Below are 57671 nucleotides of genomic sequence, written 5' to 3'. Positions count from 1 at the left end.
TGGCGTGAGCTATTCATTCCTGTTCATGGAAGCCAACGGCGATCAGTTGCGCGCACTCGGCCCGCTGATCGACGCCGGGGTTATCGCGCCCGTGATCGACCGGATATTTCCGTTCGCATCGACAAACGAGGCGATGGCCTACCTCGACAAGGGGCGCGCGAAGGGCAAGGTCGTTATCAAGATGGGATAGACAGGGCGCGCGGACAGGGGCTGTGTTTGCTTCGGTTCGGAAGCGGGCATGAGGCCGGTCGGACGGATCATCATCCGACGGCGCACGCTATCGACCCGGAGATGCTGGTGGCCGCAACAGCCGGGGTCCGCGTGCAGGACACCTCGCCGGGCATGGGCGCATCGAGCATCCGCATCCGCATCCGCATCCGCATCCAAGGGTCGCGCGGCCGCTATGCGCAGATGCTCGCCGACGGCCTGCCGCTGTATGGCGGCCAGTCCTCGTCATGCCTCTATCGCAAGCGAGCTTGGCCGGACCGGCCCGCGTATCGATTCAACTGCCCGGAATCGTCGCGGCAGCGAACGGCGCGAGCACCGTCCAGCCAAGATTGGCGTAAAGGCCGCGACCGTCTTCTGTCGCGACCAGAAGCTGCGTGCTCGCGAGAGATTTTCTCGCGGCCCCGAGAGCGACCATCACCGCGACACCCAATCCTTTCCGCCGGTGCTCCTGCGCGGTTTCGATTCGGTCGTAGATGAAGACATCCGCCGCTTCTGCCGCGGATCCGTTTGCGGCCACAACGCCATCCGGCGCGATGACGCAAGCCCGGGTGACGGGGCCGGTTCGATGGAGCTCCATCCTGTAGCCCTCGGGCAGCGGCCTGGCATCCAGCGTTGCCGCCGCCGTCGTCATGAAATAGTTCGCCGGCTGAACCTCCCACCGCGCCGGCAGTGCGCTTCGCAGTTCCTCATCGGAGCCGCACAGCTTCAGGTAATGCCGTGGCGCCGTAATCTCATGCGCGATTTCGCGCAATCCATCGCATGGCTGCGGGAATACCCAGCGCTTGGCTTCCTTTTCCGAATGGGTATCCACCCGGAAGCCGCCGCGATCGTGGACAGGGGGCGGGGAGCTGCGGGCGATGGAATGCGCGGCTTGCCAGGCGAAAACGAGTTCTGGATCGACGTAGGTCATGGCTGATCGTCTGTGGTGCTCAGATGGGGCGCATTCTCGGACGACTGCGCATGCCGCGCCAAGTTGATTCTTGGCCACAACCTCTGGGTGACTTCCAACTAAAGCATCGGCCTGTCTCAAGAGACAAGACGACGGGGATTTTTTGGCCGATGGACGATATCCCAATAGACAGCCCCATCGCCCCGGCCTTCGCCGGCCGGCATAATTCCGGCATCGGACGGCAATCGATTGCCAGGGGGCGGCGGATGATTCTTTGGGGCACCAGCAAACGGGTACTGGACTTCGACCTGTCGGAGCGCGAGTACTGCCAGCAATGCCGGCAGGACCAGGATTTCGGGCTTCGCCTCAAGTACGAGCACGGCCACTTCTATCATCTGTTCGGCTGGGTGATGTCGAAGCAGTATCAGCTGGTGTGCCCTGATTGCACGCACGGGTGGGTGGTCAATCCGCGCGCCGCCGAAGCGTTGATCGGCCGCAATCCGATACCGTTCTATCAACGCCACGGTTGGCTGGTTATGCTGGCTCTCGCCGCGATCATCGGCGTGGCGGTGCTCGCGCACCAACCCGCCGGCTGACGATTTCCACATCGCTCACGCGGCCGGATTCAGGCATCGGCTCCCTCGGTAACGACCATGACGCAACGACTCTTCGTTTACGGAACACTCGCCCCCGGCAAGCCCAACGCGCATGTGCTCGCGCAGGTGCCGGGCACTTGGACGCCCGCCTTCGTCCGCGGCACGCTGCATGAGGAAGGCTGGGGCGCGGCCGCCGGCTATCCGGGCATCGTCCTGGATACGCTCGGCGACGAAGTCCAAGGGCTGCTTTTCAGCTCGGACGCGCTGCCCGAGCATTGGCCGCGCCTGGATGAGTTCGAGGGCGAGGGCTACGAACGCGTACTCACCTCGGCCACGCTGCGCGACGGCGCGGTGGTGGAGGCTTACGTTTACCAACTGAGCGGCCGTTCGCGCGATGGCGGCTAGATGCCGACTCACTGATTCGATTCGAGCGACCGCAATTCAATGAAAACGCACGGACTGCTTCTACTGCTCCTGTTGGCCTTCCCTTACGGCCCGTTGATCGCGGCCGAGCCGGCTTCGCCCGGGGACTCGCCTCATGCGCAAGCCATCGGTTTAGTCATGCGCACTCGCGCCGATGAAATTCGCCGACTGGACAACGCGCAGCGCTGGTGGCACGACACGCAAGATCGCTCGTGGTCGGCCAAGCATCCTGTCGGCCCCGGCGTCGTCGATAGCACCCACTACTTCGAGGTCAACTACGCCATCGACGGAAAAATCGTAGGCAGTTGGTCGGTCAACACGCGTACGGAGCAAGTGGCCGCTCCGGGCGAGCCGTTCCGGATCGACTGACGGCCGCGATCACTCGCTATACCGCTGACGCGTCGCGATTCCTTCCGCCGTCAGCAGCGCGCGCATGCGCCGACCCAAGCAATGCCTCGATTCGCCGAGGACAGCTATAAACCCTTCGGCCCGACGGCGCATCCGATAGCCGTCCCGTGGAAGCGACATCGCGGGCGCAGCGGCCGTCATCCTTCGCATCTTCGGCGAGTCCACCTTGGGGAACCTCATGTTGTCCGCAAAGCACCATGTCACCACGATCATCGCCATCGCGCTGTTTTCGCTACCCCGCCTCGCTCTCGCCGCGAGCGGCCTGGACGAGGCGAACGAACAAGCCCGGCGATTGATCCAGCAAACGATGAAGGAGCTGCGCATACCCGGTCTGCAGATCGCCGTGATCAAGGACGATCGCGTGGTGCTGTCGCAAAGCTATGGCTTGGCCAACGTCGAAAATCGCAAGCCGGTCGCCCAAGCCACTTTGTTTCCCATCAATTCGGCGACCAAGTCGTTTACCGGCGTGGCCATGATGCAGTTGGTCGAAGCCGGACAGGTGGAGCTGGATGCGCCCATCTCCCGCTACCTGGACGACTTGCCGCAGGCCTGGACAGGCATCCGCGTGCGTCAGCTGCTGGCGCACACCTCGGGGCTGCCCGACATCGTCGATGAAAACGGACTGGTGGGCGGCGGCTCGGAAGCGCAGGCATGGAAAGCGGTGAAGCAGCGCCCGATGGAGGCGGCCATCGGCGAGCGGTTCGCCTATAACCAGGCCAACTACGCCTTGCTGGCGCAGATCATCGCCAAGCAAACGAAGATGCCGTACGAGCGCTTTCTCGCCCAGCGCCAGTTCGCCGTGGCGGGCATGCGTTCGTCCACCTTCGGCGACAGCTACGACCTCCTCGCCGATGCGGCCACGATGTACAGCTACTTCCCGCGGAAAACCGATGCGCAAGGCGGCGCCGAACGCTTGTCGCACTGGTTCTACGACATGCCTCGCGGGCTTTGGGCCGGCGGCGGCATCCAGACCACGGCCGATGAAGTGGCCGGTTGGCTGATCGCGCTGTCGAAGGGTCGGCTGATCGGCGCGGCCCATGTTCGCGGCATGTGGACGCCGGAAAAACTCAACAGCGGCGCCGACGGCAGCTGGGCCGCCGGATGGCCGGTGCTGCAAAGCTCGCCGCATCGGCAGGTGGCCGGTATCGGCGGCGCGCGCGCCGCGTTCGTGGTCTATCCCGACGATGGGCTGGCGATCGTCGTGTTGACCAATCTGGTCGGTGCGAATCCGGAGCGCTTCATTCCCAAGATCGCCGCGCTCTATCAGCCGCTGCAAGGCGAGCGCCCGCACTGAGCCCGGCTGCGACCGCGGATCCGGTCCGCAGGCGCGCACGGCTCCGGCGCCGAACTGCCGCCCTCTCAGGCACGGCGCCCTAACTCCCGCCTTCTTACACTGTCGGACCCTGTCCGCAGCCATGAGGCGACCCACACCATGTCCCCCACCATCGCCCAAGCCGCCTACATCGCCGCGAAACTGGGCGAAGCGCTGGCGATCCTTGTCGCGGCGTGGCTGCTGACCACCCTGCTCCGGCATCTGCTGCGCCGGCTGTGCACGCGCTACGAGCTGGCGCCGGCGTTCGCCATCGGCGTGCGCCGGGTGCTGAGCACGGTGATCTACATCAGCGCGCTGTTGCTGTTCCTCAATCGGATGGGGATCTCCGGTTCGGTGGTGTGGACGACCTTGACCGGGTTCGTCGCGGTGGGCGCGGTGGCGTTCTTCGCGGCGTGGAGCGTGTTGTCGAATATTTTCTGCGCGCTGTTGATTCTGACGACGCGGCCGTTCCGGCTGTACGACTACATCGAGGTGCTGGAAGGCGGCGACAAGCCGGGGCTGCGCGGGCGGGTGGTGGACATCAACTTCATCTTCACCACCTTGCAGGAGAGCCACGCCAACGGCGACGACACGGTGCTGCAGGTGCCCAACAGCCAGTTCTTCCAGCGCAGTACGCGGCGGTGGCGGCAGGAGCCGGAGTGGAGCCGGATCGCGCATGCCAAGGCGGCGGAGGGGGCGGATTGGCGGGATGCGGCGGCTCGGTGAGGGGGGAGCAAAGAGCGAATCCCCCCTCCCCCCTTTTTCAAAGGGGGGAACAGCAAAGGCAGGAACGTGGGGGGTGTGGACGGCGGCAGGCGGGTCTAGGCGCACGTAATGCCGAGGCTACTTTTGCGCTACCCGCCCGAAGCCGCTACACCCCGCCATTCCGGGTTTGCTAGGCTCCCCACGCGAATCCTTCGCGCGAGCCGCACATCGATGTGCGGACCAGATCCGACAAAGCAGGACGGCATGGCGCACAACCAGTTCGCGTTGCTCACCCAACGGCGGTTCCTGCCGTTCTTCCTGACCCAGGCCTTCGGCGCCTTCAACGACAACGTCTACCGGCAGGCCATCATCGGGCTGCTGTTCTACCTGGGCGTGGACGACGCGCAGCGCACGCTCTACACCAACCTCGCGCCGGCCTTGTTCATCCTGCCGTATTTCCTGTTCTCGGCCACCGCCGGGCAGATCGCGGAGAAGCTGGAAAAGCACAAGCTGATCCGGATCACGACCTCGATGGAAATCGCGATCATGAGCCTGGCCGCGGTCGGGTTCCTGACCCAGAGCATGACGATCCTGCTGATCGCGCTGTTCTGCACCGGCCTGCAATCGACCCTGTTCGGGCCGGTCAAGTATTCGATCCTGCCCTCGGTGCTCAAGCCGGAGGAGCTCACCGGCGGCAACGGCCTGGTCGAGATGGGCACTTCCATCGCGATCCTCACCGGCATGATCTTCGGCGGCCTGATCTTCACCCTCGCCGGCACGCACGGGCCGGTGGTCGCGGCCACCGCGATCATCGCGTTGGCGGTGACCGGCAACCTCGTCAGCCGCCTGATTCCGCGCGCCGACGCCGGCGAGCCGGACCTGAAGATTCAGTGGAACCCGATTCCCGAGTCGGTGAAGATCATGCGCATGACCCGTCGCCAGCCGGCGGTGCGCAACTCGGTGCTGGGCGTGTCGTGGTTCTGGTTCGTCGGCACGGTGCTGACTTCGCAGTTGCCGGGCTATGCGCTGACCAATCTCGGCGGCGACCCCACCTTGTACATCTTCGCGTTGGCGCTGTTCTCCATCGGCACCGGCGTGGGCTCGATGCTGTGCGAGCGGCTGTCGGCGCGCACGGTCGAAATCGGCCTGGTGCCGCTGGGCGCGTTCGGCATCAGCGCTTTCATGATCGACCTGTATTTCGCCCGCACCGGCGCTGCGACCGCGACCGGCCTGAACGTCTCCGCCTTCGTCCACAGCGCGGGCTCGTGGCGGATCATGATCGACCTGATCGGCATCGGCGTGTTCGCGGGTTTCTTCGTGGTGCCGCTGTTCGCGCTGATCCAGAACCGCTCGCCGAAGAACGAGCTGTCGCGCGTGATCGCCGGCATGAACATCCAGAACGCGGCCTTCATCGTGCTGGCGGCGGTGCTGGGCGTGGTCGTGCAGCGTTTCTTCCACTGGACCATTCCGCAGGTGTTCCTGGCGCTGGCGATCGCCAATGCGATCGTGGCGATCTACATCTTCACCCTCGTGCCCGAATTCCTGATGCGCTTCCTCAGCTGGGTGCTGGTGCGGGCCTTGTACCGGTTGCGCGTGTCGGGCACCGAGCGCATTCCCGACGAGGGCGCGGGGCTGATCGTTTGCAACCACGTCAGCTACATGGACGCGTTGATCCTCAGTGCGAGCATCCCGCGGCCGGTGCGCTTCGTGATGTATTACAAGATCTTCAACATCCCGGTGATGAGCTGGATCTTCCGCACCGCCAAGGCGATTCCGATCGCCGGGGCGAAGGAAGATCCCGAGGTGATGCGGCGCGCGTTCGAGGAAATCGAAGCCGCGCTCGCCGACGGCCAGCTGGTCGGTATCTTCCCCGAGGGCGCGCTGACCAAGAACGGCGAGATCGCGCCGTTCAAGTCGGGCGTGGAACGGGTGCTGGAGAAGAATCCGGTGCCGGTGATCCCGATGGCGCTGCGCGGCATGTGGTCCAGCATGTGGAGCAAGCGCGATTCGCGCATGGCGCGCATGCGCGTGCCGCGGCGGTTCCGCGCCCAGGTCGAGGTGATCGCGCAGGCGCCGTGCGACGGCGCCGAGGCCACCGCGCAGTCGCTGGAGGCGCAGGTGCGCGCGTTGCGCGGCGATCGGGCCTGATCGCTTCCACGCGCGGCGTGCCGCCGAGGCGGAGCGCTGCTAGGATGCCCGCGAGCGGACGCCGTCGGCGTCCGGCCATTGCCCTGGGAAGGACACCATGAATCAGCCCGTCGTCACTGCCGCCTCGCCGTATCCGAACTACCTGCCGTGGTCGATCACCCTGACCGTGCTGGGCGCGTGTTTCTGCTGCCTGATCGGCGCCGCGCCGGGCATCGTCGCGCTGGTGTTCGGCAATCAGGTCAACAGCAAGTACGCCGCCGGCGACGAAGACGGCGCCCGGCGCGCGTCGGAGACCGCGAAGATCTGGTGCTGGGTCGGCACCGGGCTGGTCGCGCTGGGCCTGATCTGGACGATCCTGTCGTTCTTCATCAACGGCATGTCGATGATGTCCGACGAGTTCCTGCAGGAACTGCAGAAGGCGCAGTCGCGCTGAGGCGCGCCGCCCGGCGAACAGATCGATATGGACCGCAGCGCCCGCCAGCGCCATCTCACCCTCGCTGTCGCCGCGACCGCGGCCACTGCGGCGGCCGCGGCCGGGGTGTGGGTGCTGCGGCATGTCGATCCCAACGCCGCCGGCAGCCCGCTGCCGGGCTGCATGTTCTATCACTTCACCGGCCTGTATTGCCCCGGTTGCGGCATGACCCGCGCGCTGCACGCGCTGGCGCACGGCGATCTGGCGCAGATGATGGCGATGAATCCGCTGCTGGGCCTGTTGATCCCGGCGCTGCCGCTGCTGGTGTTGCAGGGGCTGGGCTATCGCCTGCCGCTGCCGCGGCGTGCGCTGGCGATCCTGGGCAACGGCAAGGCCTGGCTGGGATTGCTGGCCGCGTTCTGGGTGCTGCGCAATCTGCCGTGGCCGCCGTTTTCGTGGCTCGCGCCGGGTTGACGGCGCGGCAAGTTCCGAGCCGCCGCTACGCGGCCCGACGATCTACCCGATGACTTAAAAGCGGTACGCCGCGCTGATCAGGTAATAGCGTCCGACCGGATCGTCATCGACGATGCTGTAGCCGCCGAGGTTGTAATCGTAGTTGACCGGCCGGAGATCGTTGAGGTTGCTGATGTTCAAACCGATCAGCCATTTGTCGAAGCCGCCGTAGGCCAGATCCAATCCGAGCAGGGTCGCGCTGGGTGTGCGGCAGCGCGCGGGGATGTCGTCGATGACGGGGCAGGCCACGCCCGGCCGCGTCACTATGACTTTGGCATGGCCCATGTAGCGCAGGTTGAGCGTGGCGATCCAGTCGCGATAGGTCCAGCGCACGCTGCCCAACACGGTGCGATTGGGCGTGCCGTAACCGGCGTAATCCAGTTCTTGTTCGGCCTGATGCGGACGGCGCAGCAGGCGATCCATGTAGTGGCCGTTGAGACGAAACGCAAAATTACCCCAGTCCTGGGTCTGGCGGCGGTATTCGGTATCGATTTCCCAACCGCGCACTTCGGTGCTGCCGATGTTGTCCAGATAGGTTTCGACGGTGGTCAGATTGCCTTCTTCGTCGCGCACCAAGGCCTCGGGAAACAGGTCCGGGCGGCCGGTGGCGTTGATCGCGAGAATTTCATTCCTGCGGCGGATGCGGTAACGGTTGAGCGTGGCGGTGAAGCTTTCGCTCGGCGTCCAGATCAAGCCCAGGCTGCGGCTGGTGGAGGTTTCCGGGCGCAGATCGGGATTGATGGTGGCGCGTTGTTCGACCACGCACGCGATCTCGTAGTCGTACAGGCATGGACGGGTGCTGGCGTCGGCCCTTACCGCGGCCAGCGTATCGACCAACAAGGGCCGACGCAGTTCGGCCAAGGTCGGCGCACGGTAGCCTTCGCCAAAGGAGCCGCGCAGGATCAGCGACTTCCACGGCTGCCAGCGCACACCGAACATCGGCGAGACCTGATTGCCGTAACCGCTGTTGCGATCGACGCGCCAGGCGACGTCGGCCCACAGCTTGTCGTGCAGCGGCACGTTGACCTCGGCATAAACCGCGGAGGTGTTGCGGCTGGCGTTGCGGTCGTCGAGTTGTTGCGCCAACGCGATGTCGCCCTGCTTGAACGAGTTATCGGGCCGGTTGCGCAGATGCTCGTGGCGCGCTTCGAAGCCGGCGGCGATCTGCACGTCGCCGGCCGGCAACGTGAACAACGGCCCCTCGATGCTGCCGGATAACGTATCGAGCACCACTTCGCCACCCAGCGTCGTCTGCGGCGACAGATCGGCGAGCACTTCCGGCGAGTTCTCGTCGGTTTTGTTGAAGTGATAGCTTTTGGTGGTGATCGCGGTTTCCGCCGCAGGCAGATTGATCAGTCCGTCGATGCGGTTGACTACTTTGTTGCTGCGCCGCGAGAAGCTCACGTCCCATTCCCACTTGCCGCGGTAGCCCTTGATGCCGGCGGTGTAGTCGCGCGTGCTGGTCACCGTGCGGTTGCGCACCGGACCGACATCGGAAAACCAATAGTTCAAATCCAGATTCGGATTGGGTTTATACGCATCTGGATGATCATCCGGCAGGTTCACCCCTGCGAAGAACGGGGCGTTCTGCATTTCCAGACCCACCCGGGTCGCGCGCACGTCGGCGTAGAACTCGGTGTCCTCGCCGATGGGCTGGCGCCAATACGCATACAGCGCATTGCTGGTGATGCCCGGTTGCAGGCTGACGTATTGCGGAACATCCAGACTGCAACGATCCTTGACCTGATCCCCCGGCGGGCCATCGAGCGAATCGCAGCCTTCGATGGGAGCCACTACTTCGTAGGGATCGCGATAACCGAAACCCGAGCGGAAGCGACGATCTGCCAGGCCATTCCTGCTCTGATCGAGCGTGCTCCACTTGCGTTGGCTGCCGATCAGCGGATTGCGGGTGAAGTGGTCGATGCTGACGAACACGCTGCCGCCGCCGGGCGTTTGCTCGCCGAAGCTGGCGTACTCGCGCTGCTGCTCGGCGTCGCCGCGCTGGGACACGCCGAAGCTGCCGCCGACTTCGGCGCCGCGGTAGTCCTTCTTGAGGATGATGTTGACCACGCCGGCCATCGCGTCGGCGCCGTAGATGGCCGAGGCGCCGCCATGCGCGATCTCGATGTGATCGACCATGCTCAGCGGAATGCCGTTGAGATCGGTCAGCGCGCCCATGTCGGTGGACACCAGGCCGTAGTTGGCCATGCGCCGGCCGTCGACCAGGAACAAGGTCGCGCGCGGCCCCAGCGAATACAGGCTGGCCGAGGCCGCCGCCGCCGACGGCACCTGGCTGGCGCCGCCTTCGGTGGCGACATTGCGCGGGTGGTGGCCGGTCATGCCCGGGGTCAGCCGCAGCAGGTCGAACAGGGTCTGGTGGCCGCTGGCGCGGATCTGTTCGTTGGTGATCAGGGTCAGCGGCAGCGAGCTTTCGAAAGCGGCACGCCCGATACGTGTTCCTGTCACATGGACTGTGTCTAATTCCGTCGTAGTCGGTGCCTTGGGCAATGCCTGGGGCTTCTGAACGAACGGCTGCGGCACCAGCTTGGGCCGCGGACGCGGCGCCGGCTGCAGCAAGTAGACATTGGCTTTTACGGCCACCGCGGTGAGGCCGGTGCCGTCCAGCAACTGGGCCAGGCCCTCGCGGATGCCGGGCCGGCCCTTCAGGCCCGCGCTGCGCCGCCGCGCCACCAGGGCCGGAGCGTAGATCAGCTGCAAACGGTTACGGGACGCGAATGCGTTCAGCGCGTCGTCCAACGCGCCGGGAGGGATGTTGTAGCCATCGGCTGGAATATCGCCTTGGGGGGCCTGCAAAGCCCCGGCAACAGGCGAGAACGTCAGCGCGACGGAAACGATGAACGCATACGCAATCTTGGCCATCCACCAACCGCATCGATCATGCTACAGCTGAACCGGTACGCCCCCTGTCTGTAGGCGCGGTTCAACCATAGCATCGCTACGGCGTACAGGGGACTCAACCGGACTTGCGATGCAATACGATTTCGTCGTCGGCGCGCTGTTCGGACTGCAATGACCAGCCCTGCTCCAGGGCCTCCAGCAACGCGGCCTGGTCGCCGATATGGAACACCCCGCTGACGGTGATCTTGCCCAGGGCCGGATCGGCCAGGCGCAGCTTGGTCGCCGAGTAGCGGTTCATCTCGATGAGCAACGCGTCCAGGCGCCGGTTCTTGAAGACCAGATCGCCGGTCGGCCAGGCCTGCGCGGCGTTGAGGTCCAGCGGTTCGGGCGGGCTCATGCGGCCGCTGTGGTCGTAGCTGAGCTGCTGACCGGGCTTGAGCGTGCTGTCGGCCTGGGCGACGCCGTTGGAGACGATCACCTCGCCCTCCAGCAAACCGACATTGACCGTGCTGTCGGTCTTGATGACCTGGAAGGTGGTGCCGATGTCGCGGATCAGGCCGTTGCCGGCCTTGACCGAGAACGGGCGCGCGGCGTCGGCGGCGACCTGGAACTGCACGCGGCCGCGATCGACCTCGACCTCGCGGCGCTCATCGCTGAAGCGCGCGACGATGACCGAGTCGGTGTCGAGCATCACCTGGGTGCCGTCGGCCAGACGCAGCGAACGCTGCTCGCCGACCGCGGTGAGGTAGCGATCGTCGCTTGCCGGCGCCGGCGTGCGCAGCCAGTTGACGCCTACCGCGGTCGCGACCAGCAGGGAAGCGGCCATCGCCGCCGGCATCCACCAGCGCGAGCGAGCGCTTTCGCGACCGGTCGCGCGCCAGGCGATGCGCGCGGCGGCCTGCAGCATTTCGTCGCTGGCCAGTTGCGCCGCGGCCTGATGCGCGCGCTCGGCGGCGACGTAGGCGGTAACGTGCTCGGGCGCGGCGTCGAGCCAGCGATCGAACTCGGCGCGATCTTGCGCGGTGCACTCGGGCGAATCCAGCCGCGCCACCCACGCTTCCGCGCGGCCGTCTGCGGGATCGGCTGTCGGGGTCGTCGTCGATGTGGGCAGTGTAGTAGTCATGGTTCTTGCAAGCTCTCGTAGCCGCTTTCCTTCATGCGCACGCGCAACAGCGCGAGCGCCCGGCCTATATTCTTCTCCACCGCCTTTACAGAAATACCGCAGTGTCGTGCGATCTGCGTGTAACTCATTCCGTTGATGCGGTTGAGCAGGTAAATCTGCCGGCTGCGCATCGGCAATTGCATGATCGCCGCGCGCACCAGCGCCAGTTCCTGCTCGGTCGCCACGCGCTGATCGTGGCTGGGCTCTTGCGACGGCAGCGCGTGGTAATCCTCATCCAGACTCACGTGCTCGGGCGCATGCCGGGTTTTCTGCCGCCGGCCGCGATCGTTGAGCGCGTTGATCGCGATGCGGTACATCAGGATCTTCAACGCGTCGGCCGGCTGGTCGCGATAACGCAGCATCCGCATCATCGTTTCCTGCGCGATGTCCTGCGCGTCCTCGTGCGAGGCGGCGGACTTGCGCAAGAACGCGATCAACGGCTCGCGGTGATCGCGCAGGAAGCCGACGAAGTGATCGTCTTCCTGCCGCGTCGTCGCGGGCTGATTCGCCGCCGATGAATCCTGGCCCACGTCCACCTTCATCCATGCCCTGGTTACCTGCTTCGATACTAGCCCAGCCGCAACGGGCGGGTGAACGAAGCTCAGGTCGCCTTGCGCAGCAGCGCCGGGCGCAAAACCCGTGGGGCCGGGATCGGCCTGACTCAGACCGACCAGAAGCTGGGACGTGAAGCGATTCACCAATCCGAATCCTCCGCTAGCGTGATGAAGCGCGCATCCGATGAGTGATGCTTACTCCGCACACGAGGCCCGGTCTTGATCGCCGGGCTCTCGTGCGCGGGTAAAGCGTCGCCTCATCGCCGTCGCGCCGTCTGGCTGCTGCCGCGATCGCGCTGACCAACGCGCGAATCAGGTTCCGTGAAAGCCGCTGCGCAAGAGTGTGTCCAGCCCCCTCGGCAGGACCGTCGTCCGCACCGGGGTGGCCGGCGGCGAACGACAATGCGGCACGCGGTTTACGCGAAACCTGTACGTCTAAACGCAGTCCAGACGAGCCCCCCCTACCCCGGCCGTGCGCTTGCGTTCGGTTTCCGCTCAGGCGGTCGCATTCCGGGGATGCGCGGTATCTCAGCGGCGCAGGGCCGCCGCGCGAGGGGTCAGGCGACGAAACCGGCGATCACGAACAAGGCCAGCACCGCCAGCCAGACCAGCAGGCTGCGCCAGACCAGGCTCATCGCGTCGCGCAGTTCGGGCACTTCGCCGGTGGTCATCAGCGCCACGGCCTGCGCAGGAGCGGCGACGCCGGATTCGTCCACGTAGTCGGCCGCTTCTTCGGCCAACTCGCATTTGACGCTGGCGCGGGCGACCGCGCCGAGGAAACGGTTGTCCAGGCTGAAACGCGCGCCGCCGGCTTCGCGCCAGGCGCCGAGCACGGTGTCGAAATTGCCGACCAGGGCCAGCGCCAGGGTCAGCAGCTGCGCCACCGGCCAGTCCAGCAGCGCCAGCAACGTGCGCGCGCCGCCCAGGGTGTCGCCGGACAATTGCTTGGACGCCTCGCCCTCGGCGGCCAGCGCGACCAGCCGATAGCCCAATGCGCCGACCGGGCCGAGCAGCAAAAACCAGAACAGCACGCCAAACCAGCGCCGCAGCGCGCTGCGGAACACCGCCTCGACCAGCGAGCCGCCGTCGAGCAAGGGCGTGGCGCCCTCCGGCCAGAGGCGGGCGGCGGCTTCGCGGCGCGAGACGCCGTCGCGCGCCGACGCCAGCGCTTCCACGTCCAGATCCAGATCGCGCGGGCCCCAGGCGTAGAACAGGATGAAGATGCCGAACACCAGGCCGCCGAGCCCGATCAGGGGTTCATCGAGCGCCAACTGGAACAGGCCCACCGCCAGCAGCGGCGGCAACAGCGCGATCACCAGGCCCCAGCGTCCGCGCCAGAAGCTGCCCTCGGGAAAGCGGCTGTCGATCCAGCGCAGCCAGTCGCCGTACCAGCCGTAATGACGCACCGACGCGGCCAGGGACTGCGCGAGATGGCCGAGCACGAGTGCGACGACGGCGGCGATCAGCGTGACGGACATCGGGGCGACGCTCCTGGCGAGGCGAAGAAAAACATGAACTGGCCGGATTCTAGCGCGACCGCGTGCAGGCGCGGTCGCGAGCCTTCGAGGTCTCTGCAGGAGAGGCTTGCGAGGGAGCGATTCGATACTCAGCAGAATGGAGCGCTCGCAACCGAAGCGACCGCGCACGCCCTTGCGTGGTTCAACGCCCCGCGCGCGCCTGCGCGGCCACGCGCCAGTGTTCGATCAGCCAGCGCGAGATGGAAATGCTCGGCGACAGCAGCGGGCCGTCGTCGTCGCCCGGCTCGCCCGTGGCGGCGCGTTCGCCGCGCGCGGAAGCGGCGTGGATTTCGTCCAGGGTGAACCAGCGCGCTTCTTCGAGCTCATCGCCGGTCTTGGGTTCGTCGGGCTCGGCTTCGGCGGCGAAGCCCAGCATCAACGCGCTCGGGAACGGCCACGGCTGCGAGCCCAGATAGCGGCAACTGCGCACGCGCACGCCGGTTTCCTCCAGCACTTCGCGCGCGACCGTCTGCTCCAGCGATTCGCCGGGTTCGACGAAACCGGCGATCACCGAATAACGCCGCGCCGGCCAGCCGGCCTGGCGGCCGAGCAGCAGGCGTTCGCCGTCGCTGACCGCGACGATCACCGCAGGATCGGTGCGCGGGTAATGTTCGGTGCCGCACTGCCCGCAACGCCCCTGCCAACCGGCGCGCGCGGAGGCGACTTCGCCGCCGCACACGCCGCAATGGCGATGGCGGCTGCGCCAATGCTGCAGCGCGCGCGCCTGGGCGAACACGCTGGCCTGCAGCAACGGCCAGTGCCCGGCCGCGCTGCGCAGATCGACCCGGCGCGGCGCGTCGAAGGCGACCAGCTCGGCGTCGATGGAGAACCAGGCCTGCCCGTCCGCGGCCAGGCCGAGAAACACCGCCGCGCCCACGCCGCCGGGACCGTCGCTGAGTTCGCGGCCGAGCGGCGCGCGCAGGCTGCCGTCGTCGTCGGCCAGCGCGTTGCCGGAGTTGTCGAGCACGATCACCCGCGCCCGCGGCCACAGTTCGGACAGAGCTTCAGGTTGATCGCGAAGATGATCGGCGCGATCCAGCGCCGCCTGCCATGCGGCATCGCCCTCGACGAAGGCGAACGGCCGGCCGGTCGCGGAAGCGGCTTGCGCGGTAGTCACACGCCGAACGAGGAGCCGCAGCCGCAGGTGGTTTTCGCGTTCGGATTGCGGATCACGAACTGCGAGCCGTGCAGGCTTTCGGTGTAGTCGACTTCCGAGCCCATCAGGTATTGCAGGCTCAGCGGATCGACCAGCAAGGTCACGCCGTCGGTCTGCACGGCCAGATCGTCCTCGCCCTGCTGCTCGTCGAATTCGAAGCCGTACTGGAAGCCCGAACAGCCGCCGCCCTGGATGTAGACGCGCAGCTTGAGCGCATCGTTGCCTTCCTCGGCGATCAGCTCGCGCACCTTGCTGGCGGCCGACGAGGTGAATTGCAACGGCCGATCCAGGGACTGGTAGCCCGGCGCGGCATTGAGCGTGGTGATTTCCATGTTGAAAGGATAAGGCCGCCGCGCCCGCATTCAAGCGCGCCAGGCGAACACTGCGATTGGCTGGTGCGGTCCGATGGCCTGTCTGGACGTCCGATCAGCGATATCGGCGGCCGCGGCGCCCGGAACGGGCCTGCCTGCGGCCTCAGCCGCCCGGATTGGCCGCCGCGGGCGTCGTGGCGAGGGTGTCGCGCGTCGCCTCCGCCCAGCTGAAGGATTGTTCGACCGCCGCGCCCGATTGCGGGGTCAGCCGCACCGTGACCCGGACCGGGGTCAGGCCGGCGGGGACGAATACGTCGCCCTCGACCTGTTCGAAGTACTTGAACGAATATCCCGCGCCCGGCGCGTCGGGCTGCTGGCGCAGGTCCGCCCAGGCGAGCTTTTCGAGCTTGCCGGCGCGGGTGCCTTCCAGCGCCAGGGTCAGACGGCCGGCGCTGACCGCGCCGCGGTTGAGGTTCTGGGTCAGGGTGGTGGTGAAGTGCCAGGCCGAGGGCGCGCCATCCTGCGGCTGCATCTTCAGGGAGTGCACGGTGAGGCCGCGGCGCTGGCCGGTGGCGCCGACCAGCCGCTCGTAGAAGGCGACGTCGGCGCGCAGGCCGGCGATTTCCTCATCGCGCTCGGCCAGGGCGCTTTGCAGATCGCGATTGGCCTGGCGGCTGATGGCGTCGGAACGGCCCAGGGTGGCCACGCGCTGCCGCAGTTGCTCCAGGTCGGCCTGCATCTGCCGCGGAGTCAAGCTGGACGCCTCCGGACCGGGCGGCGGCGGGGCGTCCTGGGTTTCGCTCAGCGATCGCCATAGCCCCCAGGCGCCGAAGCCCAGGGCGGCGGCCAGCAGCACGGCGGCGGGAATGCGCCAGCGATGGTGACCCGCATCGCCCGCGCCGGACGGCGGCGGGCCGGACGAGGGCGGAGCCGTCGCTCCGGCGGGAGCGTGGTCGTGGCCAGTGGCCGGATCGGGCGCGGCACTCGCCGGCCGCTGCGTCGCGGGACGGTCGGCCGGGGTTCCGGGAGACGGCGCGGACTGTGAGGTTTCGTCGCTCATCCGCACCGTCTGGGGGCTGGGGCGGCAGCCCTCAATCCATGCGGGCGTCCGCGGTAATCAGCGCTTCAGGCGCCGGCAGCGCGGCCGCCGGCGAATCGGCGTGGATCAGGCGTCCGGTGAGCATCGACCCGGCCGTCATCTCGACCACCTTGTAGTGCACATTACCTTGAACGCGCGCCTTGGCGGCGAGTTCGACCCGCTCGCTGGCATACACATCGCCGTCGAGCTGGCCGTTGATGATCACCACCGGGGCGCGCACCTCGCCCTCGATGACGCCGTTCTCGGCCAGGGTCAGGCTGGCGGGCTTCCCGTCCAGGGCCACCAGCTTGCCGATCACGCGGCCTTCGATATACAGCCCGCCGCTGAAATGCAGGTCGCCGCGGATCACCACCTGCGGGCCGATCATGGTGTCGACCTGGCCTTCGCGCAGTTGGGTCGGTTTACTGTTGGTCTTGAACATCGCTTAAGTTTCCCCGGTTACGGTGACGCCGCTCTTCCAGGCGAAATGCTGCTCGATCGCGGCGTTTTCCCCGTGCAGCGAGATGCGCACGCGTTGCGGGGTGAAGCCGGCCGGCAGCATCACGCTGCCGTCGAGTTGCTGGAAGTAGCGGAAGGAATAGTCCTGGGCGGGCGCCTTGGACTTCTGGTGCAGTTCGTCCCAGCCGATCGCGGCCAGCTTGCCGCCGCGAACCCCTTCGACCTGGAACTGCAGCCCCCCGCTGCTGACCGCTCCGCGGTTGAGATTCTGAGTCAGGACGATCTGGTAACGCCAGGTGCCGCCGGTCTCGGGCTTGAACTCCACCGAGTGCACGTTCAGGCCCTTGGCCGGCGCGGTCGCGCCGACCAGGCGTTCGTAGAAGGCCACGTCGGCGCGCAGATCGGAGATTTCCTCCTCGCGCTGGGCCAACGAGTTCTGCACCTGCTTGTTGGCCGCCCGGCTGATCTGGTCGGAGCGCTGCAGGTTGGCTTCGCGCTGTTCCAGTTGTTCCAGCGCCTTGGAGCGCAGCCGCAGCTCGCGCTTGGTCTGGTCGAGCTCGGCGCTGAGCTTGGGCAGCTTCGGCGCGGCCAGCGACTGCGACCACAGCCAAGCCACGACCAGCGACAGCGCCCACGCCACGCCGACGGCGGACCAGATATAAGGGCGCTTGTCCGGCTGCTGCTGGACGATGACGAAACGCGGCGGCGGGGTCTTGCTCATGCGGACGGGATCATGCGGACAACGACGGCTCACACCGCCGGCTTTACCTATACTCAACCCTAAATCTTAACGGGAACGCCACGATGTCCGATGCGCACCTGTTCGCAGTTGGCGTAGTTCTGGCCTGGCTGTCGGGGGTCCGGGTCTATCTGACCGTCTTCGGGGTCGGCATCGCCGGCGCCCTGGGCTGGCTGGAGTTGCCGCAGGCGCTGCAGGCGACCCAGTCGCCGTGGGTGCTGGGCGTGTGCGGCCTGCTGACCGTGGGCGAGTTCTTCGCCGACAAGATTCCCGGCGTGGACTCGGGCTGGGACTTGCTGCACACCCTGCTGCGGGTGCCGGTCGGCGCGTTTCTGGCGGCCGCGACCATGTCGCCCGATGGCCAACTGGGCGCCGGCGCCCTGGCCGCGGGCGCGGGCGTGGCGCTGACCAGCCACGTGCTGAAGTCCGGCACCCGCGCCCTGCTCAACACCTCGCCGGAACCGGTCAGCAACTGGACCGCGTCGGTGGCCGAGGACACCGCGGTGGTCGGCGGGCTGGCGCTGGTGTTCGCCTACCCCTGGATCACGCTGGGCATCGTGGTGCTGATCAGCGTGCTGGTCGCGACAGCGCTGTGGTGGATCTGGCGCAAGCTGTTCCGTCGCAAGCCCAAGGCCGGGGTCGCGGCATCGGGGTGAAGGCTTTTTTTGGCCTGCTGCGATCTGAGAGCATCGGGGCTGAAGCCCCTCCCCAAGAGCCAGCGCCGCGTCGAAAAAACAAAAAAAAACCGCCGGCTCAGCGCCGACGGCTTTTTGTTTGACGACAGCACGAAACTCGCGGTGACCCGAGTACGGCGTTGGCTTGCTGGCTTCGGTGTGAACGTCGCTGGCTGGCTGAACCGTGGAACCGCGAGGAAGCGGCGAACATCGCGCTCGCCGGCTTCTCAATGCTTCGAACTCATTCCTCGATCTTGGTCAGCAGATAGTTCTGCTCGCCCAGGCGCTCGATCAGCGCGAGCTGGGTTTCGATCCAGTCCACGTGCTCTTCTTCCGAATCCAGGATGTCCGCGAACAGCTTGCGGCTGACGTAGTCGCTGACGCTCTCGCAGTACTTGATCGCTTCGCGCAGCAGCGGAATCGCTTCGAGTTCCAGCGCCAGATCGCAGGCCAGCAGCTCGCGCGGATTTTCGCCGATGCGCAGCTTGCCCAGGGCCTGGAAGTTCGGCAGACCGTCGAGGAACAAGATGCGGTCCGACAACTTGTCGGCGTGCTTCATCTCGTCGATCGACTCGTGGTACTCGTGCTCGGCGAGTTCTTTCAGGCCCCAGTTCTTCAGCATCTTGGCGTGCAGGAAGTACTGGTTGATCGCGGTCAGCTCATTGAAGAGCGCCTTGTTGAGGAATTCGATGACCTTGGGGTCGCCTTTCATGGCCGGGCTCCGACGTTGCAATGGCCGGCACTGTAGTCCTTTCGAAAAAGCCATGACGAAACGCGAATCGTGCGCAAAGGGAGTCGAGAATCAGTGTCGTCGGCGCATGCCCGGGTTATGCGACGGCGGCCGGATTCGCAGGCGCGCATGCGAAAACCGCCCTGAAGCGGGCGGTCGGAAGGCACTGCTTAAGTTAGTGAAGCGGCCGGATGGGCCGCGGCCGCTCAGGCGGCTTGCTGCATGACCGCCAGGGGAAGTTCGCGCACGTTGCGCGCCTGCTCCAGCAACGAGCTGGCCAGCTCCAGGCAACTGCCGCAATTGGCGCCGGCGCCGGTACGCATGGTCAGCTCCGGCACGCTGCGGCAACCGGCCTCGGCGGCCTGGCGGATATCGCGGTCGGTGACTCCATTGCAGATGCACACGTACACGGGCGGGGTCTTCGGCATGCAGCCGGCTGGCTGCGCGACTATTCCGCCACGGATGCGAATGATTGTCAATTAACGCCGACCCAACCCGTGCCGGCGTTCAAGGGAACTCCGCCCGGCGGGCCGCTGGCCGGCCTCAGCCGCTGGATTCGGAGCCGCCGCCGCGCACCGGATTGCCCGGCCCGCAAGGCCGCGCGCGCGGCCGCTGATGGGCCCTGCCGGCGAACTGGCCGTCGCAGGCCCGCGCATTGGGATCGGGCGCCGGCACCGCCTGCGGGCCAGCGACATGGCGGGCGAACGGCGCCAGATGGCGCAGCGCGCTGGCGTACACGCCGCGCTTGAAGATGACTACGTGCTCGACCGGGTACCAGAAATCGACCCAGCGCCAGTTATCGAATTCAGGTTTGTCGGTCAGATCCAGGCACAGATCGGATTCCTGCCCGGTCAGCCGCAGCAGGAACCACACCTGTTTCTGGCCGATGCATACGAGGCGATCGTTGCGCCGCACCGCCCGGCGCGGCAGGCGGTAACGCAGCCAGCCGGGGGTCGCGCCCAGGACTTCGACATGCTGCGGCAGCAGGCCGGTTTCTTCGCGCAGCTCGCGATACATCGCCTCGAGCGGCGTCTCGTCGGTGTTCATCCCGCCTTGCGGGAACTGCCAGCCGTCGCGATGCACGCGGCGCGCCCAGAACAGGCGGCCGTCCGGGTGCATCAGCACGATGCCGACATTAGGCCTATAGCCGTCCGGATCGATCACGATGCGGACTCCAAATTCACTGTGTCCGACTCTGCCACGGGGTGAGGCAGACGACAAGTCGGGCAAAGCGCGCCGGAAGGATTGACAACCCGGCCCCGGACATGAAGAATTCGCGGTTCCCCGTGGCTATGTAGCTCAGCCGGTTAGAGCACAGCACTCATAATGCTGGGGTCGGTGGTTCGAGTCCACCCATAGCCACCACAAGACAAAGCGCCGCACCACCCGGGCCCGCCAGCGCAGCGGGCTTTTTCGTATGCGGCCCGCGGAGCACACTGGCGTGCAGCGAACGGCCGGAACGAATCCGGATTCGCGCGCGACATGCATCGCCCGATCACCCCACGCGCCGACCGCTCGCCGGCCAGCGCCCGCACCGCCCCACCGGTTGCCTCCATGACTGCCATCGACATCTTCAAGGTCTTCACTCTCGAAGCCGCCCATCGCCTGCCGAACGTGCCCGAGGGGCACAAGTGCGCGCGCCTGCACGGCCATTCGTTCCGGATCGAGGTGCACCTGCACGGCGAACTGGGCGAACACACCGGCTGGGTGATGGACTACGCCGACGTCAAAAAGGCCTTCCAGCCGATCTACGACCGGCTCGATCACCATTACTTGAACGACATCGAGGGTCTGGAGAATCCGACCAGCGAACGGCTCGCGGTGTGGGTGTGGGATCAGCTCAAGCCGGTCCTGCCGTTGCTGAGCGAAATCGTCGTGCACGAAACCTGCACCGCCGGCTGCCGTTACCGCGGCTGATCCGCATCGGCGCGCGGGGCTGAGCCCTCGCGTCCATGCCAATACGCTTTCCACACGCCGCGCCCTTGCGCGGCGTGCGTGTTTTCGGCGCGAGCGTTTCCGCGATCACGGGCCACCGCGCCCGGCTATGGGCCGCCGCCGTCGCAAGCCGCCATCGCGCCTGCCGCCGGGCCGTCGTCATCCGCCCGCCCCGCCCCTGACACACGCCGCGGCCAAGCTGCTCAGGCCGCCCGCGAGCGGCGAATTCGCGCGCACTCCGGCGCCCCGCGGGCGCTTTGCCGCAGCGGGCCGCTGAGCCGCAACTTGCTGAATAGGCAGGATTTCTGAACGGCTTACGACCGCTCGTCGGCTCCATGTTGCATCGCAACAAACCCGGGCATATGCTGCACCGCACAATCCAGTCGTACTTCGTCTGGACCTTCCCTCAGGAGCTCAGCCATGTACCAGCAATTCAACGAACAGTTCGCCGCCGCTACGCGCCAGTTCGCGGACACGGCCGCTCAGGTCAACCGCCTGGCCCTCGACAACGCCGAGGCCGTGTTCGGTCTGCAGATCGCCGCGATCGAAGAGCGCGTCAACGCGACCTTCGCTTTCTTCGGTGAAGCCGCCGAAGCGCGCGATGCCGAAGCCTTCAAGACCCTGTGGCCGAAAGGCGTGCAGATCGCTCGCGAAAACGTCGAGCGCGCTGTCAGCACCGGTCAGGAAGCTTTCGGCCGCACGCTGAAGGCCAACGAAGCCATCGCCGAACTCGCCAAGTCGCAGATCGAAACCACCGCCAAGGCCACCCAGGCCAATGTCGAGAAGGCCGCCAAGGCCGCGACCAAGGCGACCGCCGCTCCGGCGAAGTAATCGCAACGTATCTCTCTCCGGCGGGTAACGCGGATACACGAAACCCGGCAGCCTGCGCTGCCGGGTTTTTTGTTGTCCGCGCCGCGGCGGCGATGACGGTGAATTACACCTGCGGCCGCAGCGATGCCGCCAGCCGCGCCGGATCGGGACGCGGCGAATAAGGCACGCGGCCCCAGCACGGCACCGGCATTCGCCGGCACAGGATCTCGAAGTTCTCGTCCATGCGCGCCATCTGCGGATCGATGTCGTTGGCGATCCAGCCGATGAAACGCGCACCGTCGGCGGCGATCGCGCGCGCGCTCAGGCGGGCGTGGTTGATCGCGCCCAGGCGCAACCCGACCACCAGCACCACCGGCAGATCCAGCGCGCGCACCAGATCGATCTGGTCGAGCCGGGCGTCGATCGGCGCGGCCCAGCCGCCGACGCCTTCCACCACCATCACCTCGGCCTGCGCCCGCAGGCGCGCGTATGCGGCGAGGATCGGCTCCAGGCCGATCTCGATGCCGGCTTCGGCCGCGGCGATCTCCGGCGCCAGCGCTTGCGGCAGCGCGTACGGGTTGACGTCCTCGTAGCGCGGCGTCGGATCGCTGGCCGCCTGCAGCAGCAGCGCGTCTTCGTTGCGCCAGCCTTGCGCGCCCGGCTCGCAGCCGCTCGCCACCGGCTTCATGCCGATCGCGCGCGCGCCGAGTGCGCGGATCGCATGCAGCAGCGAGGCGCTGACGACGGACTTGCCCACGCCGGTGTCGGTGCCGGTGACGAACAGGCCGGGGAGATAAGCTCGCGGAGGCATCGGGATTCGGGTCCGAAAAGTCGCTGGAGGACGGCATGACGGCGGATTGCCGCGCGAAACAGTCTGGCGCTTGTGACTGACCTCGCGCTTTTCCGGCACTGCCGGCTGACCATGGTAGTCGTGGCGAACACCACTGCTACACTCCGAAGATGTATACAGCCTCAGCACTTTCGGGCGGAAAGCCCGAGCAGTACGCGCAATTGGTCGAGCAGGCGCGTGCGCTGCTCGACGGTGAGCGCGACCGCGTCGCCAACGCCGCCAACCTGTCGGCCCTGGTCAACCAGTCCCTGCCGCAGCTCAACTGGGTCGGTTTCTACTTCTACGACGGCCGCGAACTGGTGGTCGGCCCGTTCCAGGGCCTGCCGGCCTGCGTGCGCATCCCGCTCGACAAGGGCGTGTGCGGCGCGGCCGCTTCCAGCCGCCAGACCCAGCGCGTGGCCGACGTGCACGACTTCCCCGGCCACATCGCCTGCGACGCGGCTTCGCGTTCGGAAGTGGTGGTGCCGTTGCTGCGGGGCGAGGAGCTGATCGGCGTGTTCGATCTGGACAGTCCGGTGCCGGAGCGCTTCGACGCCGACGATCAGGCCGGTCTGGAAGCGCTGGCGCGGGTCTACCTGGAGTCGCTGGCATGACCGCCGCCCCCAAGATGCGCAACATCGGCCCCAAGAGCGCGGCCTGGCTGCGCCAGGTCGGTCTGCGCACGCACGAGGACATCGCCGCGATCGGCACCGTCGAAGCCTTCATGCGGGTCAAGCGCGCCGGCTTCAAACCGACCTTGAACCTGCTGTACGCGATCGAAGGCGCGCTGCTGGACTGCCACTGGCAGGAGATCAGCGAAGAACGCCGCCAGGAACTGATCCTGGCCGCTGAGGCGGCGACGGCGCTGCTGCCGGCGCCGCGCAACAAGCCGGCGGCCGCGCCGGTGCATACGACGATGCATGCGCAGGAAGAGCGGTTCGATGAGCCAACCGCGTTCGACGCTGGCCACGATCGCGACGACAACGACCGAGACGACGGCAGCGACCGCGACGGTCCGTCGGACGACGACGGGCACGGTTCGCACGACGCGGACGATCGCAACGACTGATCCAAGTCGGTCGCGGGTTCGCGGTGCGGCAGGTTGGGCCGCGCGCCCTCATCCGCCCCTTCGGGGCACCTTCTCCCGCAGGCGGGGTGAGCGGACGCCGCTTGCGAGCCATTGGCTCGCGCGTCCGCGAACGCCCGAACGCCATGCGTTCGGGCCGGGGCGGGGTTGGCCCAGGCGCCCCGCCCCCACATCGCGTACACTGCGCCCCGCTTCGAGGTGACCCCACGGCTACGCCGCCGGGGTTGAAACGGGAAGCCGGTGACGCGCTCAGGTCCGGTCGGACGATCCGACCCGCCCCGCCCATTCCGGCACTGCCCCCGCAACGGTAAGCAAGTCAGGTCGCGGCCACCGCCACTGTGCACAGGCATGGGAAGGCGCCGCGCCCGGGAGTCGATCGCATCGGCTGCGCTTGCGAGTCCGGAGACCGGCCTCGGTGCGCCACAGGTTGCGATGCGGAGGGCATTGCGGCGGCTGCAGCGCCTTTGCGCGCTCGTTTCGCTGCCCGCACGTCCTTTCCCCGCCGCCGCTCATCAGCCGTTGTCGCCACGCGCTGGATCGCGCGTGCGTTGGAGTCATACACATGCGTTGCCTGAATCTGTCCCTCGCCATTGCCTGCGCCCTGCCGGCCACCGCCCTCGCCGCGCCCGCCGGCGACGCCACCGATCTCGATCAGGTCGTGGTCACCGCCAACCGCACCGCGGTCAGCGTCAACGACCTGCTGACCCCGGTCGAGGTGCTGGACCGCGCCGACATCGAACGCAGCCAGGCGCGCGATCTCAACGATCTGCTGCGCGGCCGCGCCGGCATCACCATCGCCAACCAGGGCGGCGCCGGCAAGCTGACCACGCTGTTCCTGCGCGGCAGCGAATCCGACCACGTGCTGGTGCTGGTGGACGGCATCCGCATCGGCTCGCCGACCTCGGGCCTGGCCGCGCTGCAGGATCTGCCGCTGGAACTGATCGACCGCATCGAAATCGTGCGCGGCCCGCGTTCGAGCCTGTATGGCGCCGACGCCATCGGCGGTGTGATCCAGGTGTTCACCCGTCGCGAACAGCAGGGCTTCGCCCCGCGCGTGCACGTCGGCGGCGGCAGCGACGGCGCCATCGAATACGGCAGCGGCTTCGGCGGCCGTGGCGGTCACGGCTGGTTCGGCGCCGACTACAGCTTCCGCAAGACCCAGGGCATCAACGCCTGCCGCGGCGCCGGCTTCCCGGTGCTCGCCGGCTGCTTCACCGACGAGCCCGATCGCGACGGCTACGAGAGCCACGCACTGTCGCTGCGCGGCGGCGTCGAGATCAACGAGCAGTGGAGCATCGAAGGCCAGGCGCTGCGCGCGGAAGGCCGGAACGATTACGACGGCAGCTTCGTCAACTACTCCGAGACCGTGCAGCAGGTGATCGGCGGCAAGCTCAACTGGAAGCCGTCGGAAAAAGTGAAGGTGCAGTTGAGCGCGGGGCGCAATGTCGACAGCTCGGACAACTTCCTGAGCGCGCTGGCGATGGGGTTCTTCAAGACCGACCGCGATAGCGCGACGCTTCAAGCGGATTTCACCGTAGCCGAGGATCAACTTGTTACGGTTGGCTTCGATTGGCTGCGCGACCGCGTCGACAGCGATACCTCTTACGACGAGACCGATCGCGACAACAAGGCCGGCTTCGTCCAGTACCAGGGCCGTTTCGGCAACCAGTCGTTCGAAGCCAGCGTGCGCCGCGACGACAATGAACAGTTCGGCGGCCACACCACCGGCGGCGCCGCGTGGGGGCTGAACTTCGCCGAGAGCTGGCGCGTGACCGTGGGTTACGGCACCGCGTTCAAGGCGCCGACCTTCAACGAGCTGTACTACCCGTTCTTCGGCAACGCCCATCTGAAGCCGGAAGAGTCCAAGACCTGGGAAGTGGGCCTGGCCTACCGCGGCGACGGCTTCAACGCGCGCATCGACGGCTTCGACACCCGCGTCGATCAGCTGATCACCTTCGATTCGGCGATCAACCTGCCGAACAACATCGAACGCGCGCGCATGCGCGGCGCCGAAATCGGCATCGACACCACCTTCGCCGACTGGACCCTGGCGGCGAGCGCCAGCTATCTGGACACCGAAAACCGCGTCGGCTTCTTCCGCGGCAACGACCTGCCGCGCCGCGCCAAGCACAGCGCGCGCATCGACCTGGATCGCGCCTTCGGCAAGTTTCGCATCGGCGCGACCGCGGTGGGTTACGGCTCGCGTTACGACGACGTCGCCAACAGCGTGCGCGTCGGCGGCTACGGCACCATGGACCTGCGCGCCGAGTACGCGTTCAGCGATTCGTTGAGCCTGCAGGCGCGCGTGGCCAACGTGTTCGATCGCCAGTACGAGACCGTGTCGTACTACAACCAGCCCGGCCGCGAGTGGTTCCTGACTCTGCGTTACGCGCCCAAGCCCTGATAGTCGCCCGGCTCGCTGCGCGCGATGGTTCGAAACGAAGCCCGGCATCGCCGGGCTTCGTTCTTTGGCGCGGTCAATCGAACACGCTGCACATCAGCTCGGATTCGAAATCCCCGATCCAATGCGGCAACGGTTTGGGAATTCGCGCCTCGCCCATCTCGCGCGCCCAACCACGCAGGCGCGCGAGCTCCGGCGAACGCCACACCACGACGCCGTAGGGACTCGAACACACTCGATGCTCCGCACGCGTGCTGCGCAGTTCCGCGTTCGCACCCCAACCGGTCGCCGCGGCCGCGGCATGCAGTTCGTGCAAACCCCGCGCGCCGGATCGCGCCGCATGCTCCAGCGCCAACACCAGCTCGACCGGATCGGGATAGAACGGCGACAAACTGCTCGCGCGCAGTTCATCGTCGCCGGCCCAATGCAGGGCCGCGCCGAGCATCTGCGTGGCTTCGCGCACGCCGGGCAGATGCGACAGGCCGACCGCGGCCAGGAAGCCGAGAACGTTCGCGGTGGCGGTGCAATCGACCATGTCGAAGCTAACGCCCTCGCGGCACCAGGTCGCGAACGTGCCCACGCGCAGCCACGGCGGGCGCAGCGCGGGAAAGCGCGCGATACGCCGTCGCGCGATGGTCATGCAGGCGGTGCGGCGCGCATCGTCCAGGCCCATCCGCCCGGCATGCAGCAGTTCCAGCGCCATGATCGCGGTGTCGTCGACATCGTCGGGCAACACCGGCGCCCAGTCGGGTTGCGCGCCTTCGGGCCAGAAACGGAAGCCGCCGCGCGCGGATCGGCACGCCTGCAGGGTATCGAGCATCGCGCCCGGCACGGGCAAGCCGTGGCGACGCAACGCGCGCACGCCCAATGCGGTCACGAAACCGTTGCGGTCGCGGCGTTGTTGTCCGCCCTGGCTGACTTGGCTTTCGATCGGATAGGCGCTGCGCAGGCGATCGACTATGCCGGATCTGATCGCGATGTCCTCCTCGGACGCGGCAACGTCGAAGCGCGCGCTGCGCTCGCGACCGCACCCGCGACGCGGACCCTCATCACTGGCTTTGTTCACGCCGTGCATCGTGATCGCTCCATCGATCGAAGATTCCCGCATTGCGCATCCGCTCGCCCGCTTCACGTCGGCCGCAATCCGCATTGCACCCAGGTATTGCCGGCGATGTCCGCGCCGACGCCGATCATGCCGTGGCGCCAGCGGCCGTCCGCGGGACCGGCGGCCAGGGCCTCGTACACCCGCGCCGACAGCCCTTCGCCAAGCCCGCGCATGCACGCGGCCACTTGCGCGTCGTCGCGGAAAATCGCCTTGGCGAAGGTGAACCAGGTCAACGCGCGCACTTGGCCGTCGGCGGACAAGGCCAGGCTGATGCCCGAGGGCCGCGGCAGATCGTCCGCCGACACCACCTGCGCCACGCGCCGCATCATCGGTTCGGCATCGCCGACGGTGGCCTGCGCCAACATCCGCAGCGCGGCCAGATCGAGTTCGCTGGCGCGCGCATAGCATTCCACGCTGCCGTCGGGATTGACCCCGCACATACGCCAGAACATCAACGCCGAATCGAACAGCGCCTGGCGCTTGCGCCATGCCGGCGGCAGGCGCCCGTCGGGCAGATCGACGTAGAGCTTGGTCGCCAGGCCATCGCCATGACGCGCCGAAACCCAGGCGCCGAACTTCAACCGGTTGCCGCGCTGATGCTCGAACCACGACGCCAGATCGCCCTGCCAATCCAGCGCTTGCGCGGCGATCGCCAGCCGCTCGTTTTCATCGACTTCGGGCGCGGCGACTTCCGCGGTCCAGCGCACCGCGGCCTCGCGCGAGGTCCATGCGAATTCCACCGGCAGGCCGGTGTTGGTGAGGCGGCTGAAACTCCAGGCGACCTCGGGCCAGCACGAGTCCTGCAACGGCGCGAGCACGCCTGTGAGCATCGCCTGCGCCGCGTCGGCCTGCGCGGGCAGCACCGCGCGCAGGCGTTGCAAGGTGGCGGCGATGGGCGCGGCCAACAACGCCGTACCGCTCGCCGGCGATGGGCTCGCGCCCATCGCCGCATCCGCATCGTGGTTCATCGGCTGCCTCGCGTCGCGCCGTGGTTGGCCGCTGGTGGCGATCGTGGCGTTCATCGGCTTATTGCACCGCCACCAGTTCTTCCGTCTCGTCCACCCAGGCGCGCTGATCGAACTGGCCCTGCATGCCGACGAAGGTGAAGCGGCGGCGGTACTTGCGCTTGTCCGCGTTCTTCAGGGCGATGCGCAGTCTGAGCGGGTCGGTCTGGGTGCCGGCCATCTCGATGCGTTCGCTGCGCTTGTAGGCGCCGTCCTCGTACTTCACGTCGATGTAGACGCGCTTGACCATCGCCGGATCGAACACCGGGATGAACTCCAACTGCAGCGCGTCCTCGAAGCTGTCGTGGATCAACAGCTCGGGCACATCGATCTCGACTGGCGGCGTCGCCGGATCGGGATTGGCCGCGCCCTTGCGTCGCTGCACGATCTGATAGGTCACGCCGCGATTGGCCGGCGCCGGCTTGGCGCCGCGCAGACGCCAGGTCTTGGGCCCGGAGTTCGCGGTCAGGGTCAGCGTGGTCTTGGGCTCGGGCGTGGCGTAGCCGCGCGCCTGCAACTTGACGTCGATGGCTTCGACCACGTCCCAGTCGATATCGCCCGGAGTCGCGGTGAACTGGCGGAACTCCACATGCTCGTACGGATTGACGAACAAAGTGCGGTCTTCGGTCTTCGCCGCCGGGATCGTGTACGAGGTCTTGTCCGCGGCCCAGTCGGACTGCGGATCGAAGTGGTACTGGTAGGCGGCGTCGTAGGCGATGTCGCGGGTCTGGTTCATGAACACTTCGAAGCGCTTGACCCCGACTTCGCCCGGCGTGAACACGAAATCGGCGTGCTTGTGATCGCGCGGCTTGGTCTTGTCGCCGTAATCCAGCGCGACCTGCGCCGACTTGAGATCGATCGGCTCGAACGCGATCGGCATGCTCGCCTCGACCGCGAACTGGCGGAAGAACGGGTCGTCCAGATCGATTTCCTTGAAATACTTCGACTTGTCGCGCAGATCGCCCAGCATCAGGCCGAAGAAACCCTGCGGCGCGTAGGTGCGGCGCGTGGCTTCGGAACGGTTGTAGCGCAGGGTCAGTTTCTTGCGTTCTTCCTGGTGCACGAACTTGAGCTTGAGCGACAGGCTCATCGCCGTGGGCGGCGTGGGCAACGTCGGCGGCGTGACCGGCGGCGTCACCGGAGGCGTGACGGGCGGGGTCACCGGCGGCGTGACCGGCGGGACCACCGGCGGAATCACCGGCGGCGCCACCGAAGCCGGACGGCGCAGACGGCCGTGCCAGCGATTGGGCGTGGTGCCGGCGGCGCGGCCGGTCACGTGCACGACGCGGTTGTCCGGATCGCCGCCCATCGCCGAATGCGTGCCGGGACGGCTGCTGGCGGGAACATCGCCGTTGGCGGCCTGCGCCGCGATGGTGAACGTCGCGCCGGCGCGGCGCGCCACCGCGAGCGCGACATCCAGACGCCGCTGTGACAAGCGCCGGTTGTAGCGTTCGCGCTCGGTTTCGTTCGCGCCGCTGACGTGTTCGTGGCTGGCGTAGGCCTGGAAGTTGAGATTGCGCGGCGCCGGCAAGCCGCGGATCCACGCCATCAGACGATCGGCGCCGCGTTCGCTGCCGGTCCAGTTGCCGTCGCCTTCGATGCGCAAGGTGCCCGAGGCGTCGCGATAGCGCGGGTCGGTGGTGGTGTTGTCCACGTAGGCGCGGAACTGCGGCGAAGGCGTATTGGGATTCCAGCCGGCTTCGGCGGGTTTGTCGAAATCGAAGAACAGGCCGAAGGTCTGTTCCTGCGCGGTGGCCGGCCACTCGACATCGATGCGCTTGGAAGAATCGGGATTGACCGTGATGGACACGCGTCCCTGCGCGTCGGCGGCGACGACTTGATCGTCCACCTTCACCACCGCGCCGGCGCCGGTCACGGTGATGGTTTCGGCCAGGCCGCTCGCGGCCGGCGTGTGCGTCACCGACAAGCCGGCCGGCAACGGCGCCGGTTCGGTCGAATCGACGCTTAGCGCCGCCGGCTGAATCTGCGCCGCGGGAGGCGGCGTGGTGCCGCCGCCGGTGCCACTGGTGCCGCCGCCGGAACTCGCGCCGGTGCTGCCACCGCCGCTGCTGCCGCTGAAGCCGCCCGGTGCGGTGCCGCCTGTGCTGCCACCGGTTCCGCCTGTGCCGCCGCCCGTGCCACCTGTACCGCCGGTTCCACCGGTGCCGCCACCCGTGCCGCCCGTGCCACCGCCGGTTCCGCCGGTACCACCCGTACCGCCGCCAGTTCCGCCTGTGCCGCCGGTGCCGCCACCGGTTCCACCGGTACCGCCGCCCGTGCCGCCCGTGCCGCCCGTGCCGCCACCAGTTCCACCGGTACCGCCGCCAGTGCCGCCCGTGCCGCCACCGGTTCCACCGGTACCGCCGCCCGCGCCGCCCGTGCCGCCACCGGTTCCGCCGGTGCCGCCACCCGTTCCACCCGTGCCGCCGGTGTTACCGCCGCTCGAACCACCGCCGGCGTTGGCCGCATCGGTCGCGAGCTTGCCCGGCACCAGGGTCGGTTCGAACCACTTGCTCAGCAGATCTTCCTTGAAGAAATCCAGCGCCCACTTTTCCTGGTCGCGCTTGTCGTCTGCATCGGTGAAGGCCTCGACCTGGATGTCGATAACGCCGTTCTGCACCAACGATTCGAACGCCGCGTCCACGCCGGCCTTGAACCAGGCGTACTGGCCTTCCAGGCTGGCGCTGAAGTGGTTGTAGATGCGCTCGAAGTCGGCGGTGATGGTGACCTTCAAGGCCGGCCGCATGGCCAGATACTTGAAGTTGTAGATCACCCCGATCGGGGTCATGCCGTCGCTGAGCGCGGACTCCAGGATGGTCGCGCCTTCCGAGGACAGGCTCAGGCTGAAAGCGGCGCGATTGGCCGCGTCCATCGACGGCACCGACGCGCCAAGGATGTGCTCGACCGCGTTGAAGGTGCCCGGCTGCGCGGGCTGCGCCGAGGTTCCGCCGGCGCCCTGCACGTTCAACGCGACGCACTGCACCGAGCCTTCTTCGAAGGTCGCGCAGGTCAGCCGCACCGGCAATTTCACGTCCGGTTCGGCGTTGAGCCGGCCGATGATCCTGGACTCCATCGACGAAGGCAGTTGCAGCGTGGTCACGAACATCACGAAGCCGCCGCCCTTGTCGGCGGCCGTGGCGTCGGCGACGCGGTATTTGAGGAAGCTGAATTCCTTGCGCCCGTCGGGCTGGCGCGTGGCCAGCGCGACCGGTCCCGGCAGATACCAGAACTGGCTCTTGTCCGCGTGATCGCGGAAGACGGTGATGCCGTCGATAGTGATCGGCTTTTCGAGGCTGAGCATGACGAGCTCCAATAAATCGTGAGTTCCGCGCGCGCGGCGTGGCGCGCTGGGCAAACGTTTCCTTACGTTCCTGACGCGGCCGCCGCGAACCTGATCCCGTCATTCCCACGAACGCGGGAATGACGGGGCCGTCGCGAGAGCGCCGCGAAGTCGCTGGATTCCCGCGTTCGCGGGAAAGACGAGCAAAATCGCGACGCGGCGGCTGTCGGCGTCAGGGCATCTTCAACACCAGATCGGTGACTTCGCTCGGCGCCCAGTTGACGCTCTTGTTGGTGCCGTTTTCGAGCAGATAACTGGCCTTGTACTCGTAGCGCATGCGCGCCGCGTCGAGGTAGTCGTACTCGAATTCGCCCGAGGCCTGCGCGTCGGTGAATTCGAAATCCTCCGCGAACGACAGCCCGCCGGTGAAGTCTTCGAAGCGCAGCGAGACCTTGACCTTGCGCATCTTGCGCTTGGCGAAATCCAGGGGCGGCTTGACGGTGACGATGCGCCTTCCTTTCATGCCGGCCTTGAGCATTATTCGACTTGTGTTGGTCACCGACTCGGGGATCTCCTCGATGTCGCGGCCGTCCTTGTAGAGAATGCTGACGCTGTAGAACACGCCCTTGACCTCGGGATTGCGCAGGTCCACGGCGAAGGTCTGCGAGGCCGAACCTTCCTGGAACGACATCTGCATTTCTTCCTGCAGGTTGTTGGCCTTGTCCACGTAACGCAGATCGACGAACGCCTCCTGCACCTCGTTCCAGTTGAAGTTCGGGATCACCTGCACCACGCGCCGGGTCGGGAACGGATTGCGCACGCTGACCTGGGGCTCATCGAGCGAAGTCCAGTCGCGCACGGTGTCGCCGCCGCTGATGCCGTGGAAGACGGTGCGCACCTCATAGGCGGTCTTGCTCTGGTCGAGCATGAACATCTTCCAGCTGCCCGACTGCGAGTCCTTGGTCAGCCGCACCAGATCGTTCTGATTGATCTTGTTGGCCGGATCGCGATAGCGCAGGAACACGTCCACCGAGCTGTAGCGCTCCCAGGGGAAGTTTTCCGCGAACACCGGCACGGTGTTGATCGTGTACAGATCGCGCGGAATGATCTCGACGTTTTCCACATCGAACGTCTGCGGCTTTGACTTGAGCTTGGTCGGCCGCTCGGCCGCGTCCACGCCCTTGAAGCTGACCTCATACTCGACCTGCACGTCGCGCTTCATCACGCCCTTGTCGAGCTGGCTCAGCCATTCGAAACTGGCTTCGCCGGCGTTGGCGCCCAGCAGCGCGTTCTGCGCCTTGTCGCCGTAGCGCACGCGCACGTTGACGCTGCCGATGTCGTCCGCGGCCAGGTCGGCGCGCGAGATCACCTTGACCCGGCGCTTCTTGAAGAAGTCGTTGTCCAGGCTGATCTGCTTGACCAGCCGCTCGCGCGGCACGTTGCCTTCGCGGATGGTCTTGAACAGCGCCGCCAGGTGGCCCTGCGGATAGATCGAACGCTTGATCGCCACGCGCTCGGAGAAGTTCACGTTGAGCTTCTTCTTGTCGACGCGCTTGTAGTCCATGCGCTTGTAGCTGAAGCTCGGCAGCAGCGCGCCGATCGGCCCGCCGGCGGCCATCGCCGAGGAGCGCGAGGCGAACTTGCCGATCGCGTCCAGGCCGGCTTCGAAATCGGATTTCTTTTCCGGCGTCCACGGCGGCAGGCTGACCTGGAAGAACGCATCGGTGACCATGTTGCGCACCTGCGCCAGCGCGGCGTCGCGACGGTCGATGATTCCCTTGGTGTCCTCGCCTTCGGCGACGAAGGTGTCCGCCTCCAGCACGATCGCGCGGCTTTCCACCAGTTCGTCCACCGCCTTGCCGATCTCGGTGGAGAAGAAGATGTTGCCGCCGGAGAAACTCTCGTCCATGTGCTTCTGGACGCGGTCCCAGTCGATCTTCAGGCTGATGTTGTAGGCCGGGCGCAGGCCGAGGAAATCCAGCTGGTAGATCACCGCCACCGGCAGGATCTCGCCTTCCAGGCACTGCTCCATCACCGTGTAGCCGTCCTGGTCCAGGCGCACCGAGAACGAAGCCTGGTTGGCGCCGTACAAGGCCGGCTTGGCCGACTGGTCGATCTTCAGCACGAACTGCGGCCCCGCGCCCGGCGTCGGGCCGACGTCGCCGGTGGCCTTGCCGAGCATCATCAGCCGCACCGAACCGTCTTCCAAAGGCACCGGTGCGATGCGCGGCTTGTTGCGCAGGTTCTCGGCGTTGGCGATCTCGCGCGCCAGATCGTCGATCTGCTTCTGGCTGGCGCCCAGGTTGCAGTCGAAGTTGAGGAAGCCGCCGGTGCCCGCGTCGCCGCGGAAACCGATCAACAGAAATTGCGGAACGTCCACGCCAAGCGTGGTGTCGCGCACCGTGGTCAGGTGCGGGTTGAGCGGCATGTAATACCACTGCTCGGGATCGGCATGGTCGGGAAAGACCGAGATGCCGTTGATCTCGCGAGTGCGGCTGTCGAGGAGAAGCATGATCGGACTCCTTCCGAGTCAAGCGTGAGCGGTGGGCGGCGATGGATCCGCGCGATGCGTTCGCGCGGATCCGCCGCGTTGGTGCGAGGTTCGCGGCGAACCTCAGTCGGTCGGCAGTTCCAGGAAGATCGTCATGTCGTCCTTCGTCTGCGGCCCGACCACCTTGCGCGTGCCGTCGGTGAGGAAGTAGGTGATGGTGACCTTGTAATCCGGCGCTTCGCCCTCGGTCAGCGGCAGCTTCCAGTTCTTTTCCTCATCGCCGGGCTTGAAGCGCAGGTCGATGCGCTTGGTGCCGTGCGACAGGGCCACGCTGACCATCTTGAGCTCGTCCCAGTTGAGCAGGTCCGGCACCACCGCCACTTCCAGCTGATCGAGTTTCTTCCCGACCAGGATGGTCGAGCGGGCCGCGGTCTTCTCCGCTTCTTCCTTGCTGGTGCCGTCGGCGAACAAGGTCGTCACCGAGTACTTCACCTCGCCCAGGGTTTCGTCCACCACCGGGAAGGTCCAGTCGAAGGACGTCATGTCGCTGGACAGCGTGACGATGGTCTTCTGGTTGTACTTGTTGGTGGTGTCGGTGTAGCTGGCATCGACGGTGATCGAGGCGATCTCCGCCGACAGGTCGCCGGCGGCGCGGAAGCTGACCGTCTTGCTCGATGAGAACGGATCGTCTACGTACAGCTCCTTGGCCTGCTGCTGCGCGGTCTTCTTGACCTGGCGGCCGTCGGCCAGCGTGTACAGGAACTCCAGGTCGATGTCTTCCGTGCGCGGCTTGCCGATGATCTTGCGCAGGGCGAAGTTCGGCGTGTCCTTGGTCATGTTGAACTTGGCTTCGACCGGGGTCTTGCCGTGCTTGTAACGCACCGTGATCTGGGTGCGCGGCACCTGCGCGAAATCGATGTCGCCCGGGCCGATGTCGAGCGCCAGGATGCCCAGGTCGTCGACGTTGATGGTCAGGTTGGTGTCGTCGGTCTTGATTTCCTCCGACACCTGCTTGAACGTCGCGCCCTTGTAGTTGACCGTGACCTGATAGGTGAAGTCGCGCTTGCCCTCGAACACGAAGGCCTCGAACTTGGCCACGTCGTCGGGCTTGGTGAACACGAACTCCTGGACCTTCTTGTTCGGCCCGTACGGATAGCGGATCTTGACCTCGACGCTGTGGATCGGCAGGTTGGCGAAGTCGGCGTTGACCCGCATCACCACCTGCACGGTCTTGAGGAACTCGTCCAGGTTGATCTTGGAGTAGTAGTCCTCCCACTTCAGCGGCTTCTTCTTGTCGTCCATCAACGAGGTGATGGTCGGCAGCATGCCCTGCGGGTTGCGATTGACGATGACCGCCTTGGCCTCGCTCCACTCCACCCGCACGTTGGCGATCTGCGACTTGTTGACGGTGCGGCGGACGTCCTCGATATCCTGGCCTTCGCGCAGCTCCTTGGTGTTGGGATCGACGTCGGCGATCTCCTTGAGCATGTTGCGCTGGACCGCGGCTTCCAGCTGCTTGTTGATGATCGCGCGGATGTCGGACTCCAGCTTGGCGTTGTCCTCCGCGCTCAGATTCGGCGCCTGCACGAACTCGAAGTGGGTCTTGGTGACGTCGTTCTTGTAGCGGCTGGAGTTGACGACTTCGGTGTAGCTGTCCTGGCTCCAGCAATTGTCTTCGGTGTTGATGTCCTGGAAGAAGCTGTAGAACTCCGAAGCGTTCCAGGTGCCCCAGGCCTTCATTTCCGGCAGGCGCATGTACAGGTTCATCTTGTAGACGACCTGCACCGCCGAGGCAGAACCCGTGCTCAGGGTTTCCTTGAAGATCGCCGTACCCAGCTCGGACAGCTCGACCATGAACGAGGCCACGTTCTTGCCGTAGATCGACGGCTTGCCGGCGCCGCGGATCTTCTCCACCAGCGCGCCGCCCTCGGTCAGCAGCAGCTCGACGGTGCCGTCGGTCCAGGTGACCGGCGCGATCGCGACCTTGGGCACGGTCTTGCCCTTGTACTTCTCGGCCAGCTTCTTCTGCAGCTCGGCGGTGATCTTGGTCTGCACGTCGGTCGGCACCGACAGCTCGGTATCGAAGGCGATGAAGCCGCCGAACTTCTTGCCGCCGTCCTCGCGGATCTGGCCGTACTCGACGAAGCGCAGCGCCAGTCCGCCGCTGGCCATCTTCGCGAAGTTAGGCGAGTTGGGCATGATGTAGTAGGTGAAGTCGTTGGCATCGTCGCCGTAAACCACGTGGTCGAGGATGGTGTCAACGTTATCGATCTTAAGCATGGACCTGCTCCTTTATCCTGATGTCCTGAATCGTTCAATCCTGATGCGCGCTTTCCTTGCCCGCGCGGTGCGTTGTTGCCGTACGCGATGAGGTGGTGGCGGTGTCAACCAATCTTCCTGAATCTTTCAAACGCTTCCCGCATTTCGCAGAGGACACATAAAACCGCTGTTTTTAAGTGGTTTTTCGTACACAACTCCGACGCTCGCACTCCGGCGACGACCCGCGCCCGATGGCCGCCGATCGCGATTTCGAGCACGAGCCGACCCGCCGCGATGCGGATCGCGTTCGGCTCCCTGCTGGTCTTGCGGCAATCGCCGCGGGCGCACCATCGCGCCGTTTCGATCGCTGTCGCGGCCGCGCGTTGCGTTTGCTCAGCAACGTCGCGGTGGCGAAGCGGTCAACGCCGTCGGCGGGCCCATCGTCCGTCGCAGGCGGTGTAACGTTTGCCGCTGTTGCTCAAGGCTTCGGCAGCCCCCAATCCGCGGCATCGGCCGAATACGTTCGTGTTTGCGGTTCGTGATACCCCGACAGCGCCTCCACGCTGCCTTCGCTGCGCAAGCTCGCGCTCGCGCTGGCTTCGCCTTCGGCGTCGCGCAGCGATACGTCCACGTTCACCGACTCGCTGCTCTGGCTCGAGCGGGTCGTGCGCGTGGCGATCGCTTCGGTCGCCGCGTAACGCAGTTCCAGCCAGCCGTGCTCGCCGTTCAAGGCCTTGCGCACTTTCTCGGCCTGGGCCTGGTCCAGCATCAGATTGAACGCGGCGTGGTAAGGCGGCACGCCCGAGGAGCGGGCCTTGGCCAACTCCACGTAATGGCCCTGGCCGTCGCCGAGCATCAAGCGCACCTCGCCGATCTCGATCGGCGCCGGCGACAGGCTCAACTGCGCGACCGGCACCTGCGCGCGCGCCGCCAGTTCGGCGCGCACCGCGTCGAGCGTCGCCGACGGCACGCCCCACATCGCGGTCAGCGCCAGCATCGTCACCGGGCCGGCGCCGATCAGGGTGAACTGGGCGCGGCCGTCGGCCGACAGCGCCAGTTGCGGCGCGCGCGGGCGGTACAGCCAGCTCGTCGGCCCGTCGCCGCGCGCGACCAGCACGCCCTGGATCTGCTCGAATCCCGATGGCGTATCGGCGTTTGATGCCGCCTTGCCGCCGCTGTCCTTGTCCATGTTCATGCTCCTGCTCCGATCCTGGCGGTGGCGGCCTGGCTGCTGCGCAAACGCAGCGGCGTTTCCGGTTGCAGCACCGCAGACCACGGCGACTGCGCGTCCCAACGCCAGCGATAGCCGCCGCGGAACGGCGACAGCGACAGCCAGCTCCAGCGGGCCTGCGGCGAATGGCGGGTGAATTTCACTTGCCTGCGTTTTCCGGCATCGTCGATGCCGTCTTCCGGCGCGATCTCGATCGTGCGCAGGTTCGCGCCATCGTCGAACTCGCAGCTCAGCTCCAACTCGCGCGATCCGCTGCCGTCGAAGCTGAAAGCATCCAGGCGCAGACTGTCGGCCTCCACCGCCGGCATCGACCGGCGCGCGCCGTCGCTCTTGGCCCGCGCGGTGGCGCGGATCGCCGCGCCTTCGACATCGAAGGGAACCGCGAAGGCCAGATCCGGCGCGACGTCGCTCAAGCTCGCGCGTGCCGACCACGGCTTGCCCTTGCGGGTGCCGACGCATTCGACCTCGATATCGGCCTGGGCGAGAAACACCGGTTCGGCTTCCACCGGAATCAGGCGCAGGCCGAAATCGTCCGGACCGATCAGCAGATGTTCGCGATCGGATTTGCGCGGCGGGCCCTTGATCTGTTCGGCGCGTCCGTCGCTGAGCACGATCGCGGTGGTCTGCCACTGATACGACAGCGCCTCGCTCGGCGACAGGCGCAGATCGATCGCGATCGGACGATCCGCCGCGGTCAGCGGCGCGCTGGTCTTGATCGTGAACATGCGCGCCGGCGGCTTGGCCGGCAACTGCAATTCCACCTGCGCCGAAACCACGCCGACGCGTCGGTCGGGCAGATTGGTCCGCACCGTCACGCTGCGCCAGCCGCTGGCCAGCGCGCGCACATCGTGGCGGCGCACCACCGCGTCGTACAGGTCGGCCGCGGCCATCGTGCGCAGCGGGCCGAGCGGATCGGCTTCGATCGCGATCAAGCGCGGCGCCAATTGCGGCTCGGCCAGATTCCACTGCACCCGGCCCGGCGCCATCGCCGCTTCGTCGAACACCAGCCGCACGCCGGTCGGCGCGTCCGGCGTCGAGGGTTGCGGACTGGCGTAACGCGCGGCGATGCGGTCGATGACGGCGTCGGCCAAAGGTTGTTTCAATATGTCGCCGGAACTGGCGGGCAGTCCCAGGCCCAGCGTCTGCGGCGCGTCGATCAAACGCTGGCGCAGCAGCGCGTGATCGATCGATGCCGCGCCGCCGGTGAGCGCGCGGATCGCGGCCAGCAAAGCGGCCGGATCGAAACTCATGCTCAGCGGCAGGCGATCGGCGACGCCGCGCACGCGCAGCCACGCCTGGGCGCCGACCGCGAGCAGGCCGCGCTGCAGCGCCGACACGAACAGATCGGTCGCCGCGCTGTCCAGGCGCGCGGCCAGATTCAGCGCGCCCAGGCTGGCCGCATCCAGCGGCAGCAATTCGCCCAGCGCCGGCGGCAGGTTCAAGGCCTGCACCGCGCTCAGGCGCAGCCAACCGCCTTCCACCGGCAGCGGCGACAGGTCCACGCGCTGGCCGGCATCGAACGCGGCCTGGCGCGCCTGCGCCAAGGCGAACTCGGCGGCGAAGCCCAGCGACAGGATCGAATAACGTTCAAGCCCGGCGCTGCCGCGGTCCTGCTGGACGATGTCCAGGCGCAGCGGCGATTCGCCGTCGCCGGCCTGGGCGGCCAGCAACACCGGCGGCAGGCGGAATTTTCCCGGCTGATCGAACGCGGCATAGGCCACGCGTTCGCCGATCAGCATCGGTTGGCGCCAGTCGGGGCGGGAGGCGAAGGACATGGCTCAGACCGCCGTCACGAACAGCACGCCGCTGTCGTCGCGACGCCACTGCGGCGGCGGCGATTTCTGCCCGGACTTGTAGATCACGGTCTGGCGGTACTCGTAGAAACCCTCGCTGTCCTTGCGCAACAGGATGTCCATCAACGGCACCGGCACGTCGATGTCCTGGCTCAGGTTGGCCGCGCCGAGCACCACGCGGCGGTTGCCGCGGAACTCGACCACGATGTTGAGGATCTCGCCGCCGGCCTGGCCGGTGGCGTTGTTGAGCAACACCTCCGGCGCGGTCATCACCGTCACCGGGCGCACCGTTTCCTGGTCGATGGAATCGTCCAGGGTGTACTTGAGGATGGCCTCGCCGTCGGGAATGCTGCGCACCGAGGCAGTGTTGAAGATCGCATCGGCCGGCAAGGTGCCGCTCAGCGGCGCGGTCGGCTGCACGGTGAAGCTCAGGCTTTGATCGGGCGCGACTTCGACCGGCTGGCTCAGGTCCAGCCCTTCGATGCGGCCGGTCACCAGGCCTTCGCCGCGGGTGATCCAGGTCGGCAACTGGGTGATGCGCAGCTTGCTTTCGGTGGCGTTGAGCAGTTTCACCGCCACCGCGCCGGTCTGCGGGTCCGGGGTTTCGATCGACTGGAACAACTCGCCTTCCATGTCGGCGAAGTTGAGCTTGACCGGCACCATCACGTTCTCGTTGACGCCGCTGGCGACCACCACGTTGCCTTGCAGCAGGTTGGAATTGGTCGTGGCCATGAGGACGCCGAACACGTCCTGGAAATCCTTGAACTCGAAACGCTCGTTGACGGTGAAGCCGTTGTCCCAATCGATGGTGGCCGGCACGGTTTCCGAGCGCACCGCGCCGTTGCGCAGCAGCGCCATCTGCAGGGTCGAGCTGGCGCGCAGCAGGCGCAGTTCGAATTCGCGATTGGGATTGTCCGCGCTGGCCGGCACTTTGTCGGCCAGTTCGCGGCGCGCGGCGAGCAGACGCTCGCCGTCGGTGACCGGGCGCACTTCGCAGGTCATATCGACCATCACCTGCTCGGCGTTCTCGCCCTGATCGACCTGGAACACCAGCGACGGCGCGTGCGGCGCTTCGCTGCGGCGCGCCAGCTTGAACGCGTCGGGCAGGTGGTAGATGCGGCTGGGGTCGCTGAGATCCTGGAAATAGGGATGACTGCGGCCGGTGCCGGTGGGATAGCGCAACGAGTGCACCACCCAGCGCGCCGGCGACGCCGAACCGCCGCTGCCGGCCGGATAGAGGTAGGGATGCAGTTGCGGCTCGAAGAACAGCGCGACCGCCCAGTCCTGCAATTGATTGGAAACGTCGTAGCGCTGTTCCGGCGCGGGCGGCGGCGGTTCGGGGTCCGGTTGCGGCTGCGGACGCGGGAACGGCATCGGACGCGGCCTGGGAAACGGCTTGCGCGGCCAGACTTCGTCGCCGGCGATGATCGACTCGCCGCCGCCCGGCCGCAGCGCCGCCGGCGCCATGCGCAGGCCCGATGCCAGACCGGGCTTGACGATCGCCGCGCGCGCGACCGGCGCTTCTGCTCTGGGCATCGCCATCGCCATCTCGGCCATCGGCGCACGCGCCAACTGCATCTGGCCCTTGATCATCATCAGCTGGCGCTTGGGCGCGTCCGGCGATGCGGTCGCCGGCAGCGGCACGGCCACGGTATAGCCGCGCGACACGATCAGCTTGCACTGCGCATCGGCGGACATGAAGGCGCGCAACAGGCCGTCGCGCTCGGCCAGGCTCAAGTGCAGCATCACCACGCAGCCGCCGCGCGGGTCTTCGACGATCTCGCCGGCCGGCAGGCGTTGTTCGATCGCGGTGCCGGGCACGCGGTAAGCGATCACCGCGCTGCGATTGACGCTGAGCATCTGCGCGCTGCGCGCGGCATCGGCGATCTCCGGCGCGGGAAAGGTTTCCAGCGCCAGACTCACCGCCCACAAGCCGTCCTGGCCGGACGCGGTCTTGACCTCGTACTGGCCGTTGGCGTTGCGCAAGCGATAGCGCGGCAACCAGTAGCGTTGCTGCGGATTGCGCGGATCTTCGAACAGGCAACGGTCGTCCGGCGTCTGATTGGGGCTGATCGGATGCGGCGACTCGGCGCGGCCGAAGCCGGCGCCGGTCTTGATCGGAAACAGGTCCGGGCGCAGGTCGTTCAAGCGCGGACGCAGGGTGCGGCCTTCCAGCTGCGCGACGATCGCCGGTTGCGCGCGCAGGATCGCCGGGTTCATCCGCACCGCGCCCGGCATCAGCACCGGCGAGGCCTTGATCGCGGCGAGATCGGCGATCGCCGGAGCCGGCGCGGCGACCGCGATGGGCGCTGCCGTCACCGCCGGCGCGACGACGGCCGGCGGCGCGGCGATCACCACGCCGGGCACCTTGATCGCGGCCGCGGCGGGCGCCGGGCGAATGCCGGCGACGATCTGATTGATATTGAGCAAGCGTCCGAGCGGCATGCGTCTCTCCCTGTATTCAGCGCGGCGCGCTGTAAGACGCGTCGCCGCGGCGCCGCATCATTCCTTTGGTCGATCGGTCGCGCTGCAAGGCGCCGATCACCCCCGATTAAACGAGGGTGCCGTGCGGCCCAGGACATTTCACGGATGAAACACTTTTGCCGGCGCGGGGGCAGCGCGGTCTGAATGCGATTTCGGCGGCCGCGGGCGGCCTGCGGTTACGATGCCGCGGCGATCGGCGGCGTCTGCGCTGAGCGAATCCGACGGTGTCGCCCGCCCGCTCAAACGCGCCCGGCGAGGGCGTCGATGTATTCGCGCAAGGTGATCTCGCCGCGTATCGGATCGTTGGCCGGTTCATAGCGCTTGTCGGCGGTCAGCGCGGTCATCTGCGCATACGAGCGCGCGCCCGGCTCGGAGAAACCCATCTCGCGGAAGCCCTCCACCCAGCGATCGCGCGGCACGACTTCGACCGCGACTTCGCGACCCAGCGCACTGGCGAAACACACGGCCACATCCGCCGGCGAGTAGGCGCGCGGCCCTTCGACGTGGTGCAGCACTTGTTCGTCCGCGTCTTGCATCAACAGATCGGCCCCGGCGCGGCCCAGATCGCGCGGCGCCACCATCGGCAGGCGGAAATCGGCGGGATAGAAGCTGCGCACCTTGCCTTGCTCGCGCGCGCTTTCAAGCGACGCGTCCCAGTTGCTCATGTAGTAGGCGGCGCGGATCACGCTGTAGGCGATGGACTGCGCTTTGAGCGCCTGTTCCATGTCGTAGAGAATGCCCAGATCGCCACAGCGATCGCACTGCTGCGCGCCGTAGGTGGACTCGGCGACCACCTTCTCCAGGCCCGAGCCTTCGATCGCCGTCAGGATCGAACGCAGATTGGCCTTCTCGACCGCATCGGTGTCGGTGTCCGGCGCGGCCGGCGGATTGAGCAGGAACAAGCGCCGGCCCTGCTTCAGCACCTCGCGCAAGGCGCCTGTGTCGTTGACATCGACGACGGCGAAGTTCGCACCGCGCGCTTCCCAGCGCTCGAGCTCGGCGGTGCGATGCGATACCACCGTCACCGCCTCGCCGCGTTCCAGCAAAGTCTCGGCCACCGCCGAGCCCACGTGTCCAGTACCGCCCAGAATGATGTGCATGACCGCATCCCGCATTGCCGTGATTGCGGTCCAGGCTAGGCGAGCGGCGGTAAGCGCCGGGCCACGGCGGTGTGAAGAGAACGTAGCCCGGGCGCCGGATTCTGCCCTCGATTCCGCTTCGCGATGATGGAAGCGGCGCCCCGAAAGGCGTCGTTTTCTAATCGAAGGGTTTCGCGAGCGCCGATGGCGATTCGTGAAGTCAATAAATGAAGTCTGTTCACAACGCCCCACCAAGATCCGCTGCCTTGGCATCTTATGAAAATTGGGAAGTCTGTCCAAAAAGTATCTGGTACAGATTTTCGACAGCCAGAATAAAGTCTGTTCACTCGGACATTGGAGTTACCACGATTTCGTAGACACCTGCTCGGCGGGCCTGGACGGCACAGGGAAATATAGAGACACTTCCGACCCATGATTGCTGAGGCCTTCATTCTCATAGCGCGCGGCCTGACCGCTTTTCATCGCGGACGCGATTGCGGGCGAATTGGGCGGCGCGCAGAGACATCAGCCCAAGTCAAATGTTAACTTCGTAACAGCTTCCGTGAGCGTTGTCGTAAGTGCAATTGCGTTTTTTTTAATCACACGGTTCAAGCAGCAGAACCGAATCGTTGCGTCAGGTCGCAGAAGCGAACGCCGCTCGAACAATAGAGCCGAATCATTGCGCCGCGTCGCAGAAGCGAATGCATTGTCTGCATAAAGATCACGCTCTGTTGCCGGCATCGCCTTCGGCACTCGTTTTCTTCCCAGTTCGTTGGATCGGCCCTCGGCGCTGATGAAGCGTCGCCGCGATTTCCCGGCTTCAATGAATACATGACTGGGCTCTTCGCGTTGGGGCACTACACGGCGACCGATCATATCGCCGCCGCTGTCGCAACCACGGGCGCCGCGTCAAAACCACTCATGCGGGGATATGAGCGATGCGCATAATATTCCGGCGGTATACCTCGTACCCGCGTCCCCAGAGTCGCGGAAGTTCCGGCGGCCGCTTGAAGCCTCGGCTTCGGCGATGTGTGTATGGCCTGCAAGGATCATCCGCGTATCACTCGCGCTCCGTATCCGCAAATCCCGTGCTATGCACCGTATCGCGGGTCAGCGATAGGTGGAAATTACGGAGGCCTGCCAGCCCGACACGCCTTCGATCCTGTTCGAGTTGCCGGTGGACGCCGGCCAAGTCGTCGCCCTCAATCCGAGGGTGAACCATTTGTAACAACAGGGAACCGTTATGATGTTTCCGGATGGTTCGATAGAACGCTTTGGATTGCTCGCCGATAGCTATCGGCACTGGAGCGGCGAGGCGCTGGTCAAAGCCCCTGCCAGACGGGTGGACGCGGCCCGTTGGGCCTACCGCGAGTGAATCGCCCAGGGTTTCGTAGACATCTCGCAGCCATAAACTATGGCTTAAGTGGAGGTGGTTATGAGCGCGAAGCGATACACCGATGAGTTCAAGATCGAAGCGGTCCGTCAGATCGTGGAGTACGGGCGGCCGGTGGCCGAAGTAGCCGAGCGCCTGGGCGTGTCGGTGCACAGCCTGTACGGCTGGCGGCGTCAGCAAGGCAAAAGCGATGTGGTTCGTCGTGTGGAAAAAGATCAGAACGCGGACGTGCGACGCCTGAAGGCAGAACTTCGGCGCGTGACTGAAGAACGAGACATCCTAAAAAAAGCCGCCGCGTACTTTGCCAAGGGGTAAAGGTGAAGTACGCCTTCATGAAGCAGCACGCCGACGAGTTCGGCCTGGCCGCAATGTGCCGTGTCTTGGGCATAAACCGCAGCGGTTACTACGCTTGGCTTCACGCGCCGGCCAGTGCGCGTGCACGCGACGACCAACGTCTGTTGGGATTGATCAAGCACAGTTGGTTGGAAAGCGGCTCGATCTACGGCCATCGCAAGATCACCACGGACCTGCGCGAGTTGGGTGAAACGTGCAGCAAACACCGCGTTGCGCGTTTGATGAAGCAAGAAGGGCTGCGCGCCATGGTGGGCTACGGCCGGCGGCCGCGGCCGTTGAGCGGGCCGATCGGCGCCGTCGCCAACAACGTGCTGGCGCGTGAGTTCACAGCGCAAGAACCCAATCGGGCCTGGGTGACCGACATCACCTACATTCGCACCCACGAAGGCTTCTTGTACTTGGCCGTCGTGCTCGATCTGTTCTCCCGCAGGATCGTGGGCTGGGCCACGCGTCCAACGCAGCACTCCGATCTGGTGCTGCAGGCGCTGCTAGCGGCGGTGTGGCGACGCAAGCCCGCGCCTGGTTTGCTCTTGCACTCGGATCAAGGCAGTCAGTTCACGAGCGAAGACTGGCAGAGCTTTTTGAAGGCCCACGGCATCGTGTGCAGCATGAGCCGACGCGGTAACTGTCACGACAACGCCGCGATGGAAAGCTTCTTCCAGTTGCTCAAGCGCGAACGGGTTAAGCAACGGATCTACCATACCCATGACAAAGCACGAGGCGATGTGTTCGATTACATCGAGCTGTTCTACAACCCCAAACGACGGCACAGTTCCAACAATGGCCTGTCCCCGATAGAGTTTGAAAGGCGGTACGCACTAAACGGCTGACGACTGTCTACAAAAACCTGGGCGATTCACCACGCCCTCGCTCCGCATCTCGATTTGCAACCGGCGACTTGCTGCAATCCCCAGTCGAGGACGCGTTTGCGTAAACGGATGTTGACGGCTCCCGATCGCTCTATCGCGTCGCGCCAGGCGCCATCGACCGCTCCACCCGAGCAGGTCGCGGCAGAAGCTTTGATATCGCCGCCGTCGTCGTCCCGATCAGCAAACCAAATCGGCAAGTACGCCCGCATGAGCGCACGTCGGTGAAACAGCTAGCGCGAGCGAGCGCCAAGGCAGGCGCGCACTGCGTTGTGTCGCACATGCAGCGCTGTCGCGCAGGCGCGCGGGTTTGTCCCCGTCGCGCGGCAAGAGCAGGTAATAGCTGCCGCCGCAGGCGCGAATGCTAGTTGCGCCTCCCGCTCACTACGCCGCCGCTTACTCGACCGTAACCGCCTTGGCCAGATTGCGCGGCTTATCGACATCGGTCCCGCGCGCCAGCGCCGCGTGATACGCCAGCAACTGCACCGGAATCGCATGCACCACCGGCGACAGCACGCCGACGTGACGCGGCGTGCGGATCACGTGCACCGCCTCGGATTCGCCGAAGTGGCTGTCCAGGTCGGCGAACACGAACATCTCGCCGCCGCGCGCGCGCACTTCCTGGATATTGGATTTCACCTTCTCCAGCAGGCTGTCCTTCGGTGCGATCACCACCACCGGCATGTCCGCGTCCACCAGCGCCAGCGGGCCGTGCTTCAGCTCGCCCGCCGGGTACGCCTCGGCGTGGATGTAGGAGATTTCCTTGAGCTTGAGCGCGCCTTCCAGCGCGATCGGGTAATGCACGCCGCGGCCCAGAAACAGCGCATGCTGCTTCGGTGCGAAACGATCGGCCCAGCCGATGATCTGCGGTTCCAAGTTCAGCGCGTGCTGCACGCTGCCGGGCAGATGGCGCAGCGCATCGACGAACTCGGCTTCCTGCTCCGCGCTCAGCTTGCCGTTCAACTTCGCCAGCGTCGCGGTCAGCGTGAACAACGCGACCAATTGTGTGGTGAACGCCTTGGTTGATGCCACGCCGATCTCGGCGCCGGCGCGGGTGTAATACACCAGCTTGCTCGCGCGCGGGATCGCGCTCTCGGGCACGTTGCAGATCGACAAGGTCTTGTCGTGGCCCAGCGACTTGGCGTACTTCAGCGCCTCCATCGTATCCAGGGTTTCGCCGGACTGCGAAATCGTCACGATCAGCTGCTTCGGATTCGCCACCGCGGCGCGGTAGCGGTATTCGCTCGCGATCTCGACCTGGCACGGCAGGCCGGCGATGGCTTCGATCCAGTAACGCGCGGTCAGGCCGGCGTAGTAGCTGGTGCCGCAGGCCAGGATCTGCACGCCCTCGACACCCGCGAACACCGATTCGGCCTGCGCGCCGAACAGTTCCGCCGAGAACCCGCCGTTGTCCATCACCGCTTCGATGGTGTCGGCGATGGCGCGCGGCTGTTCGTGAATTTCTTTCTGCATGAAGTGGCGGTACGGGCCCAGTTCCAGCGAGGCCAGCGACACGTCCGACACATGCACTTCGCGCTCGATCGCCGCGCCGGTCTGGTCGAACACGCGCACCTGGGCGCGGCTGACTTCGGCGGTGTCGCCTTCTTCCAGGAAGATCACCCGGCGCGTGGCTTGCAGGATCGCCGACACGTCGCTGGCGACGAAGTTCTCGCCCTCGCCCAGGCCGATCAGCAGCGGGCAGCCCATGCGCGCGGCGATCAAGCGGCCGGGTTCGTTCTTGCTGACCACAGCGATCGCATAAGCACCGATCAGTTCGCTGACCGCCGCCTGCACCGCGGCGAGCAGATCCAGTCCATGCTTCTGGTGGAAGTGCACCAGGTGCGCGATGACCTCGGTGTCGGTCTGCGATTCGAAGGTGTAACCGGCCGCGCGCAGGCGCTCGCGCTGCTCGTCGTGGTTTTCGATGATGCCGTTATGCACCACCGCCAGTTCGCCGAAGCTGATGTGCGGGTGGGCATTGGCTTCGGTGACGCCGCCGTGGGTGGCCCAACGTGTGTGGCCGATGCCGATCTGGGCGTGGAAGTCTTCCGCTTGCGCGGCATTCTCCATTTCGCTGACGCGGCCGGTGCGGCGCACGCGGCGCAGCTGCGCGCCGTCGAATACGGCGATGCCGGCCGAGTCGTAGCCGCGGTATTCCAAACGCTTGAGCCCATCGATCAGGACCGGTACTACATCGCGATCCGCAATCGCGCCGACGATTCCGCACATGCTGGGGGCAACTCCTTCGATGGACCGCGCCATTGTATCCGCCGGCCATCCCGGCCATGTCCGCGCGGACACGGTGTCCGTCCGGACGGACACCCGGACACCGCTGCCCGCCCTTTAAATTCAATTACTTGCAGTTGGCACGGGTTGTGCTTGGGTTAAGGGCAAAGCCCCTTCACCGAGTTCGAGCCGATGAGCATCCGCGACACCTCCGCGCAAGACCACCGCCTCGCCGATGCCGGCGTGCACGGCCGCCGCCGCCGGCAATGGGCGCTCGGCGCCGGTGCCGGCGTGCTGGCCCTGGGCGCCGGCGCGTGGTTGTTGTCCGGTTGGAGCGCCAGCGGTGTGTCGGTTTCGGCCGAGCGCCTGCGCATCGCCGAGGTCAAGCGCGGCGATCTGATCCGCGACATCGCCGCCGACGGCCGCGTCATCGCCGCCAACAGCCCGGTGCTGTACGCCATCGCCGGCGGTTCGGTCGATCTGAAGGTCGTCGCCGGCGACGTGGTGCGCAAGGGCCAGGTGCTGGCCGAGATCGACAGCCCGGAACTGCGCAGCAAACTGGCGCAGGAACAGGCCACCCTGGCCAGCCTGGAAGCCGAAGCCAGCCGCGCCGAACTCGACGGCGAACTGGCCCGCTCCACCGCTCAGAAGGAACTGGATCAGGCGCAGATCGACCGCGTCGCCGCACAGCGCGACCTGGAACGCTATCAGCGCGCCTTCGAAGGCGGCGCGGTGGCCAAGGTCGATGTCGTCAAGGCTCAGGACGATCTGCAGAAGGCCGACATCGGCCTGAACCATGCGCGCGAGGACATCGGCCGCCAGGGCCGCAGCGCCAACCTGGACGCACGCAACAAGCGCCTGCTGGCCGATCGCCAGCGCGCGATCGCCACCGAAGCGCAGCGTCAGGTCGAAGCGCTGACCCTGCGCGCGCCGTTCGACGGCCAGGTCGGCCAGGTCCAGGTCGCCCAGCGCGCCAACGTCGCGATCAACGATCCGGTGCTGAGCGTGGTCGATCTGAGCGTGTTCGAAGTCGAGATCAAGGTGCCGGAGAGTTTCGCCCGCGATCTGGCCATCGGCATTCCGGCGCAGATCACCAACGGCAACGGCGAACCCTTCGCCGCGCAGATCTCGGCGGTGTCGCCGGAAGTGGTCAACGGCGAAGTGGTCAGCCGTCTGCGCTTCAAGGACAAGCAGCCGCCGGGCCTGCGCCAGAGCCAGCGCCTGAGCGCGCGCATCGTGCTCGACACCCGTCGCGACACGCTGATCGTCGAACGCGGACCGTTCCTGGAACAGTCCGGCGGCACCAGCGCCTACGTCGTCAACAACGGCATCGCCACGCGTCGCCCGATCCGCACCGGCGCCAGCAGCCTGAGCAATGTGCAAATCCTCGAAGGCCTGCAGCCGGGAGACCGCATCGTCGTCTCCGGCAGCGACCAGTTCGCCAACGCCCAAACCGCCCGTATCTCTGGAGAATGATCATGAACACTGCCGACAACGCCTACGACTTCGCCCCGCAGTGGAACGCCCAGCAGCTGGCCGACGCGGTCCCGCTGCGCCTGCATCAGCTGATCGATTTCGATCAGGCCCGCGATGCCGACAACACCCGTAGCGCCAACAGCGAAGCGGTGCGCCGCAATTCCCGTCTGGGCCGCTACCTGACCGCCTGCGCGCTGCCGATGTTCGCGGTTCGCTAAGTGATCCGCGCGACCCGCAGGCCCGCTGCCGCCTGAGCTCGTCATTCCCGCGCAAACGGGTTCCGCTTTCGCGGGAATGACGAGCCAGGCGCAGAACGCTCGCCCCACCCACATTCGAACCGCCCTTATCTACCGAGAACGATCATGAACGCTGCCAACAACGCCTATGACTTCGCCCCGCAGTGGAACGCCCAGCAGCTGGCCGACGCGGTCCCGCTGCGCCTGCATCAGCTGATCGATTTCGATCAAGCCCGCGATGCCGGCAACGGCCGCAGTGCCAACAACGAAGCGGCGCGCCGCAATTCCCGTCTGGGCCGTTACCTGACCGCTTGCGCGCTGCCGATGTTTGCGGTTCGCTGAGTGATCGATTCGACCATGCGCTTCCCGCTTCTGCTTTAGCTCGTCATCCCCGCGAAGGCGGGGATCCAGCGACTTACCCAGGCAGAACTTTGAAGTCGCTGGATTTCCGCCTTCGCGGGAATGACGAGCAAAAAACAACGCAGCCTCGACGAATCCGAATAAATTCACCATTCCCCGCAAGGAAACTCTCCAATGCTCGACATGCGCCAGGTCACCAAGGTCTATCGCACCGAACTCGTCGAAACCCATGCCCTGCGCTCGCTGGATCTGCACGTGCGCACCGGCGAGTTCGTCGCGGTGACCGGGCCGTCGGGCTCGGGCAAGACCACCTTCCTCAACATCGCCGGCCTGCTGGAAACCTTCAGCGGCGGCGAATACAAGCTCGACGGCGAGGACGTCAGCGGCCTGTCCGACGACGCCCGCTCGCGTCTGCGCAACCAGAAGATCGGCTTCATCTTCCAAAGCTTCAACCTGATTCCCGACCTCAACCTGTTCGACAACTGCGACGTGCCGCTGCGCTACCGGCGCATGCCCGCGGCCGAACGCAAGCAGCGCATCGAACAGGCGCTGACCCAGGTCGGCCTGGGCTCGCGCATGCGCCACTACCCGACCGAGCTGTCCGGCGGCCAGCAGCAGCGCGCCGCGATCGCGCGCGCCCTGGCCGGTTCGCCGCGCCTGCTGCTGGCCGACGAACCCACCGGCAACCTCGACTCGCAGATGGCCCGTGGGGTGATGGAGCTGCTCGAAGAGATCAACGCCCAGGGCACCACCATCATCATGGTCACCCACGATCCGGAACTGGCCGCGCGCGCGCAGCGCAACGTGCACATCGTCGATGGCATGGCGACCGATTTCCGCGCCGAGCCCAGTCTGATCCGCGCGCCGATGTCGGCCGAGCCCGCGGCCGCCGACACCACCACCGCCTGAGGTCGCGAACATGTCCGGCAACAGCCAGTTCGCCTATTACGTCCAACTCGCCTTGCGCAGCTTCAAGCGCAACATGGTGCTGACCACCTTGATGGTGTTGGCCATCGCGCTCGGCATCGGCGCGGCCATGACCACGCTGACCGTGTTCTACGTGCTCTCCGGAGATCCGCTGCCGGGCAAGAGCCAGCACTTGTTTTATCCGCGCTTCGATCCGCGGCCGGCGAACACCTACACCCCCGGCGACAAGCCGCACGAGTTGGTCACCCGCTTCGATGCCGAAACCTTGTTGCGCGAAAAGCGCGCCGACCGGCAGGCCATGATGACCAGCGGCAGCGTCGCCATCGAGCCGCGCCGCGACGGTTTGCCGCCGTTCCGCCAGGACACGCGCTTCACCTCGGCGGATTTCTTCCCGATGTTCGAGGTGCCGATGCAGTACGGCCGCGCCTGGACCGCCGAAGAAGACGCCGGCCGCGCGCGTGTGGCGGTGATCGGTCCGGATCTGAACATGAAATTGTTCGGCGGCGGCGACAACGTCGGCAAGTCGCTGTGGCTGGACAAGACCGAGTTCCGCATCATCGGCGTGACCAGGCAGTGGAATCCGCAGCCGACGTTCTACGACCTCAGCATCACGCGCGGCTTCGGCGAGCCGGAAAAACTGTTCCTGCCGTTCTCGACCACGCGCGATCTGAAGATGACCGCGCAAGGCACCATCGATTGCTGGGGTTCGGGCGACGATGCCGAAGGCAGCCGCGGCCTCAACGCCAAGTGCGCCTGGATACAGTACTGGGTCGAGCTGCGCACGCCGGAGAAAGTCGCCGACTACCGCCGTTACCTCAGCAACTACGCCGCCCAGCAACGCAGCGCCGGCCGCTTCGAGCGTCCGGGCGAACCCGGGCTCGACAGCGTGATGCAATGGCTGGACTACAAGGGGGTGGTGCCGAGCGACGTGCGCCTGCAAGTGTGGCTGGCGTTCGGCTTCCTGCTGGTATGCCTGCTCAACACCGTCGGTTTGCTGCTGGCCAAGTTCCTGCGCCGCTCGGGCGAAATCGGCGTGCGCCGCGCGCTCGGCGCGACCCGGCGCGCGATCTTCGCCCAGTGTCTGGTCGAAGCCGGCACGGTCGGTCTGGCAGGTGGATTGCTCGGGCTGGGGTTGGCGCAGTTCGGCTTGTGGGCGGTGCGCCAGCAACCGGTGAACTACGCCTCGCTGGCCCATCTCGATCCGACCATGTTGTTCACCACCTTCGTCCTCGCCGTCGTCGCGAGCGTGCTGGCCGGGCTGCTGCCCGCCTGGCGCGCCTGCCAGGTGACGCCCGCGATCCAGCTCAAGAGTCAGTGAGGCCGCCCATGGACATTCTTCCCATCCTGACCACGTTGCGCCGGCACAAGACCGCCGCCGCGCTGATCGTGTTCGAGGTCGCGCTGACCTGCGCGATCATCTGCAACGCCGTGTTCCTGATCCAGAGCCGCATCGCGCGCATGCAGCGGCCCAGCGGCATGGTCGAGAACGAACTGCTGCGCATCGAGATCAACGGCATCAACGAAAAAGGCGACAGCTCCGCGCTCACCCGCTCCGACCTGGCGATGCTGCGCGGTCTGCCCGGCGTCAAGGCCGTGACTGTCTCCAATCAGGTGCGCTACGGCGATTCGTCGTGGAATACCGGCGTGCGCCTGACCGCCGAACAGAAGTTGCCGACGGCCAATGCCTCCAACTACATGGCCGATGCGCAATTCGTCGAGACCCTGGGCCTGAAGTTGGTGGCCGGGCGCAACTTCAAGCCCGATGAAGTCATCAACTTCGATGAGTTCAACAAGCCCGACGCGAAGAGCTCCATTCCCGCGACGATCATCAGCCGCGCCCTGGCCGAGCAGCTGTTCCCCGGGCAGGACCCGATCGGGAAGAACGTCTATACCTGGGGCGACGATCCGATCCCGGTGGTCGGCGTGGTCGAGCACCTGCTGCGCCCGAACGAGAGCAACGGCCTAAGCACCGCCGGCAATTCGATGATCTACCCGTTCGAGATGAGCTACAACAACGGTCTGTATCTGCTGCGCGTGGATCCCGAACGCCGCCAGGAAATATTCAAGGCCGCCAGCCAGGCCCTGTCCAGGAACGGACCGCTGCGCATACTCAGCGAGAAGAACGACACCATCGAACACATGAGCGACAAGTACAAGCAGACCGACCGATCGATGGTCTGGCTGCTCAGCGCGGTGTGCATCGCCCTGCTGATCGTGACCGCGCTGGGCATCGTCGGCCTGGCCAGCTTCTGGGTCCAGCAACGCACCAAGCAGATCGGCGTGCGGCGCGCGCTCGGCGCGACCCGCGGGCAGATCCTGCGCTACTTCCAGACCGAGAACTTCCTGCTGACCAGCATCGGCATCGTCCTGGGCATGGCGCTGGCGTTCGCGATCAATCTGGCGCTGATGAAGTATTACGAACTGCCGCGGCTGCCGGCCGTGTACCTGCCGATGGGCGCGCTGTGCCTGTGGCTGCTGGGCCAGTTCGCGGTGTACGGGCCGGCGCGCCGCGCCGCGATGGTGCCGCCGGCGCTGGCGACGCGTTCGGCCTGATCGGACGCGCTCGCGGCCGGGCCCCGACCCGGTCGCGGGCGGCGTTCGCCGCGGCCGCATCGCGGTTACATCTCACATCGCCGCTCGCGCGCCTGTCCCAAAAGTCAGCTGCTGGCGCCGCGCGGATTCAGGCAAGCTGCGCCACCGATGCCGCCTTCGCCGTATCTGTTTACTTGCCCCCTGTCCGGACGACCGGACGGGATCGGGACGACGCGACCGGCTTCGTCCCCGACCGACACTACGGAGATCACCATGAGCCCTTCGTTCCCGCATCGCGCCCCTGCCCGCATCGCCGTTCTGTCCGCGGCGCTGATCGGCGCGGCCTGTTTGTCGGCCGCGCACGCGGCGAAGCCGTCCGCGGCCGCGCCCGCCGCCGTCGCGGCCAGCGCCAAGGACGGCGCCACCGATGTCGCTACTCGCCTGAAAGCCTTCAACGCGCTGGTGGACGAGCAGTGGGAAGGCTTGATGCGCGAGCTGCCCGAGCAGGCCAGCTTCTTCGGCGACTACCGTTACAACGATGCCTGGAGCGATTTCTCGCTGGCCGGCGCACAGCGCCACAACGAGGCCACGCGCGCGCTGCTGGCGCGCTTCAAGGCCGTGGACACGCGCGGTTTCCCGGAAAGCGATCTGCTCAATCACCGGCTGATGGTGCGCTGGCTGGAGAACGATCTGCAGGGCTACGCACTCAAGATCCATGAAATGCCGCTGGACCAGTTCAACGGCACGCACCTGATCCTGACCATCATGGTCAAGGCCTTCCCGTTCAACGACACCCAGCAGTACGACGACTACCTCAAGCGTCTGCGCGAGATTCCGCGCATCCTCGATCAGGTCACGCAAGTCGCGCGGCAGGGCGCCAAGGACGGGCTGATGCAGCCGCACTACCTGCTCGACAAGGTCGCCGCGCAGTGCAACGGCATCGCCGACGCCGCCGGCGAGGACAACGTGTTCGCCGCCTCGCTGAAGAAATTCCCCGACAGCGTGCCGGCGGCCGAGCGCGAACGTCTGCGCAAGCAGATCCTGGAGGCGGTCGATCAGCAGGTGCGTCCGGCCTATCGCCAGCTGGCCGAGTTCGTCAGCAAGGAATACGCGCCGCAAGGCCGCGAGCAGTACGGCGTGTGGTCGCTGCCCGGCGGCGAAGGCCTGTACCGCTATGCGATCGAGCAGTTCACCACCTCCTCGACCTCGCCCGAGAAGATTCACCAGCTGGGCCTGAGCGAAGTGACCCGGATCGAGAAAGAGCAGACTCGCATCGCGAAGACGCTGGGCTACGCCGACCTGAAGTCCATGCGCGAGGCCGTCGCCGCCGATCCCAAACGCCATGCGACCTCGCGCGAGCAGATTCTCGATCTGTATCGCGAGTATCTGGCGAAGATGGAAACCAAGCTGCCGGAACTGTTCGCCACCCTGCCGACCACCCAGGTGCAGGTGCAGTCGGTGGAAGCCTGGCGCGAGAAGGAAGCCTCGGCCGCGCAGTACATGGCCGGCACGCCGGACGGCAAGCGGCCGGGCCTGATCACGGTCAACACCGGCGAACCCGAAAAGCGCCTGCTGACCACCATCGAGGCGGTCGCCTATCACGAAGGCGTGCCCGGCCATCACCTGCAATTGTCGATGTCGCGCGCGCTGCCGGAGCTGCCGAAATTCCGCACCCTGCTCGGCCAGACCGCTTTCATCGAAGGCTGGGGCCTGTATTCGGAAGACCTGGGGAAGGAAGTCGGGTTCTACCAGGACCCGTACAGCGATTTCGGCCGGCTCTCGCAGGAACTGATCCGCGCCAATCGTCTGGTGCTCGACACCGGCGTCCACTACAAGCGCTGGACCCGCGAGCAGATGGTGCAGTGGATGCGCGATCACTCGGACATGGAAGAACCCAATATCCAGGCCGAGGCCGATCGCTACATCGCCTGGCCCGGCCAAGCCCTGGCGTACAAGATGGGTCAGCTGAAAATCCGCGAGCTGCGCGCGCGGGCGCAGGCCAAGCTGGGCAAGCGCTTCGACCGCCGCGTCTTCCACGACCAGATCCTCGGCGGCGGCGCCTTGCCGCTGCGCGAGCTGGAAACGCGGATCGATGCGTGGATCGCGGCGACCCAGCGCGGCGCCGCGGCCAAGGCCGCGAAGTAAGCGCACCGTGAGCGCGCGAGGCCTGTTTGCCCATCGCGACGGGCGTCGCCGCCGCGCCGGCGATTCGCCGCCCCGCTTCGCCGCTGGCATACTCGGCACGGCGCAATCGCGGGCATTGCGCTCTTTCATCACAACGGAACTCTGATGCGCACGGTCCTGGTCATCGACGACAACCCGGCGGTCGGCACCGCGCTGGATCTTCTGTTCGGTTTGCGCGAGATCCAGGTGGTCACCGCGCAATCGCCCGAGGAAGGCCTGGAGCGGCTCGCCGGCGAGGACATCGGCCTGGTGCTGCAGGACATGAACTTCACCGCCGACACCACCTCCGGCGAAGAAGGCGTGGGGCTGTTCCGCGCGATCCGCGCGCGCTATCCGGACCTGCCGATCATTCTGCTGACCGCGTGGACGCACCTGGACATCGCGGTGGATCTGGCCAAGGCCGGCGCCGCCGATTACCTGGCCAAGCCCTGGGACGATCAGAAGCTGCTCGCCAGCGTCGAGAACCTGCTCGAACTGAGCAACAGCACGCGCGAAGTCTCGCGCTTGCACGAACAACGCCGCCGCGCTCATCGCGAACTGGAAGCGCGCTACGACCTGCGCGGCCTGGTGTTCGGCTCCGAGCCGCTGGCGCGGGTGATCGAGTTGGCCTGCCATGTCGCCCGCGCCGACGTGCCGGTGCTGATCACCGGGCCCAACGGCGCCGGCAAGGAAAAGATCGCCGAGATCGTCCAGGCCAACTCCGCGGTCAAGGCCGGCCCGTTCGTGACCTTGAACTGCGGCGCGCTGCCCACCGAACTGATCGAAGCGGAACTATTCGGCGCGGATGCCGGCGCCTACACCGGCGCCAACAAGATGCGCGAGGGCAAGTTCGAAGCCGCCGACGGCGGCACCTTGTTTCTGGACGAAATCGGCAACCTGCCACCGGCCGGACAGATGAAACTGCTGCGCGTGCTGGAAACCGGCCGCTTCGAGCGTCTGGGTTCCAATCGCGAACGTCAGGTCAAGGTGCGGGTGATCAGCGCGACCAATGCCGATCTGCCGGCGATGATCCGCGACGGCCGCTTTCGCGAAGACCTTTATTACCGCCTCAACACCATCCAGATCGATCTGCCGCCGCTGGCCGACCGCCGCGACGACGTGTTGCCGCTGGCGCGCTTCTTCCTGCGCGACAACCCGCTGGCCGCCGGCAAGCGCCTGGGCGAAGACGCCGAGCGCGCGCTGCTGGCCCATCACTGGCCCGGCAACGTGCGCGAGCTGCGCAACACTTTGCAACGCGCGGCGTTGCTGGCGCGCGGCGACAGCATCGGCGCGGCCGATCTCGGCCTGCCGGCGGCGCCCGCGCCGACGGCCGCGGCCGGCAACGGCGGCGACGAACTCGACCGCGCCAGCATCGAAGCCGCGCTCGAACGCGCCGGCGGCGTGCTGGCCCAGGCCGCGAGCGAGTTGGGGCTGTCGCGCCAGGCGCTGTACCGTCGCCTGGAACGGCTCGGCATCAAGCGCGACTGAGGAGCGATCATGCGCCGGCTACCCTTGAGTCTGGTGTTCAGTGCGATCGCGCTGGCCTATCTCGCGGTCGGCGCGGCGGCGACCTTGTGGCTGTCGCAGTATCTGGCGCGGCCGTGGCTGGCGTTGGCGATCGTGCTGGCGGTGCTGGCGCCGCTGCTGGTCTATCAGGTGCGGCGCGCGTTCGCGCCGATGAATTCGCTGTTCCGCGCCCTGGCCGGCTCGGTCGCCAGTTATCGCGACGGCGATTATTCGATCAGCTTCAACTGGTCCGGCAAGGGCGATCTGGGCGAGCTGGTCGCCAGCCACAACCGCCTGGGCGACGCGCTGCGCGAACAACGTCTGAGTCTGGTGCAGCGCGAACTGCTGCTCGACACGATGGTGCAGAACACGCCGGTGGCGATGATGCTGGTCGATCCGTCGCGGCGCATCGTCCACGGCAATCTGGCCGCGCGCAAGATGCTCGGCGAAGGCCGCAGACTGGAAGGGCAGGATTTCCGCGAGCTGTTGTCGCGCGCGCCGGTGCCGATGCAGGAAGCCATCGAACGCGGCGGCGACGGCATGTTCAGCGTCGGCGATATCGAGAACGAAGAGATCTACCACCTGTCGCGGCGCATCTTCCGTCTCAACGGCCGCGCCCACGAACTGGTGCTGCTGCGCCAGCTCACCGCGGAACTGCGCCGGCAGGAAGTGCAGACCTGGAAGAAAGTGATCCGGGTGATCAGCCACGAGCTCAACAACTCGCTGGCGCCGATCGCCTCGCTCGCCCATTCCGGCGCCGAGCTGGTGCGGCGTGGCCAGTACGAACGGTTGCCGACCGCCCTGAAGACCATCGAAGAACGCGCGCGCCATCTGGAAGGCTTCATCCGCGACTACGCGCGTTTCGCCAAGCTGCCCTCGCCGCGGCTGGAGCCGATCGAATGGTCGCGCTTCGTCGAACAACTGCGCAGCCAGGTGGATTTCGCCTACGACGGCGTGCAGGGCGACGCGAT

Annotated in this window: 49 protein-coding genes, 1 tRNA gene and 1 riboswitch (2 of these 51 running past the window's edge); of the genes, 26 read left to right on the top strand and 24 right to left on the bottom strand. The window is 66.5% G+C overall.

Features of this window, described 5'->3' with window-relative positions; all coding sequences use genetic code 11:
* Positions 1-190, top strand: the end of a protein-coding gene (locus LG3211_RS03515) for an NADP-dependent oxidoreductase (RefSeq protein WP_057941614.1). 812 nt of this gene lie to the left of the window's left edge; only the last 190 of its 1002 coding nucleotides appear in the window; its start codon lies beyond the left edge, outside the window; its stop codon occupies positions 188-190.
* A 312-nt stretch (positions 191-502) separates the two neighbouring features.
* Here the strand turns inward: LG3211_RS03515 and LG3211_RS03510 are convergent, their stop codons facing one another.
* Positions 503-1138 carry a GNAT family N-acetyltransferase gene (locus tag LG3211_RS03510; RefSeq protein ID WP_057941613.1) on the bottom strand — a complete coding sequence of 212 codons (636 nt, stop codon included), beginning with the start codon at positions 1136-1138 and terminating at the stop codon, positions 503-505.
* A 149-nt stretch (positions 1139-1287) separates the two neighbouring features.
* Between LG3211_RS03510 and LG3211_RS03505 the strand changes: the two genes are divergently transcribed.
* The 8 genes from LG3211_RS03505 (at position 1288) to LG3211_RS03465 (ending at position 7595) form a co-directional block, all read left to right on the top strand.
* On the top strand, positions 1288-1713 hold the full coding sequence (locus LG3211_RS03505; protein WP_148648730.1) for a hypothetical protein: 426 nt from the start codon (positions 1288-1290) through the stop codon (positions 1711-1713).
* A 57-nt stretch (positions 1714-1770) separates the two neighbouring features.
* Complete coding sequence (locus tag LG3211_RS03500; protein WP_057941611.1) at positions 1771-2118, top strand: gamma-glutamylcyclotransferase family protein; 348 nt, start codon at positions 1771-1773, stop codon at positions 2116-2118.
* Positions 2119-2274: 156 nt separating this feature from the next.
* Complete coding sequence (locus LG3211_RS03495) at positions 2275-2505, top strand: hypothetical protein (protein WP_148648729.1); 231 nt, start codon at positions 2275-2277, stop codon at positions 2503-2505.
* A 256-nt stretch (positions 2506-2761) separates the two neighbouring features.
* On the top strand, positions 2762-3838 hold the full coding sequence (locus LG3211_RS03485; RefSeq protein WP_083512844.1) for a serine hydrolase domain-containing protein: 1077 nt from the start codon (positions 2762-2764) through the stop codon (positions 3836-3838).
* A gap of 138 nt (positions 3839-3976) precedes the next feature.
* Complete coding sequence (locus LG3211_RS03480) at positions 3977-4582, top strand: mechanosensitive ion channel domain-containing protein (protein WP_083512285.1); 606 nt, start codon at positions 3977-3979, stop codon at positions 4580-4582.
* A gap of 243 nt (positions 4583-4825) precedes the next feature.
* A complete protein-coding gene (locus tag LG3211_RS03475; RefSeq protein WP_057941607.1) occupies positions 4826-6709 on the top strand; it encodes an MFS transporter in 1884 nt (627 codons plus the stop codon).
* A 97-nt stretch (positions 6710-6806) separates the two neighbouring features.
* Positions 6807-7142, top strand: a complete 336-nt coding sequence (locus LG3211_RS03470) for a CD225/dispanin family protein (protein WP_057941606.1) — start codon at positions 6807-6809, stop codon at positions 7140-7142.
* 27 nt (positions 7143-7169) lie between these two features.
* On the top strand, positions 7170-7595 hold the full coding sequence (locus LG3211_RS03465; RefSeq protein ID WP_057941605.1) for a DUF2752 domain-containing protein: 426 nt from the start codon (positions 7170-7172) through the stop codon (positions 7593-7595).
* A gap of 54 nt (positions 7596-7649) precedes the next feature.
* Here LG3211_RS03465 and LG3211_RS03460 read toward each other — a convergent pair whose 3' ends face one another.
* From LG3211_RS03460 to LG3211_RS03420, 9 genes are all read right to left on the bottom strand, one after another.
* A complete protein-coding gene (locus tag LG3211_RS03460; RefSeq protein WP_057941604.1) occupies positions 7650-10514 on the bottom strand; it encodes a TonB-dependent receptor in 2865 nt (954 codons plus the stop codon).
* Between the two features lie 94 nt (positions 10515-10608).
* Positions 10609-11616, bottom strand: a complete 1008-nt coding sequence (locus LG3211_RS03455) for a FecR family protein (RefSeq protein ID WP_083512284.1) — start codon at positions 11614-11616, stop codon at positions 10609-10611.
* On the bottom strand, positions 11613-12353 hold the full coding sequence (locus LG3211_RS03450) for an RNA polymerase sigma factor (protein ID WP_328230373.1): 741 nt from the start codon (positions 12351-12353) through the stop codon (positions 11613-11615). Before LG3211_RS03450 ends, LG3211_RS03455 begins: the two co-directional genes overlap by 4 nt.
* Before the next feature lie 413 nt (positions 12354-12766).
* Positions 12767-13687: a regulatory signaling modulator protein AmpE gene (locus tag LG3211_RS03445; RefSeq protein ID WP_057941602.1), complete on the bottom strand. Its 921-nt coding sequence runs from the start codon at positions 13685-13687 to the stop codon at positions 12767-12769.
* Between the two features lie 181 nt (positions 13688-13868).
* The gene (nudC, locus tag LG3211_RS03440) at positions 13869-14765 is read right to left on the bottom strand and encodes an NAD(+) diphosphatase (RefSeq protein ID WP_057945246.1); all 897 of its coding nucleotides are present in this window, start codon (positions 14763-14765) and stop codon (positions 13869-13871) included.
* A 74-nt stretch (positions 14766-14839) separates the two neighbouring features.
* Positions 14840-15214, bottom strand: a complete 375-nt coding sequence (gene erpA / locus LG3211_RS03435) for an iron-sulfur cluster insertion protein ErpA (protein ID WP_057945245.1) — start codon at positions 15212-15214, stop codon at positions 14840-14842.
* A 142-nt stretch (positions 15215-15356) separates the two neighbouring features.
* A complete protein-coding gene (locus LG3211_RS03430; protein ID WP_148648728.1) occupies positions 15357-16253 on the bottom strand; it encodes a DUF6776 family protein in 897 nt (298 codons plus the stop codon).
* A gap of 31 nt (positions 16254-16284) precedes the next feature.
* On the bottom strand, positions 16285-16713 hold the full coding sequence (locus tag LG3211_RS03425; RefSeq protein ID WP_057941600.1) for a bactofilin family protein: 429 nt from the start codon (positions 16711-16713) through the stop codon (positions 16285-16287).
* A gap of 3 nt (positions 16714-16716) precedes the next feature.
* Positions 16717-17451: a DUF6776 family protein gene (locus LG3211_RS03420; protein WP_057941599.1), complete on the bottom strand. Its 735-nt coding sequence runs from the start codon at positions 17449-17451 to the stop codon at positions 16717-16719.
* 83 nt (positions 17452-17534) lie between these two features.
* On the opposite strand from LG3211_RS03420, the gene LG3211_RS03415 reads away from it, so the two are divergent.
* Positions 17535-18125, top strand: a complete 591-nt coding sequence (locus LG3211_RS03415) for a DUF4126 domain-containing protein (protein ID WP_057941598.1) — start codon at positions 17535-17537, stop codon at positions 18123-18125.
* Between the two features lie 259 nt (positions 18126-18384).
* Here LG3211_RS03415 and bfr read toward each other — a convergent pair whose 3' ends face one another.
* The 3 genes from bfr to LG3211_RS03400 form a co-directional block, all read right to left on the bottom strand.
* Positions 18385-18855 (bottom strand): bacterioferritin, encoded by a 471-nt coding sequence (gene bfr, locus LG3211_RS03410; RefSeq protein ID WP_057941597.1) that lies wholly within the window; start codon positions 18853-18855, stop codon positions 18385-18387.
* Between the two features lie 224 nt (positions 18856-19079).
* Positions 19080-19283, bottom strand: coding sequence for a (2Fe-2S)-binding protein (locus LG3211_RS03405; RefSeq protein WP_057945244.1), 204 nt, complete (start codon positions 19281-19283; stop codon positions 19080-19082).
* Between the two features lie 133 nt (positions 19284-19416).
* Positions 19417-20037, bottom strand: a complete 621-nt coding sequence (locus LG3211_RS03400) for an RNA pyrophosphohydrolase (protein ID WP_057941596.1) — start codon at positions 20035-20037, stop codon at positions 19417-19419.
* Between the two features lie 124 nt (positions 20038-20161).
* Here LG3211_RS03400 and LG3211_RS03395 point away from each other — a divergent pair.
* The 3 genes from LG3211_RS03395 (at position 20162) to LG3211_RS03385 (ending at position 21639) form a co-directional block, all read left to right on the top strand.
* A tRNA-Met gene (locus tag LG3211_RS03395) sits at positions 20162-20238 on the top strand.
* A gap of 198 nt (positions 20239-20436) precedes the next feature.
* Complete coding sequence (gene queD / locus LG3211_RS03390) at positions 20437-20790, top strand: 6-carboxytetrahydropterin synthase QueD (protein ID WP_057945243.1); 354 nt, start codon at positions 20437-20439, stop codon at positions 20788-20790.
* Between the two features lie 438 nt (positions 20791-21228).
* Complete coding sequence (locus LG3211_RS03385; protein ID WP_057941595.1) at positions 21229-21639, top strand: phasin family protein; 411 nt, start codon at positions 21229-21231, stop codon at positions 21637-21639.
* 103 nt (positions 21640-21742) lie between these two features.
* On the opposite strand, the gene bioD is transcribed toward LG3211_RS03385, so the two are convergent.
* A complete protein-coding gene (bioD, locus tag LG3211_RS03380) occupies positions 21743-22429 on the bottom strand; it encodes a dethiobiotin synthase (RefSeq protein ID WP_057941594.1) in 687 nt (228 codons plus the stop codon).
* A gap of 149 nt (positions 22430-22578) precedes the next feature.
* Here bioD and LG3211_RS03375 point away from each other — a divergent pair, with 149 nt between their 5' ends.
* The 3 genes from LG3211_RS03375 to btuB all read left to right on the top strand — a co-directional run bounded on the left by LG3211_RS03375 (position 22579) and on the right by btuB (position 25938).
* Positions 22579-23061: a GAF domain-containing protein gene (locus tag LG3211_RS03375; protein WP_057941593.1), complete on the top strand. Its 483-nt coding sequence runs from the start codon at positions 22579-22581 to the stop codon at positions 23059-23061.
* Positions 23058-23516 carry a TfoX/Sxy family protein gene (locus LG3211_RS03370; protein WP_057941592.1) on the top strand — a complete coding sequence of 153 codons (459 nt, stop codon included), beginning with the start codon at positions 23058-23060 and terminating at the stop codon, positions 23514-23516. Before LG3211_RS03375 ends, LG3211_RS03370 begins: the two co-directional genes overlap by 4 nt.
* A 197-nt stretch (positions 23517-23713) precedes the next feature.
* Positions 23714-23963: riboswitch (cobalamin riboswitch) on the top strand.
* 133 nt (positions 23964-24096) lie between these two features.
* Complete coding sequence (gene btuB, locus LG3211_RS03365; RefSeq protein WP_057941591.1) at positions 24097-25938, top strand: TonB-dependent vitamin B12 receptor; 1842 nt, start codon at positions 24097-24099, stop codon at positions 25936-25938.
* A 73-nt stretch (positions 25939-26011) separates the two neighbouring features.
* Here btuB and LG3211_RS03360 read toward each other — a convergent pair whose 3' ends face one another.
* The 9 genes from LG3211_RS03360 to LG3211_RS03320 all read right to left on the bottom strand — a co-directional run bounded on the left by LG3211_RS03360 (position 26012) and on the right by LG3211_RS03320 (position 42682).
* Positions 26012-27001 (bottom strand): hypothetical protein, encoded by a 990-nt coding sequence (locus LG3211_RS03360; RefSeq protein ID WP_148648727.1) that lies wholly within the window; start codon positions 26999-27001, stop codon positions 26012-26014.
* 62 nt (positions 27002-27063) lie between these two features.
* The gene (locus LG3211_RS03355) at positions 27064-28008 is read right to left on the bottom strand and encodes a hypothetical protein (RefSeq protein ID WP_148648726.1); all 945 of its coding nucleotides are present in this window, start codon (positions 28006-28008) and stop codon (positions 27064-27066) included.
* Positions 28009-28066: 58 nt separating this feature from the next.
* Positions 28067-31345 carry a hypothetical protein gene (locus LG3211_RS26245; protein WP_057941588.1) on the bottom strand — a complete coding sequence of 1093 codons (3279 nt, stop codon included), beginning with the start codon at positions 31343-31345 and terminating at the stop codon, positions 28067-28069.
* 211 nt (positions 31346-31556) lie between these two features.
* Positions 31557-33836, bottom strand: coding sequence for a hypothetical protein (locus LG3211_RS03345; protein ID WP_057941587.1), 2280 nt, complete (start codon positions 33834-33836; stop codon positions 31557-31559).
* Between the two features lie 102 nt (positions 33837-33938).
* Positions 33939-36095 carry a hypothetical protein gene (locus tag LG3211_RS03340; protein WP_057941586.1) on the bottom strand — a complete coding sequence of 719 codons (2157 nt, stop codon included), beginning with the start codon at positions 36093-36095 and terminating at the stop codon, positions 33939-33941.
* A gap of 457 nt (positions 36096-36552) precedes the next feature.
* A complete protein-coding gene (locus LG3211_RS03335) occupies positions 36553-37269 on the bottom strand; it encodes a hypothetical protein (protein ID WP_148648725.1) in 717 nt (238 codons plus the stop codon).
* Entirely contained in the window at positions 37266-39080 is a 1815-nt protein-coding gene (locus tag LG3211_RS03330; protein ID WP_148648724.1) for a hypothetical protein, read from the bottom strand. The genes LG3211_RS03335 and LG3211_RS03330 overlap by 4 nt, the downstream gene beginning before the upstream one ends.
* 3 nt (positions 39081-39083) lie before the next feature.
* Positions 39084-41543, bottom strand: a complete 2460-nt coding sequence (locus tag LG3211_RS03325) for a hypothetical protein (RefSeq protein ID WP_057941583.1) — start codon at positions 41541-41543, stop codon at positions 39084-39086.
* A gap of 278 nt (positions 41544-41821) precedes the next feature.
* Positions 41822-42682 carry an NmrA family NAD(P)-binding protein gene (locus LG3211_RS03320; protein WP_057945242.1) on the bottom strand — a complete coding sequence of 287 codons (861 nt, stop codon included), beginning with the start codon at positions 42680-42682 and terminating at the stop codon, positions 41822-41824.
* A gap of 1414 nt (positions 42683-44096) precedes the next feature.
* Between LG3211_RS03320 and LG3211_RS03310 the strand changes: the two genes are divergently transcribed.
* A protein-coding gene (locus LG3211_RS03310) for an IS3 family transposase (protein ID WP_148648703.1) occupies positions 44097-45238 on the top strand; the annotation gives its coding sequence in 2 pieces (ribosomal slippage) (positions 44097-44334 and positions 44334-45238; 1143 coding nt in all).
* 432 nt (positions 45239-45670) lie between these two features.
* Here the strand turns inward: LG3211_RS03310 and glmS are convergent.
* Entirely contained in the window at positions 45671-47503 is a 1833-nt protein-coding gene (gene glmS, locus LG3211_RS03305; protein ID WP_057941582.1) for a glutamine--fructose-6-phosphate transaminase (isomerizing), read from the bottom strand.
* A 189-nt stretch (positions 47504-47692) separates the two neighbouring features.
* Between glmS and LG3211_RS03300 the strand changes: the two genes are divergently transcribed.
* The 9 genes from LG3211_RS03300 to LG3211_RS03260 all read left to right on the top strand — a co-directional run.
* Positions 47693-48976 (top strand): efflux RND transporter periplasmic adaptor subunit, encoded by a 1284-nt coding sequence (locus LG3211_RS03300; protein WP_057941581.1) that lies wholly within the window; start codon positions 47693-47695, stop codon positions 48974-48976.
* A gap of 2 nt (positions 48977-48978) precedes the next feature.
* On the top strand, positions 48979-49194 hold the full coding sequence (locus LG3211_RS03295; RefSeq protein WP_148648723.1) for a hypothetical protein: 216 nt from the start codon (positions 48979-48981) through the stop codon (positions 49192-49194).
* 144 nt (positions 49195-49338) lie between these two features.
* Entirely contained in the window at positions 49339-49554 is a 216-nt protein-coding gene (locus LG3211_RS03290; protein WP_057941579.1) for a hypothetical protein, read from the top strand.
* Between the two features lie 192 nt (positions 49555-49746).
* Positions 49747-50481, top strand: coding sequence for an ABC transporter ATP-binding protein (locus LG3211_RS03285; protein ID WP_057941578.1), 735 nt, complete (start codon positions 49747-49749; stop codon positions 50479-50481).
* 10 nt (positions 50482-50491) lie between these two features.
* Positions 50492-51817 (top strand): ABC transporter permease, encoded by a 1326-nt coding sequence (locus LG3211_RS03280; protein ID WP_057941577.1) that lies wholly within the window; start codon positions 50492-50494, stop codon positions 51815-51817.
* Positions 51818-51825: 8 nt separating this feature from the next.
* A complete protein-coding gene (locus LG3211_RS03275; protein WP_057941576.1) occupies positions 51826-53052 on the top strand; it encodes an ABC transporter permease in 1227 nt (408 codons plus the stop codon).
* Between the two features lie 252 nt (positions 53053-53304).
* Positions 53305-55176, top strand: a complete 1872-nt coding sequence (locus LG3211_RS03270) for a DUF885 domain-containing protein (RefSeq protein WP_083512281.1) — start codon at positions 53305-53307, stop codon at positions 55174-55176.
* A gap of 144 nt (positions 55177-55320) precedes the next feature.
* A complete protein-coding gene (locus LG3211_RS03265) occupies positions 55321-56682 on the top strand; it encodes a sigma-54-dependent transcriptional regulator (RefSeq protein WP_057941575.1) in 1362 nt (453 codons plus the stop codon).
* Between the two features lie 9 nt (positions 56683-56691).
* On the top strand, positions 56692-57671 hold the 5' portion of the coding sequence (locus LG3211_RS03260) for a sensor histidine kinase (RefSeq protein WP_057941574.1). It continues 325 nt past the right edge of the window; 980 of the gene's 1305 nt are visible here — the first part of the coding sequence; its start codon is at positions 56692-56694; its stop codon lies off the right edge, out of view.

Origin of the sequence: Lysobacter gummosus, assembly GCF_001442805.1 — a bacterium.
In the GTDB taxonomy this organism is placed as follows: Bacteria; Pseudomonadota; Gammaproteobacteria; order Xanthomonadales; family Xanthomonadaceae; genus Lysobacter; species Lysobacter gummosus.
The sequence above is the reverse complement of the archived record's forward strand: the minus strand, read 5'-3'. Positions and strand labels throughout refer to the sequence as shown.

Bases quoted from the DNA above. Each gene is read 5' to 3' on its own strand.
- LG3211_RS03510 (WP_057941613.1), bottom strand. From the start codon at position 1,138: ATGACCTACGTCGATCCAGAACTCGTTTTCGCCTGGCAAGCCGCGCAT.
- LG3211_RS03505 (WP_148648730.1), top strand. From the start codon at position 1,288: ATGGACGATATCCCAATAGACAGCCCCATCGCCCCGGCCTTCGCCGGC.
- LG3211_RS03500 (WP_057941611.1), top strand. From the start codon at position 1,771: ATGACGCAACGACTCTTCGTTTACGGAACACTCGCCCCCGGCAAGCCC.
- LG3211_RS03495 (WP_148648729.1), top strand. From the start codon at position 2,275: ATGCGCACTCGCGCCGATGAAATTCGCCGACTGGACAACGCGCAGCGC.
- LG3211_RS03480 (WP_083512285.1), top strand. From the start codon at position 3,977: ATGTCCCCCACCATCGCCCAAGCCGCCTACATCGCCGCGAAACTGGGC.
- LG3211_RS03475 (WP_057941607.1), top strand. From the start codon at position 4,826: ATGGCGCACAACCAGTTCGCGTTGCTCACCCAACGGCGGTTCCTGCCG.
- LG3211_RS03470 (WP_057941606.1), top strand. From the start codon at position 6,807: ATGAATCAGCCCGTCGTCACTGCCGCCTCGCCGTATCCGAACTACCTG.
- LG3211_RS03465 (WP_057941605.1), top strand. From the start codon at position 7,170: ATGGACCGCAGCGCCCGCCAGCGCCATCTCACCCTCGCTGTCGCCGCG.
- LG3211_RS03460 (WP_057941604.1), bottom strand. From the start codon at position 10,514: ATGGCCAAGATTGCGTATGCGTTCATCGTTTCCGTCGCGCTGACGTTC.
- LG3211_RS03455 (WP_083512284.1), bottom strand. From the start codon at position 11,616: ATGACTACTACACTGCCCACATCGACGACGACCCCGACAGCCGATCCC.
- LG3211_RS03445 (WP_057941602.1), bottom strand. From the start codon at position 13,687: ATGTCCGTCACGCTGATCGCCGCCGTCGTCGCACTCGTGCTCGGCCAT.
- erpA (WP_057945245.1), bottom strand. From the start codon at position 15,214: ATGGAAATCACCACGCTCAATGCCGCGCCGGGCTACCAGTCCCTGGAT.
- LG3211_RS03430 (WP_148648728.1), bottom strand. From the start codon at position 16,253: ATGAGCGACGAAACCTCACAGTCCGCGCCGTCTCCCGGAACCCCGGCC.
- LG3211_RS03425 (WP_057941600.1), bottom strand. From the start codon at position 16,713: ATGTTCAAGACCAACAGTAAACCGACCCAACTGCGCGAAGGCCAGGTC.
- LG3211_RS03420 (WP_057941599.1), bottom strand. From the start codon at position 17,451: ATGAGCAAGACCCCGCCGCCGCGTTTCGTCATCGTCCAGCAGCAGCCG.
- LG3211_RS03415 (WP_057941598.1), top strand. From the start codon at position 17,535: ATGTCCGATGCGCACCTGTTCGCAGTTGGCGTAGTTCTGGCCTGGCTG.
- bfr (WP_057941597.1), bottom strand. From the start codon at position 18,855: ATGAAAGGCGACCCCAAGGTCATCGAATTCCTCAACAAGGCGCTCTTC.
- LG3211_RS03385 (WP_057941595.1), top strand. From the start codon at position 21,229: ATGTACCAGCAATTCAACGAACAGTTCGCCGCCGCTACGCGCCAGTTC.
- bioD (WP_057941594.1), bottom strand. From the start codon at position 22,429: ATGCCTCCGCGAGCTTATCTCCCCGGCCTGTTCGTCACCGGCACCGAC.
- LG3211_RS03375 (WP_057941593.1), top strand. From the start codon at position 22,579: ATGTATACAGCCTCAGCACTTTCGGGCGGAAAGCCCGAGCAGTACGCG.
- LG3211_RS03370 (WP_057941592.1), top strand. From the start codon at position 23,058: ATGACCGCCGCCCCCAAGATGCGCAACATCGGCCCCAAGAGCGCGGCC.
- btuB (WP_057941591.1), top strand. From the start codon at position 24,097: ATGCGTTGCCTGAATCTGTCCCTCGCCATTGCCTGCGCCCTGCCGGCC.
- LG3211_RS03355 (WP_148648726.1), bottom strand. From the start codon at position 28,008: ATGAACCACGATGCGGATGCGGCGATGGGCGCGAGCCCATCGCCGGCG.
- LG3211_RS26245 (WP_057941588.1), bottom strand. From the start codon at position 31,345: ATGCTCAGCCTCGAAAAGCCGATCACTATCGACGGCATCACCGTCTTC.
- LG3211_RS03345 (WP_057941587.1), bottom strand. From the start codon at position 33,836: ATGCTTCTCCTCGACAGCCGCACTCGCGAGATCAACGGCATCTCGGTC.
- LG3211_RS03340 (WP_057941586.1), bottom strand. From the start codon at position 36,095: ATGCTTAAGATCGATAACGTTGACACCATCCTCGACCACGTGGTTTAC.
- LG3211_RS03335 (WP_148648725.1), bottom strand. From the start codon at position 37,269: ATGAACATGGACAAGGACAGCGGCGGCAAGGCGGCATCAAACGCCGAT.
- LG3211_RS03330 (WP_148648724.1), bottom strand. From the start codon at position 39,080: ATGTCCTTCGCCTCCCGCCCCGACTGGCGCCAACCGATGCTGATCGGC.
- LG3211_RS03325 (WP_057941583.1), bottom strand. From the start codon at position 41,543: ATGCCGCTCGGACGCTTGCTCAATATCAATCAGATCGTCGCCGGCATT.
- LG3211_RS03320 (WP_057945242.1), bottom strand. From the start codon at position 42,682: ATGCACATCATTCTGGGCGGTACTGGACACGTGGGCTCGGCGGTGGCC.
- glmS (WP_057941582.1), bottom strand. From the start codon at position 47,503: ATGTGCGGAATCGTCGGCGCGATTGCGGATCGCGATGTAGTACCGGTC.
- LG3211_RS03300 (WP_057941581.1), top strand. From the start codon at position 47,693: ATGAGCATCCGCGACACCTCCGCGCAAGACCACCGCCTCGCCGATGCC.
- LG3211_RS03295 (WP_148648723.1), top strand. From the start codon at position 48,979: ATGAACACTGCCGACAACGCCTACGACTTCGCCCCGCAGTGGAACGCC.
- LG3211_RS03290 (WP_057941579.1), top strand. From the start codon at position 49,339: ATGAACGCTGCCAACAACGCCTATGACTTCGCCCCGCAGTGGAACGCC.
- LG3211_RS03285 (WP_057941578.1), top strand. From the start codon at position 49,747: ATGCTCGACATGCGCCAGGTCACCAAGGTCTATCGCACCGAACTCGTC.
- LG3211_RS03280 (WP_057941577.1), top strand. From the start codon at position 50,492: ATGTCCGGCAACAGCCAGTTCGCCTATTACGTCCAACTCGCCTTGCGC.
- LG3211_RS03275 (WP_057941576.1), top strand. From the start codon at position 51,826: ATGGACATTCTTCCCATCCTGACCACGTTGCGCCGGCACAAGACCGCC.
- LG3211_RS03270 (WP_083512281.1), top strand. From the start codon at position 53,305: ATGAGCCCTTCGTTCCCGCATCGCGCCCCTGCCCGCATCGCCGTTCTG.
- LG3211_RS03265 (WP_057941575.1), top strand. From the start codon at position 55,321: ATGCGCACGGTCCTGGTCATCGACGACAACCCGGCGGTCGGCACCGCG.